Source organism: Pseudomonas sp. UBA2684 (assembly GCA_002354655.1).
Lineage (GTDB): Bacteria > Pseudomonadota > Gammaproteobacteria > Pseudomonadales > Pseudomonadaceae > Aquipseudomonas.
Map to the genome: position 1 here is coordinate 1 of DELY01000039.1, position 45,095 is coordinate 45,095.

The 45,095-nt window shown below is 62.6% G+C and carries 31 protein-coding genes; 15 read left to right on the forward strand and 16 right to left on the reverse strand.

What is annotated here, in order from left to right; genetic code table 11:
* Together B3M58_RS12935 and B3M58_RS12940 are read left to right on the forward strand one after the other, a co-directional pair.
* On the forward strand, nucleotides 1–913 hold a 913-nt coding region (locus B3M58_RS12935), incomplete at its 5' end, for a calcium-binding protein (RefSeq protein WP_296219657.1).
* Nucleotides 914–1,052: 139 nt separating this feature from the next.
* A complete protein-coding gene (locus B3M58_RS12940; protein ID WP_296219658.1) occupies nucleotides 1,053–1,721 on the forward strand; it encodes a response regulator in 669 nt (222 codons plus the stop codon).
* 30 nt (nucleotides 1,722–1,751) lie between these two features.
* On the opposite strand, the gene B3M58_RS12945 is transcribed toward B3M58_RS12940, so the two are convergent.
* Nucleotides 1,752–3,215: a sensor histidine kinase gene (locus tag B3M58_RS12945; protein ID WP_296219660.1), complete on the reverse strand. Its 1,464-nt coding sequence runs from the start codon at nucleotides 3,213–3,215 to the stop codon at nucleotides 1,752–1,754.
* A 284-nt stretch (nucleotides 3,216–3,499) separates the two neighbouring features.
* Here B3M58_RS12945 and B3M58_RS12950 point away from each other — a divergent pair, with 284 nt between their 5' ends.
* Both B3M58_RS12950 and B3M58_RS12955 read left to right on the forward strand, forming a co-directional pair.
* Complete coding sequence (locus B3M58_RS12950) at nucleotides 3,500–3,628, forward strand: hypothetical protein (RefSeq protein ID WP_296219663.1); 129 nt, start codon at nucleotides 3,500–3,502, stop codon at nucleotides 3,626–3,628.
* Nucleotides 3,629–3,738: 110 nt separating this feature from the next.
* Nucleotides 3,739–9,999 carry a peroxidase family protein gene (locus tag B3M58_RS12955; RefSeq protein ID WP_296219664.1) on the forward strand — a complete coding sequence of 2,087 codons (6,261 nt, stop codon included), beginning with the start codon at nucleotides 3,739–3,741 and terminating at the stop codon, nucleotides 9,997–9,999.
* Between the two features lie 163 nt (nucleotides 10,000–10,162).
* Here the strand turns inward: B3M58_RS12955 and B3M58_RS12960 are convergent, their stop codons facing one another.
* Together B3M58_RS12960 and B3M58_RS12965 are read right to left on the reverse strand one after the other, a co-directional pair.
* Nucleotides 10,163–11,341 (reverse strand): vWA domain-containing protein, encoded by a 1,179-nt coding sequence (locus B3M58_RS12960; RefSeq protein ID WP_296219665.1) that lies wholly within the window; start codon nucleotides 11,339–11,341, stop codon nucleotides 10,163–10,165.
* 142 nt (nucleotides 11,342–11,483) lie between these two features.
* Complete coding sequence (locus B3M58_RS12965; protein ID WP_296219666.1) at nucleotides 11,484–12,329, reverse strand: AAA family ATPase; 846 nt, start codon at nucleotides 12,327–12,329, stop codon at nucleotides 11,484–11,486.
* 252 nt (nucleotides 12,330–12,581) lie between these two features.
* Between B3M58_RS12965 and cysK the strand changes: the two genes are divergently transcribed.
* Entirely contained in the window at nucleotides 12,582–13,556 is a 975-nt protein-coding gene (gene cysK / locus B3M58_RS12970) for a cysteine synthase A (RefSeq protein ID WP_296219668.1), read from the forward strand.
* Between the two features lie 111 nt (nucleotides 13,557–13,667).
* Here the strand turns inward: cysK and B3M58_RS12975 are convergent, their stop codons facing one another.
* The gene (locus B3M58_RS12975; RefSeq protein ID WP_296219670.1) at nucleotides 13,668–14,573 is read right to left on the reverse strand and encodes a DMT family transporter; all 906 of its coding nucleotides are present in this window, start codon (nucleotides 14,571–14,573) and stop codon (nucleotides 13,668–13,670) included.
* Nucleotides 14,574–15,190: 617 nt separating this feature from the next.
* Between B3M58_RS12975 and aceK the strand changes: the two genes are divergently transcribed.
* From aceK to B3M58_RS12990, 3 genes are all read left to right on the forward strand, one after another.
* On the forward strand, nucleotides 15,191–16,915 hold the full coding sequence (gene aceK / locus B3M58_RS12980; RefSeq protein WP_296219671.1) for a bifunctional isocitrate dehydrogenase kinase/phosphatase: 1,725 nt from the start codon (nucleotides 15,191–15,193) through the stop codon (nucleotides 16,913–16,915).
* Nucleotides 16,916–17,131: 216 nt separating this feature from the next.
* Nucleotides 17,132–19,174, forward strand: a complete 2,043-nt coding sequence (locus tag B3M58_RS12985; protein WP_296219673.1) for a TonB-dependent receptor family protein — start codon at nucleotides 17,132–17,134, stop codon at nucleotides 19,172–19,174.
* 137 nt (nucleotides 19,175–19,311) lie between these two features.
* On the forward strand, nucleotides 19,312–19,446 hold the full coding sequence (locus B3M58_RS12990) for a PA1414 family protein (RefSeq protein ID WP_296219674.1): 135 nt from the start codon (nucleotides 19,312–19,314) through the stop codon (nucleotides 19,444–19,446).
* Nucleotides 19,447–19,501: 55 nt separating this feature from the next.
* Here the strand turns inward: B3M58_RS12990 and B3M58_RS12995 are convergent, their stop codons facing one another.
* The 5 genes from B3M58_RS12995 to speB all read right to left on the reverse strand — a co-directional run bounded on the left by B3M58_RS12995 (nucleotide 19,502) and on the right by speB (nucleotide 26,152).
* A complete protein-coding gene (locus B3M58_RS12995) occupies nucleotides 19,502–20,239 on the reverse strand; it encodes an MBL fold metallo-hydrolase (protein ID WP_296219676.1) in 738 nt (245 codons plus the stop codon).
* Between the two features lie 59 nt (nucleotides 20,240–20,298).
* A complete protein-coding gene (locus B3M58_RS13000; RefSeq protein WP_296219678.1) occupies nucleotides 20,299–21,639 on the reverse strand; it encodes a purine-cytosine permease family protein in 1,341 nt (446 codons plus the stop codon).
* A 318-nt stretch (nucleotides 21,640–21,957) separates the two neighbouring features.
* Nucleotides 21,958–23,559, reverse strand: a complete 1,602-nt coding sequence (locus B3M58_RS13005) for a 5-guanidino-2-oxopentanoate decarboxylase (RefSeq protein WP_296219680.1) — start codon at nucleotides 23,557–23,559, stop codon at nucleotides 21,958–21,960.
* Between the two features lie 112 nt (nucleotides 23,560–23,671).
* Entirely contained in the window at nucleotides 23,672–25,057 is a 1,386-nt protein-coding gene (locus tag B3M58_RS13010) for a sodium:solute symporter (protein ID WP_296219682.1), read from the reverse strand.
* Nucleotides 25,058–25,192: 135 nt separating this feature from the next.
* Nucleotides 25,193–26,152: an agmatinase gene (gene speB, locus B3M58_RS13015; protein WP_296219683.1), complete on the reverse strand. Its 960-nt coding sequence runs from the start codon at nucleotides 26,150–26,152 to the stop codon at nucleotides 25,193–25,195.
* Nucleotides 26,153–26,459: 307 nt separating this feature from the next.
* Between speB and B3M58_RS13020 the strand changes: the two genes are divergently transcribed.
* A complete protein-coding gene (locus B3M58_RS13020) occupies nucleotides 26,460–27,353 on the forward strand; it encodes a LysR family transcriptional regulator (RefSeq protein WP_296219684.1) in 894 nt (297 codons plus the stop codon).
* A 72-nt stretch (nucleotides 27,354–27,425) separates the two neighbouring features.
* Here the strand turns inward: B3M58_RS13020 and B3M58_RS13025 are convergent, their stop codons facing one another.
* The 4 genes from B3M58_RS13025 to B3M58_RS13040 all read right to left on the reverse strand — a co-directional run bounded on the left by B3M58_RS13025 (nucleotide 27,426) and on the right by B3M58_RS13040 (nucleotide 31,922).
* Nucleotides 27,426–27,797 carry a RidA family protein gene (locus B3M58_RS13025; protein WP_296219685.1) on the reverse strand — a complete coding sequence of 124 codons (372 nt, stop codon included), beginning with the start codon at nucleotides 27,795–27,797 and terminating at the stop codon, nucleotides 27,426–27,428.
* Nucleotides 27,798–27,868: 71 nt separating this feature from the next.
* Entirely contained in the window at nucleotides 27,869–29,431 is a 1,563-nt protein-coding gene (locus B3M58_RS13030; protein WP_296219686.1) for a BCCT family transporter, read from the reverse strand.
* Nucleotides 29,432–29,478: 47 nt separating this feature from the next.
* Nucleotides 29,479–30,468, reverse strand: coding sequence for a membrane dipeptidase (locus B3M58_RS13035; RefSeq protein WP_296219688.1), 990 nt, complete (start codon nucleotides 30,466–30,468; stop codon nucleotides 29,479–29,481).
* Nucleotides 30,469–30,479: 11 nt separating this feature from the next.
* A complete protein-coding gene (locus tag B3M58_RS13040) occupies nucleotides 30,480–31,922 on the reverse strand; it encodes an aldehyde dehydrogenase family protein (protein ID WP_296219689.1) in 1,443 nt (480 codons plus the stop codon).
* Between the two features lie 93 nt (nucleotides 31,923–32,015).
* On the opposite strand from B3M58_RS13040, the gene B3M58_RS13045 reads away from it, so the two are divergent.
* The 5 genes from B3M58_RS13045 (at nucleotide 32,016) to B3M58_RS13065 (ending at nucleotide 37,291) form a co-directional block, all read left to right on the forward strand.
* On the forward strand, nucleotides 32,016–32,933 hold the full coding sequence (locus B3M58_RS13045) for a LysR family transcriptional regulator (RefSeq protein ID WP_296219690.1): 918 nt from the start codon (nucleotides 32,016–32,018) through the stop codon (nucleotides 32,931–32,933).
* 173 nt (nucleotides 32,934–33,106) lie between these two features.
* On the forward strand, nucleotides 33,107–34,828 hold the full coding sequence (locus B3M58_RS13050; RefSeq protein ID WP_296219692.1) for a hypothetical protein: 1,722 nt from the start codon (nucleotides 33,107–33,109) through the stop codon (nucleotides 34,826–34,828).
* The gene (locus tag B3M58_RS13055; protein WP_296219694.1) at nucleotides 34,828–35,574 is read left to right on the forward strand and encodes a DUF3726 domain-containing protein; all 747 of its coding nucleotides are present in this window, start codon (nucleotides 34,828–34,830) and stop codon (nucleotides 35,572–35,574) included. The genes B3M58_RS13050 and B3M58_RS13055 overlap by 1 nt, the downstream gene beginning before the upstream one ends.
* 24 nt (nucleotides 35,575–35,598) lie before the next feature.
* On the forward strand, nucleotides 35,599–36,351 hold the full coding sequence (locus B3M58_RS13060; protein WP_296219695.1) for a sulfite exporter TauE/SafE family protein: 753 nt from the start codon (nucleotides 35,599–35,601) through the stop codon (nucleotides 36,349–36,351).
* A 337-nt stretch (nucleotides 36,352–36,688) separates the two neighbouring features.
* Entirely contained in the window at nucleotides 36,689–37,291 is a 603-nt protein-coding gene (locus B3M58_RS13065; protein WP_296219697.1) for a tRNA-uridine aminocarboxypropyltransferase, read from the forward strand.
* 148 nt (nucleotides 37,292–37,439) lie between these two features.
* Here B3M58_RS13065 and B3M58_RS13070 read toward each other — a convergent pair whose 3' ends face one another.
* The 3 genes from B3M58_RS13070 to B3M58_RS13080 all read right to left on the reverse strand — a co-directional run bounded on the left by B3M58_RS13070 (nucleotide 37,440) and on the right by B3M58_RS13080 (nucleotide 42,569).
* A complete protein-coding gene (locus tag B3M58_RS13070; RefSeq protein WP_414704085.1) occupies nucleotides 37,440–38,798 on the reverse strand; it encodes an HlyD family type I secretion periplasmic adaptor subunit in 1,359 nt (452 codons plus the stop codon).
* 229 nt (nucleotides 38,799–39,027) lie between these two features.
* The gene (locus B3M58_RS13075) at nucleotides 39,028–41,178 is read right to left on the reverse strand and encodes a type I secretion system permease/ATPase (protein ID WP_296219698.1); all 2,151 of its coding nucleotides are present in this window, start codon (nucleotides 41,176–41,178) and stop codon (nucleotides 39,028–39,030) included.
* Nucleotides 41,179–41,210: 32 nt separating this feature from the next.
* Entirely contained in the window at nucleotides 41,211–42,569 is a 1,359-nt protein-coding gene (locus B3M58_RS13080) for a TolC family outer membrane protein (protein WP_296219700.1), read from the reverse strand.
* A gap of 457 nt (nucleotides 42,570–43,026) precedes the next feature.
* Between B3M58_RS13080 and B3M58_RS13085 the strand changes: the two genes are divergently transcribed.
* Nucleotides 43,027–45,095: retention module-containing protein (locus B3M58_RS13085; protein ID WP_296219701.1), on the forward strand; the 2,069-nt coding region annotated here is incomplete at its 3' end.

Below are 45,095 nucleotides of genomic sequence, written 5' to 3' on the forward strand. Positions count from 1 at the left end.
GAATGATCGGCTCAGTGGTTTGGTGGGTAACGATACGCTGACCGGTGGTGCGGGCAACGACACGTTGATTGGTGGTTCGGGCAACGACAGCATGTCCGGTGGCGTGGGTAACGATATGTATGAAGTGACCGACGCCAGCGACCAGGTAATCGAGGGCGCTGGCCAAGGCACTGACACTGTGTGGACCTCATTGTCGAGCTACACACTGACGGCCAACGTCGAGAACCTGATGTACGGTGCCAGCGGTAACTTCACCGGCACGGGGAATGCTTTGAGCAACATCATCCAGGGCGGTGTGGGGAATGATCGGCTCAGTGGTTTGGCGGGTAACGACACCTTGGTCGGTGGTGCGGGCAACGACACGTTGATCGGTGGTTCGGGTAACGACAGCATGTCCGGTGGCGTGGGGAATGACACCTATGAAGTGACCGACGCCGACGATCAAGTCGTCGAGGGCGCAGGCCAAGGCACTGACACCGTATGGACCTCGTTGTCGAGCTACACACTGACAGCCAACGTCGAGAACCTGATGTTCGGCGGTAGTGGCAACTTCACCGGCACGGGGAATGCGCTGAACAACACCATCCAGGGCGGTACCGGCAACGACACTCTTACTGGTGGCGCTGGCAACGACACCCTCACTGGTGGGCTCGGCAACGATATCTTGGTGTTCGGTACGAGCTTCGGCAATGACATCGTTAATGGCTTCGATGCCAACCCGGCCGGCGGGCAGGACTTGCTGAATATCGCAGCCTTCAACCTGACTGCTGGAACCTTCGCTAGCCGCGTAGCGATAGCGGATGCCGGGGCCGACGCCCTGGTGACGATCAATGGTGCCGATGGAGGCAGCATCCGCCTGGTCGGCGTAGCCGATCACACCAGCGTGACTCAAGCTGACTTCCAGTTGGCGTGAGATGTTCGAAGGCAAGGGTGTGCGGGTAATACCGCACACCCGTTTTTAATCGATCAGCTGTGGTTTTTAACCGTGAGCATATAGGCCTTGTGGCCTGTGCCAGTGCTATGGGATTGCAACCTCGTGGGGAGGATTTCCAATGAATGACAAGATCAGGATTGGCATCGTCGACGATCACCCGTTGCTGCGTCAGGGGGTGGCGGCGACCTTGAAGAAAGTGGCGGATTTCGATGTGGTCGAGCAGGGTGGTTCGGCCGACGAGGCGCGCGATATAGCGGCGCGCTGCCTGCCCGATGTGCTGTTGATGGACGTCAATATGCCCGGCGATACCTTTGCCGCGGTGCGCGCGATCAGCAAGTCGCAGCCCTCGGTGAAAATCATGATGCTGACTGTTTCGGAGTCCGAGGACGATGCCTATGCTGCGCTGGAAGGCGGTGCTCAGGGCTACGTGCTCAAGGGTGTCAGTGGGCCGGACCTGGTGCAGGCGATCCGCAACGTGGCCAAGGGCGAGACCTTCATCACGCCGGCGTTCGCCAGTCGTTTGCTGAGCCATTTCAGAAAACACGAGAGCGAGAAGCGCGGCGTCGACCTGACCCACCGCGAGGAGCAGATCATCCGTGAGGTGGCCAAGGGCCTGACCAACCGCGAGGTGGCGGCCAAGCTCAGCCTCAGCGAAAAAACCGTGAAGTACTACATGACCAATGTCATGCAGAAACTGCATGCGCGTAACCGCGTCGAAGCGGTAACGGCCGTACAACGCTATTGGGAAGCGCAGAAGAACTGGCGCCTCGATATCCACGCCCCGTGATGCGAGGCACCCGGTTCACTGTTGGCACCCTCACTCTGCGGCGAGGGTGAATTGTGCTTTGATTCGTGTGCCGCGCGCCGGGGCTGACTCGATGCTGAACGCCCCGCCAAGCGACTCCACGCGGTAACGCATGCCCACCAGGCCCAGGCGTGAACGCCCGCGGGCCTGCGCCTGTAGGTCGGCTTCTGCAATACCTCCACCCGCATCTTCGACCTGTACCGTCAGGCGGCCCGCGCGGTAATCGGCGCTGACTTGCTGCTGCTTGCCGCCCGCATGGTGGTAGGCATTGTTAAGCGCCTCCTGGACCAGGCGGTAGATACAGATCTTGTAGGGCAACGGCAGCTCTTCGGGCAGTTGGCCGAGGTTCAGGCTGACCTTGCTGTCCGTGCGCTGTTCATGGCGCTGGACCACCAGCTGCAGTTCTTCCTCCAGGCTCAAATCGTTGATTTCCGGCAAGGCCAGGCCGCGCGAGATGTTGCGTATTTCCTGCAAACTTTCCTGGGCCGCGCTGCGGATGGTCTCCAGGGCATCGCTGTCGGTGCTGCCTTGTTCGCGCAGCTCGGCCAGCTCATCGAGGCGCAGCAGAATCAGGGTCAGCAATTGCGCCGGACCATCGTGCAGATCGGCGCCCAGGCGCCGGTGAGTCAGCTCATTGATGGTCGAGAACTCCTGGTTGGCCAGGCTGATTTTGCCCTGCAGGCTGGCGTTCTGCCGGTACAGCTGCTGTTGCTCCTGCATCTGTCGACGCAGCGTGACTTGCTGGCGCTCGATAATTCGGTCGCCGCGCCGGACGATAAAGAACAGCAGCACCAACATGGCCATGGTGGCGGCGGCAATGATCGCCCAGACCTGCTGATGGATACTGCCGATCTCGTGCTCCATTTCGTAGAACTCACCGATCGCCAGAATCCGCCCGCTGCCCAACTCGCGCAGGGGTACGTAGGTTTCGTAGAGCGGCATGTCGAAGCTGCGCTCGTAGTCGTGCTCGGCATGTTCCAGCGGGCTGAGGCGGGTAACGATCTTGCCTTGCATGACCTGTTCGATCGGCTCCTGCGGGTAGTTGCGGTACACCGCCAATTTACTGGTGCTGTAGACGTTGCTGCCGTCCGGTAGCCAGATCTTCACCGAGACGATGTGCTGGTTCAGCGAGGTGTCGGCCATCAGCTTGTCGATGGCCGCGCTGCTGGTTTGCGACAGGCTGCGCGAGGTGGCCAGCTCCTGCACGAACTCGTCCAGATAGGCCTCCATATAGATCGCGGCACCTTCGCCGGCACTCTGTGCGGCAGCCAGCTTGATCTGTTGGCTGACCAGGCTGCCGACGAAGGCCATGGTCATGCCCATGATCAGCAGCGCCGCAAGCAGAAACTGGGTTGAGCGGCTGAGCCGATTCAGTTTGCCGGCAAAACGGCGCCAAGGCGTCGCCGCGACCAAAGTCTCATCCGCCATCTCGACCATCGTCGCCGAATTTGATTCGACCTTCGCATCTGTGGTCATGCGTGCCACTCCTTGATGCTCTTGATAAAGCGCTGTTGGAACGCCCAAGACGTCACGGGCTTCTCAAACACGCTAGCCCAGGATGCGCGCAGTGGTTGGTTTTTCAGCCCCGATCGCCCACCCGGCAAGCGCTTGGCAGCGTGAGGTTTCGAGTGAGTAGAGCCGTAGCTTGATAAGGACCAATGAATGGGCCTTGTAGCTATCAAGTGCGACAAAGGGTGCGGTATGCGGCGCAGGAGAGGGCGCTACGACCGATGCCACTGTCGCGTGGGAAGGAGTGCACCATGGACAGTCGTACCGGCCGCAGCGACGCGCCACAGATGCCATTCAGCGCATTCTCCCTGCGCTTTCACGGGCCACCCGCGGTCTGTTTCCGCCGCCGTGTTGCCGTGCATTTTCATCTCAATTTTTAGTTTGCCCGTATCCAGCCACGCCGTTGCACACGCTGCTGCAGTGTTGCCGTATGCATGTGGTTTTTCTGACGTTCAAGTTGATTTTTCTTCAGCATTGAGGGAACAAGAAAATGGCCACCTTAACCATCATCAAGACAGATCTGGTATTCATTCTTCAGCAAATCAAAATCGCCGAAGCGCATGCCGCCGGCACGCCGCTGCTGGATCTGGTTGGCAACCCGTTATTGCCGTGGGGCCTGCGCACCGTCGACGGCACCTACAACAACCTGGTTGCGGGACAGGAACATTACGGCTCGGCGGATCAGGTGATGCCGCGGCTGCTCGACCCTGAGTTCATCGATGCCGAAAACGGTATCGACGGCCCTGGCGCGCCTCCCGGTTTCCCCGGCTCGGGCACCCAGACGTCTTATGAGCAAACCAGCGGTTATGTGGTCGACTCGCAGCCGCGCACCATCAGCAACCTGATCGTCGACCAGAGCCTGGGCAATCCCGCGGCGGTTATCGCGGCGCTGGATTACGCCGGCTCGCAAGATTCGTTCGGCGATGCAGCGCTGGTGGCCGCTGCCAATGCCGCTGCCAGTGCGGCCGCCGCGGCTGCACTGGCGAGCAATGCGCAGGTTGCCGGCAGCGCCGCAACGCTGGCCGCCTCGACTACGGCGGCGACCAGCGCAGCCAATAGCGCCGCCGCCGCGCAAGCCACCGCGGCGGCAGATGCGCAGGCGCATGCCGATGCCGTGGCATTGTCGAATGCCGCCTTCGTGGTGCAGACCGATGCCTTCAATGCCTATATCGCCGCGCTGGCAACGCCGGATGTCGCCGACGATGGCCCCGCCCTGACCGCGTTCGTCAGCGCCGCCTCCGCCGCTAGCAATGCTGCCAGTAATGCCGCGGCATTGGGCAATGTGGCCTTGGCTTCGAGTGCCGCCGCCAGTACGGCCACCGCTGCCTCGACCGCCGCAGCTACACAGTTGGCCCTCGATACGGCCGCGCATGAGGCCGTGCTGGCCGAGGTGGTGGCCGCCGATACAGCCGCCAGCAGCGCCGCTGCCGATTTGCAGCAACTGCTCGATGGTCTGGGCATCGTCGTGGAAAACGGCACGGTGGTGATTCCCAACGTCGCCCCGGATGAAGGCCTGAGCGCGCCATTCAACTCCTGGATGACCCTGTTCGGCCAGTTCTTCGACCATGGCCTGGACCTGGTCAACAAGGGTGGCAGTGGCACCGTGTACATCCCGCTGCAACCCGACGATCCGTTGTATGTCGAGGGCTCGCACAGCAACTTCATGGTGCTGACCCGCGCCACCAATCAGCCCGGCGCCGACGGCATTCTCGGCACCGCGGACGATGTACGTGAGCACGTTAACCAGACCACGCCGTTTATCGACCAGAACCAGACCTACACCTCGAATGCCTCGCATCAGGTATTCCTGCGCGAGTACATCTTGGTCGACGGCAAGCCGGTGGCCACTGGGCATATGCTCGATGGGCAGAATGGTGGCCTGGCCACCTGGGCGGACATCAAGGCTCAGGCTCGGGAGATGCTCGGCATCGACCTGAGCGACCGTGACGTGACCAACGTGCCGCTGCTGGCCACCGACGAATATGGCCAGTTCATCCGTGGCGACAACGGCTTCGCCATGCTGATCATGCCGGGCAACCCGCCGATCGAAGTCGAGGGCAACCCGGATGCGCCGCTCAGCACGGTAGGCGCCGTGCGTACCGGGCATGCGTTCCTCGATGACATCGCGCACAACGCCGCGCCGGTGGTGGTCGGCGGGCAATTGATGGCCGATGCCGACGATGTTGCCGGCAACCCCGTGGCGGTCAACCCGCAGACCGGACGCAATCTGGAGTACGACAACGAACTGCTCGATGCACACTTCATCACCGGCGACGGCCGGGGCAACGAGAACATCGGCCTGACCGCCGTGCACCACGTATTCCACTCCGAGCACAACCGCCTGGTGGAAGCGAACAAACAGACCATCCTCGACACTGGCGATCTAGCCTTTATCAACGAATGGCTGATGATGCCGGTGACCAGCGTTCCCGGCAGTGCGGAAGGCTTGATCTGGAACGGCGAGCGGCTGTTCCAGGCGGCGCGCTTCATCAATGAAATGCAGTACCAGCATCTGGTGTTCGAAGAGTTCGCCCGCACGGTGCAGCCGTTGGTCGATCTGTTCACCTTCTCCAACACCATCGACATCGACCCGGCCATCGTCGCCGAGTTCGCCCATGTGGTGTATCGCTTCGGCCACTCGATGTTGACCGAGACGGTGGATCGGCTGGACAACAACATGCAGTCCAATGACATCGGCCTGATCGAGGCCTTCCTCAACCCCATCGAGTTCAACCAGGGCGGCGCCCTGAGTGCCGAGGAAGCGGCGGGGGCGATCATCCGTGGCATGACCCGGCAAACCGGCAACGAGATCGACGAGTTCGTTACCGAAGCGCTGCGCAACAACCTGGTCGGCCTGCCGCTGGACCTGGCGGCGATCAACATCGCCCGTGGCCGCGATACCGGCATTCCGTCGCTGAACAACGCCCGCGCGCAGTTCTATGAAATGACTGGCGACAGCCAGCTCAAGCCCTACGAGAGCTGGACCGATTTCGCCCTCAACATCAAGACGCCGGCCTCGATCATCAACTTCATCGCCGCCTATGGCACCCATGCCAGCATCACCGGCGCCACCACCCTGGAAGCTAAGCGCGACGCGGCCATGGCCCTGGTCATCGGCGGCGAGGGCGCACCGGCGGACCGCGACGCTTTCCTCAACGGCACCGGCACCTATGCCGGCAACAAGGGCGGCCTGAACCTGGTGGACTTCTGGATCGGCGGCCTGGCCGAAGCGCAGATGCCGTTTGGCGGCATGCTCGGCTCGACCTTCAACTTCGTCTTCGAAGTGCAGATGGAAAACCTGCAGAACGGCGACCGCTTCTATTACCTGAGCCGCACCCAGGGCATGAACCTGCTCAATGAGCTCGAAGGCAACACCTTCTCGGCACTGGTGATGCGCAACACTGACTTGGGCGACCCGAATGCCTCGCACCTGCCGGGTAACCTGTTCCAGTCGGTGGCGCACATCCTCGAGCTGGATATGGCACGTCAGCAGTACGCCGACCCGCTGGGCAGCAACCCGATCCTCAATGCCCTCAACCCGCTGGTGATCCGCAAGGACCTCGACGGCGACGGCGACAACGACTACCTGCGCTACACCGGTGAGGACCATGTGGTGCTCGGTGGTCGTGACAATGAGAACGACACCCTGATCGGCGGTGCCGGCGACGACACCCTGTGGGGCGATGGCGGCAACGACATCATCGAAGGCGGCTATGGCATCGACCATATCCACGGCGGTGCCGGCGACGACATCATCACCGACATCGGCGACGCCGACGTGATCCATGGCGACGATGGCCATGACGTGATCCACACCGGCCCAGGGCTCGACCTGGTGTTCGGCGGCGGTGGCCAGGACTTCATCTATGGCGGGCCGGATGGCAAGGAAATCTTCGGCGGCCGCGACAACGACTTCATCTTCAGTGGCAACGGCCCGAGCTTCATCCTCGGTAACGAAGGCGACGATTGGATGGAGGGCGGTGACGGCTTCGACACCCTGGCTGGCGATAACTCCGAGCTGTTCTTCAACAGCCCGATCATCGGTCACGATGTGATGAATGGCGGCGGCAACGACAACGACTACGACGGCGAATCCGGCGACGACATCATGTTCCAGGGCGCCGGTATCCACCGTAACGAGGGCATGTGGGGCTTCGACTGGGCGATCCACAAGAACAGCCCGGTGGGCGCCTATTCCGACCTGGCCATCCCGATCTTCACCTCGGTGGAGGCGGATATCCTGCGTGATCGTTTCGACCAGGTCGAAGGCCTGTCGGGTTGGATGCACGACGACGTGCTGCTCGGCGACGACCGCGCCGAGGGCGATGCCGCGGGTGAGAACTCGTTGTTCAACCACGAGTTGACCCAGTCCGGGGTCGACCGCATCGCCGGTCTCGAAGCCATCCTCGGCAGCGCGGTCAACCCGCGGCCCAATCCGCTGGATGCCAACGACCCGGTGGTGTTCAACGGCGGCAACATCCTCCTCGGCGGCGGCGGTAGCGACACCATCACTGGCCGTGGCGGTAACGACTACATCGACGGCGACCATTGGCTCAACGCACGCATCAGCGTGCGCAGCAAGCTCGATCCAGACGTCGAGTTGTTCAGCGTCGACAGCATGGCCGAGATCCAGGCACGGATGTTCTCCGGCGAGATCAACCCGAGCCAGTTGCATATCGTTCGGGAAATCCTCGACGGCGGCCAGGCCGCCGATATCGATACCGCAGTGTTTACCGGGGCCTTCGCCAACTACGAGGTGATCGAGAATTTCGACGGCACCTACACGGTGGTCGATAACGTCGGTACCGACGGCACTGACCTGATCCGCAATATCGAGCGCCTGCAGTTCACCGATCAGGCCATGTGGCTGGTCGATCGTCCGGCCGAAGGCAGCGTGACGATCAGCAGCCTGAACCCGGCCGAAGATCAGTTACTGACTGCCACGGCCAGCATCAGCGACCCCAACGGCATGCAGTTCGCCACGCTCAACTACGTGTGGCAGGCCGAGATCGCTGGCGTGTGGACGGCTGTCGGTAGCGGCCCGACCTTCCAGCCGGGCGATGCGCAGGTTGGCCTGGCGCTGCGTGTAGTGGTCAGCTTCACGGACGACGGCGGCAATCCGGAGTCGCTGATTTCGACGGCGACCGCGGCGGTGACTAACGTCAACGATGCACCAACCGGGCTGCCGAGCATCAACAACACCGCGCCGACCGCTGGCCAGGTGTTGATTGCCTCGACCGCGGCGCTCGCCGATGCCGATGGCCTGGCCGGTGTCGCGTTCAGCTATCAATGGCAGGCTGGCACCGGGGCGAGCTTCAGCGATATCGCCGGGGCCACCGCGCAGTCGTTCACGCCGAGCGCGGCGCAGGTCAACCAACAGGTGCGGGTGGTCATCTCCTACACCGATAACCGCGGCACGGCCGAGTCGCTCACTTCTGCCGCAACAGCCCTGGTGGTCAGCGCAATCATTCTTGGCACCTCCGCTAACGACACGCAGAGCGGGACGACTGGGGATGACCACATCCAAGGGTTGGATGGCAACGACCGTCTGAGTGGTTTAGCGGGTAACGATATCCTGGATGGTGGTGCCGGCGATGATGTACTCATTGGTGGTTCGGGTAATGACACTATGTCCGGTGGCGTGGGTGACGATACGTATGAAGTGACCGAAGCCGGCGACCAAGTAATCGAACTCGCCGGCCAAGGCACCGATACCGTGTGGGCCTCGCTGGCGAGCTACACGCTGACAGCCAACGTCGAGAACCTGATGTTCGGTGGTAGCGGCAACTTCACCGGCACGGGGAATGCGCTGAACAACACCATCCAGGGCGGTGTGGGTAATGATCGACTCAGTGGCTTGGCGGGTAACGACACGCTGACCGGTGGTGCGGGCAACGACACGCTGATTGGTGGTTCGGGCAACGACACTATGTCCGGTGGCGCGGGGAACGACACCTATGAAGTGACCGAGGCCGGCGATCAAGTAGTCGAGGGCGCAGGCCAGGGCACTGACACCGTGTGGACCTCGCTGGCGAGCTACACGCTGACGGCCAACGTCGAGAACCTGATGTACGGTGCTAGCGGCAACTTCACCGGCACGGGGAATGCGCTGAACAACACCATCCAGGGCGGTGTGGGTAATGATCGACTCAGTGGTTTGGCGGGTAACGACACGCTGACCGGTGGTGCGGGTAACGACACGCTGATTGGTGGTTCGGGTAACGACAGCATGTCAGGAGGTGTGGGTGACGATGTGTATGAAGTGACCGAAGCCGGCGACCAGGTAATCGAACTCGCCGGCCAAGGCATTGATACCGTGTGGACCTCGTTGTCGAGCTACACGCTGACGGACAATGTTGAGCGACTGATGTATGGGGCTAGCGGTAATTTCACCGGCACAGGCAATGCCCTGAATAACACCATCCAGGGTGGTGTAGGCAATGATGTGCTCAACGGCGGTGCCGGCAACGATACCCTCACTGGTGGGCTCGGCAACGATATCCTCGTGTTTGGTACAAACTTCGGCAATGACATCGTTAATGGATTCGATGCCAACCCGGCCGGAGGCCAGGACTTGCTGAATATCGCAGCCTTCAACCTGACCGCTGGAACCTTCGCTAGCCGTGTGGCGATAGCGGATGCCGGGGCCGACACCTTGGTGACGGTCAACGGTGCCGATGGAGGCAGCATCCGTTTGGTCGGTGTCACCGATCACACCAGTGTGACCATCGCCGATTTCCAACTGGCATAAAGTGGCTGCGCGGCTTTGGCACGCAGCCGCGCGTAGTTGGCTAGGGCAAGTGCCGCTCGCATTACGGTGTATCGCCAGGACGGTGGTGCACCGTCTTTTTAATCGTTTGCAAACGCACAGCCCCGATCATTAGTGACTGGGGCTTTTTCGTGGCGGTGCGGGGTTACTTGGAGAGGAACTTCATGCCGTCTTCCAGGCCCTGCAAGGTCAGCGGGTACATCTGCTCTTCCAACAGCTCGCGCATGATGTTGGTCGAGGCGGTGTAGCCCCAGGTGTCCTTGGGGTAGGGGTTGATCCAGATGAGTTTCTTGTACTTCTCCATAAAACGCTTGATCCACACGTAACCCGGCTCCTCGTTCCAGTGCTCGACGCTGCCGCCGGCCTGGGTGATCTCGTAGGGCGCCATGGCCGCGTCGCCGACGAACACCACTTTGTAGTCGGCGCCATATTTGTGCAGCAGGTCCTGGGTGGAGAAGCGTTCGGAGCTGCGGCGCAGGTTGTTCTTCCACACCGACTCGTACACGCAGTTATGGAAGTAGAAGTACTCCATGTGCTTGAACTCGGTCTTGCAGGCGCTGAACAGCTCTTCGCAAACCTTGATATGCGCGTCCATCGAACCGCCGATGTCGAATAGCAGCAACAGCTTGACCGTGTTGCGCCGCTCCGGGCGCATCTGGATGTTGAGCAGGCCGCCGTCTTTGGCGGTGTGGTCGATGGTGCCGTCCAGATCCAGCTCGTCCTGGGCGCCCTGACGGGCGAACTTACGCAGGCGGCGCAGGGCGATCTTGATGTTGCGCGTGCCCAGTTCGACCTGATCGTCGAGGTTCTTGTACTCGCGCTGGTCCCACACCTTGACCGCCTTGCCCTGGCGCTGACCGGCATCGCCGACGCGAATGCCTTCCGGGTTGAAGCCGCCGGAGCCGAACGGGCTGGTGCCGCCAGTGCCGATCCACTTGTTGCCGCCGGCGTGGCGCTCTTTCTGCTCTTCCAGGCGCTTCTTGAACTCTTCGATCAGCTTGTCGAGGCCGCCGAGGGATTCGATCTTGGCGCGTTCCTCGTCGGTCAGCGAGCGCTCGAACTCCTTGCGCAGCCATTCATCGGGGATCAGCGCCTCGATGTGCTGATTGAGATTTTCCAGGCCCTTGAAGTAGGCGCCGAACGCGCGGTCGAACTTGTCGAAATGCCGCTCGTCCTTGACCAGGATGGTGCGCGAGAGAAAGTAGAACTCGTCCATATCGGCGAACACCACGTTGTGTTTCAACGCGTTGATCAGGTCGAGCAGCTCGCGCACCGACACCGGCACCTTGGCCGCGCGCATTTCGTTAAATAGGTTGAGCAGCATATGTGCGCCCTCATGGGTATCCGTAGGGTGGGTTAGCCGCGTAGCGGCGTAACCCACCATCGATGCCGCAGGCATCGCTTTGGCCAGCCTGTCGGCCGGTTGGTGGGTTACGCTTCGCTAACCCACCCTACAAGAGCGTGGCTTAACGCGAAGCGCGGCGGCTCATAAACGCCAGGCGTTCCAGCAGCTGCACATCCTGCTCGTTCTTCACCAGGGCGCCGGCCAGGGGCGGGATGGCCTTGGTTGGGTCGCGTTCGCGCAGCACGGCTTCGCCGATATTGTCGGCCATCAGCAGCTTGAGCCAGTCGACCAGTTCGCTGGTGGAGGGCTTCTTCTTCAGGCCCGGCACCTTGCGCACGTCGAAGAACACGTCCAGCGCCTCGGCGACCAGGTCCTTCTTGATGTCCGGGTAGTGCACGTCGACGATCTTCTGCAGGGTCGCGCGATCCGGGAAGGCGATGTAGTGGAAGAAGCAGCGGCGCAGGAAGGCGTCCGGCAGTTCTTTTTCGTTGTTCGAGGTGATGATGATGATCGGGCGCTGCTTGGCCTTGATCGTCTCGTTGGTCTCGTAAACGTAGAACTCCATCTTGTCGAGTTCTTGCAGCAGGTCGTTGGGGAACTCGATATCGGCCTTGTCGATCTCGTCGATCAGCAGGATCACCCGGTCTTCCGACTCGAAGGCTTCCCACAGCTTGCCCTTCTTGATGTAGTTGCGCACGTCGTGGACTTTGTCGCTGTCCAGCTGCGAGTCGCGCAGGCGGCTGACCGCGTCGTACTCGTACAGGCCTTGGTGGGCCTTGGTGGTGGACTTGATGTGCCAGGTGATCAGGCGTGCGCCGAAGGATTCGGCCAACTGCTCGGCGAGCATGGTCTTGCCGGTGCCCGGTTCACCCTTGACCAGCAGCGGACGCTCCAGGGTAATGGCGGCGTTGACCGCAAGCTTGAGGTCGTCGGTGGCGACGTAGGACTGGGTGCCTTCGAACTTCATCGGAAAATCCTCGAACGGTAACGCCCGGGGGCAATACCCGCGGGTTCAGTATTTGAAAAGCCGACTATAACGCGCGGGCCTGGCGACTGTGAACGCAGACGCGCCATTCAGTCACTGAATGGCGGGTCACGCGTCGGTTGTCACGCTCGCCGCGACGTGTCGCGGCGCAGTGCTTGCGGCACTGGACGGCTACCCAGCGGCGTCATAGGCTTGGGAGTCCCACCTCGGCACCACCTGAACAAGGACACCGCCATGAGCCGCATTTTCGCAGACAACGCACAAGCCATCGGCAATACCCCGTTGGTCAAGATCAATCGCCTGGGCCCGGCCGGCGTGACCATCCTGGCCAAGATCGAAGGGCGCAACCCGGCGTATTCGGTGAAGTGCCGGATTGGCGCCAGCATGGTCTGGGATGCCGAAGAACGTGGCGTACTCAAACCAGGCATGACCATCGTCGAGCCGACATCCGGCAACACCGGTATCGGCCTGGCTTTCGTCGCCGCGGCGCGCGGCTACAAGTTGCTGCTGACCATGCCGGCGTCGATGAGCCTGGAGCGGCGCAAGGTCTTGAAGGCCCTGGGCGCGGAGTTGGTACTCACCGAACCGGCCAAAGGCATGAAAGGCGCCATCGAGAAGGCCGCGGAAATCGCCGCATCCGACAGCGCCACCTACTTTATGCCGCAACAGTTCAACAACCCGGCCAACCCGGCGATCCACGAGAAGACCACCGGCCCGGAAATCTGGAACGACACCGATGGCGCCGTGGATGTGCTGGTCGCCGGCGTCGGCACCGGCGGCACCATTACCGGTGTATCGCGCTACATCAAACAGACCCAGGGCAAGCCGATTCTCTCGGTGGCGGTCGAGCCCATCGGCTCGCCGGTGATCAGCCAGACCATCGCCGGTGATGAGGTCAAACCCAGCCCGCATAAAATCCAGGGCATCGGCGCCGGCTTCGTGCCCAGCAACCTCGACCTGGCGATGGTCGACCGCGTCGAGTTGGTCACCGATGACGACTCCAAGGCCATGGCCCTGCGCCTGATGCGCGAAGAGGGCATCCTCTGCGGCATCTCCTGCGGCGCAGCGATGGTGGCGGCAGTGCGTATCGCCGCGGAGCCTGGCATGCAAGGCAAAACCATCGTGGTGATCCTGCCGGACTCCGGCGAGCGTTACCTGTCGAGCATGCTGTTCAGTGACATGTTCACCGAGCAGGAGCTGACGCAGTAATACCGCTCGCTTAAGCCGCTGGAGTAGGGCGCAGGATGGGTATCGCGCAGCGTACCCATCGACCAACCCCTGCGCCTCCCCCGTGACTTCTGCGCCAGCGCCTAAGCCATCCTACGCCTTGGCTGGCAGTGTGCTCGGCGCACTGGGTCGCACCACCAGCCACAGCGCGATGGCGATCAGCACGCCGCCATACAGGTAGGCCCAGGACAGCGGCTCATCCAGCAACAACGCCCCCCACAACACGCCGAAGGGTGGAATCAGGAAGGTGGTGGTCGAGGCCTTGATCGGGCCGATGTCGGCCAGCAGGCGGAAATACAGCACATAGGCAAATGCCGTGCAGATAAAGCCCAGCCCGGCCAGGGACAGCCATACATCCAGGCCACCCCAGTTGGCTGGCGGCTGCACGATCAGTGCACCGGCGAACAATGGCATGAGGAACAAGCTGGCGCCGCACAGGCTGCTGAAGGCGGTCAGGCGATTGTCCAGGCCGCCTTGTTGGCCGATCCAGCGACGGGTGAGAAAACCGGCAAAGCCATAGCAGGTGGTGGCTACTAGGCAGGCGCCGGCGCCCAGCAACAGCGACAGATCGAACGCCACCGGCCCGGTCTGGGTGAGTATTGCCACGCCGAACAGGCCGATTGCCACCCCGGCGGCCTTGCTCAGGGTCAGAGCTTCGCTAAAGAACAACGCGCCGATCAGTACGCCCATCATCGGTGTCGTCGCATTGAAAATTGCCGAGTAGCCGGCCGGCAACACCAGCGCCGCCAGGCTATACATGGCCGACGGCAAGCCGGCGTTGATCACCCCAAGCACCAGGCATTGCTTGAGCTTGCCGCGAAAGTCCCACTGCACACGCATGATCAGCAGAATCGCCAACAGCCCGAGCATGCCCAGGCTGGCGCGGAAGAAGGCGGTCGGCATGCTGCCGAGCACCGGCGCGATAATCCGCATAAACAGAAAACTCGCGCCCCAGATGGCGGCGAGGAGTAACAGACGCAGCAGGTCGGCGAGGCGCACGACGCACTCCAAATGGCTTCAGGGGGCGAGCAGTGTTGCCGGGCGCAACGGCTAAGGCAATCCGAAAGACGCTTTTAAATCGACCGCAACGCCGCGCGGCCATCGGTTGTGATCAGCCATGGGTGGGCGCCGTGATTGCACGGATGCGCCGACGCGATTGTCGTGTGGCTGACTCAGGCAATGTGCTGGCGTGCCGCCTCGGCAATAACGCGCGGTACGCGGCGTTCGAAAAAAGTGTCGGCTGTACCTCGGCGGCTTGCGCCGCTAACCCTGCCTACGAGGTTGCTGCGCTTGCCTGCCAAGCCCAGCCTTGGTTCAGGCTAATCCGCGAAGAACCTTTATGTGGTGGCATACGCGTTAGCGCAGTGCAATATTTCGCCGCAGATAAACGTGTCAGGCCGTTGAAAAATGTAGGCGAGGCAGCCGAGACAAGGCAAAAACGGCCGAAAAAGCGCAGTTTACTGGTGTAAATGAGCATTTTGAGGCCGTTTTTAACGCCGTATCGGCAACGTAGGTAGTTTTTCAACGGCCTGCTAGCGCCAATGTTGGCTTTTCCTCGGCCCAGCCACTGGCTAAGCTCGCCACACCCTACCGATTCCTCCAGCAGAGGTTTGCCCATGGCGCAGCAATGGCCGGCCGCCGATATCGCCCGTCTGATCCTCGATGGTTTCGACGACTACCGTGAGCATTTCCGCCAGATCACCGATGGCGCCCAGGCGCGTTTCGAGCAGGCGCTCTGGCAGGAGGCGCAGCAGGCCTCGGCGGCGCGGATCAACCTGTATGAAGAAAAAGTCAGCGAGGTTGGTGAGGGCCTGCGTCGCAGCTTCACTCAAGCGCTGCTCGACGTGGCCCAGTGGCCGCTGGTGAAAAGCGCCTACATCGCGCTGATCGACCTGCGCTACGACGATGAATTGGCGGAAACCTGGTTCAACTCGATCTTCTGCGGCCTGTTCAGTCATGACCAGATCAGCGATGGCTGCATGTTTATTCATACCACTCGGCCGTCGCTGCGTAGCCAGCAGCGTGCCGCGCAAACCCGCAGCTACCGACCCGCCACAGGCTTGCCCGGTATGCTCGAAGCGATTTTCCAGGATTACCGTTTCAGTGCGCCGTTCGAGGATTTGCCGCGCGACCTCAACCGCCTGGCAAGTCAGCTGCGCGGCAACCTGCCGGATTGGGTGTGTAAGGACCCGGAGCTGACCATCGAATTGTTTTCCTCGGTGCTCTATCGCAACAAGGGCGCCTACCTGGTTGGCCGGCTGTTTACCCGCGACGAGCAGTGGCCGCTGGTGATCCCGCTGTTGCACCGCGAAGGCCAGGGCATTCAGATCGATGCACTGATTACCGACGAAGCCGAGGTGTCGATCATCTTCTCTTTCACCCGCTCGTACTTCATGGTCGATGTGGCGATTCCGGCGGAGTTCGTCGGCTTCCTCAAGCGCATCCTGCCGGGCAAGCACATCGCCGAACTGTATACCTCGATCGGCTTCTACAAACACGGCAAGTCGGAGTTCTACCGCGCGCTGATCAATCACCTGGCGACCACCGACGACAAGTTCATCATGGCCCCCGGTGTGCGCGGCATGGTCATGAGCGTGTTCACCCTGCCGGGCTTCAACACCGTGTTCAAGATCATCAAGGACCGCTTCTCGCCGTCGAAAAGTGTCGACCGCAATACGGTGATCCAGAAGTACCGGCTGGTGAAAAGTGTCGATCGCGTAGGGCGCATGGCCGATACCCAGGAGTTCGCCGACTTTCGCTTCCCCTTGAGTAAATTCGAACCTGAGTGCCTGGCCGAGCTGCTGGAGGTGGCGCCGTCGACGGTGGTGGTGGAGGGCGACAGCGTGCTGGTGCGCCACTGCTGGACCGAACGGCGCATGACCCCGCTGAACATGTACGTCGAGAGTGCCAGCGACGCGCAGGTGCGCGAGGCGCTGGAGGATTACGGCCTGGCGATCAAGCAACTGGCGGCGGCGAATATCTTCCCCGGCGACATGCTGCTGAAAAACTTCGGCGTCACCCGCCATGGTCGCGTGGTGTTCTACGACTATGACGAAATCAGTTACCTCACCGAGGTCAACTTCCGGCGCATTCCGCCGCCGCGCTATCCGGAGGACGAGATGGCCTCCGAACCCTGGTATTCAATCGCCCCGAACGACGTGTTCCCCGAAGAGTTCCCGCCGTTCCTGTTCGCCGATATGCAGCAGCGCCGCTTGTTCAGCCAGTTGCATGGTGATTTGTACGACGCCGACTACTGGAAAAGCCTGCAAGAGGCGATTCGGGCCGGCAAGGTCATCGACGTGTTTCCTTATCGGCGCAAAGCCGAGCAGGCTGAGAACTAAGGCTCTGTACCTATTAAATGTCGATGCAGACCGCCGTCACGAGGGAGTGGCTTTAGCCGCGAAAGATCTTCAGTTTTCAAAGGTTTTCGCGGATAAATTCGCTCCCGCAAAAGTACGGTTTCTCCTGCAACACGTAGTGGGGATATAGCCAAAACCAAAGTCTGTACGAACAGTCGTCGCGCCCAGATCAGGCGCGGCGAATAAGGAGCGTCCACAGTGAAAACATCGCTTAGCGCTGCCGCAGGGTTCTTACTCAGCGGCGGCGTCAGCCTGGCTCAGGCGGCTGAGCCGGCCGACCAAGTCGTCGCCGAACTGGCGCCCCTGGTCATCACCTCGCCGCGTACTAGCAGCCGCTGGCTGAGCACGCCCGCGGCAGTCACGGTGGTGCAGGCCAGCGCGGCAGCGGGCGAGCAAAACCTGGCGCTGGATCGCCTGCTGGCGTCGGTGCCGGGCGTGTTCAGCCAGAATCGCTACAACCTGGCTCAGGGCCTGCGGCCATCGATCCGCGGCTTTGGTGCGCGCGGCAACTTCGGCGTACGCGGCGTGCGCGTGCTGGTCGATGGCGTGCCATTGACCATGCCCGATGGGCAGACCGAACTGGATGGGCTCGATCTCGGCCTGGTCGAGCGCATGGAAGTGCTGCGCGGCCCGGCGTCGGTGCTCTACGGCAATGCCGCCGGCGGGGTGCTGGCGATTCAGACCCGCGAGCCGCCGGCTGAGCCTTACAGCCTGCTCGATGTCAGCGGTGGCGAGTTGGGTTACCAGCGCCTGCGTGCGGAAACGGCTGGCAGCGCTGGTAATCTCGGCGGCTTGCTGGCGTTCAACAGTACCCAGCTGGACGGCTACCGCGAGCATGGCAAGGCGGAAACCAACAGCCTGACCGGCAAACTGCGCTGGTACGGCGAGGGCGGGCGGCTGGGTGTTAGCTTCAACGCCATCGACAACCGCGCCGAAGACCCGGGCGGGTTGACCGCTGCTGAAGTCAGTGCAAACCGTGATCAGGCCGCGCCGAACAACCTGCGTTTCGATGCCGACGAATTTATCCGTCAGCAACGCCTGGCGCTGGTCTGGGATGGTTATGCCAGCGGCACCGACGACTACCAGTTGCGCAGTTATCTGGGCCGGCGCGAGTTCGGCAACCGCCTGGGATTTACCAATGGCGGGCAGACCACCTTCGAGCGAGCCTTCGCCGGCCTGGGCGGGCAATACAACCATCGCCGGGCGGTGTTCGGTCTGCCCCATACGCTGACCGTCGGTGTCGATCTGGAAAGTCAGCGTGACGACCGACGTCGCTATGACAACCTGTTGGGCGAGCGTGGCGCGCTGACCCAGCAGCAGGACGAAAGCGCCGACAGCAGCGGCCTGTTTATCCAGGATGAAATCAGCCTCAGCGACGACTGGCAGGCAACTCTCGGCCTGCGCTATGACCGTGTGCGCCTGGCGGTTAACGATCACTTCGTTACGCTCACTGATGGCGACGATTCCGGTTCGCGCAATCTGCAGGATTGGAACTACAGCCTGGGCCTCAGCTACCGGCTCGACCCACACCAGTCGCTGTACGGGCGCGTGGGCACGTCGTTCGAAACCCCCACCGTCAATGAATTGGCCAACCCGCAAGGCGCTGGCTTCAACCCGGCGCTGGCGCCGGCCCAGGCGCTGAACCGGGAGATCGGCCTGAAAGGCGAATGGCCGCGCCTGCGCTATGAGCTGGCGCTGTTCAGCATGGACCTTGAAGACGAGTTGGTGGCGTTCAGCCTGGATGGACAACCGGGGCGCAACTTCTACCGCAATGCCGGCCAATCACGCCGCGACGGCTTCGAGGCCAGTCTGGAGTGGCAGCTGCATGAGCACTGGCGACTGACCACGGCCTACGCCTACAACCGTTATCGCTTCGTCCAGTACCAGGTGGCGGGTAACGATCTGGACGGCAACCGCCTGGCCGGTATTCCGCGGCAGACCCTGTTCACCGAACTGGGCTATGAGTACCAAGATGTGTACGCCCGCTTGAATCTCAGTGCCTTCGACCGCATGTATGCCAATGACGCCAACAGCGTGCGGGTGCCGGGTTATGCATTGCTCAATCTGCGTATCGGCAAACGCCTGACCTGGAACGAGCAGACGCTGGAACCGTACCTGGGGCTCGACAACCTGTTGGATCGGCGCTACTTCGATAATGTGCGGATCAACGATGGCAATGCCCGCTATTTCGAGCCAGGGCCAGGACGCACGCTGTATCTGGGGCTTCGCGCAACGTTCTGAGGCTAGCCAAGCGCTAGCGCCTGCGGCTGTTGGCCAGTGTATTCATCTCGCTATCCCTGCACTTTTGCTGGGGTTAATCTACGCTGAAACTAGGTGCACCAAGCGCCTTGTCGAAGTTCTTGGCAGGAGGAAGTTCCATGAGCGCCAAGTTGCAAAACGCCTTACACGATCTGTTGGTTGCCCTCGGTCTGCTTGAGCGGCCGAAACTGCAACCGATTCCTGTGCGCAGCAACCCGCCGCGTGAGCCGCAAGCGCCACGCCGCCGTCGCTGACACCTCCGCAGGGTGGGCTTCAGCCCACCGCTTAGGTCAAACGCCTGCCCACTGTTCAGGCGTTTAAGTGCGGGTGGTTGCTAAACCACTCGCCGATCAGTTCACGCATTCGCTCCCCGGAAAAACTCGCAAAATGACCGCCATGCACGGTGCGCACCGGCAGTTCGCGCAGGCGCGCCAGGCTGCCGGCGTAGTGCTCCAGATTGGCGTGGTAGGCGTCCTCGATCAGCGGCCCGTCGTAGAGAATGTCGCCGGAAAATAGCGTCTGCGTGGCGGCTTCCCACAAGCTGATGCCGCCCGGCGAATGACCGGGGGTATGCAGCACCTGCAATACCCGGTCGCCCAGATCCAGCAGGTCGCCTTCCTCGATCAGGCGGGTGGCTGGTGCCGCCTTGACCCGGTATTCGGCGTAGCACAACGGGCAATCCGGGTGCGCCTCGAACATCTCGTCGCCCACAAACGCGGTGGCCAGGGTGTTGGCGCCGGTCGGCGCAGCGAGGATGTCGGCTTCGGCCGGATGCACCAAGCGCTCGGCAAACTCGTGATGGCCGGCGATATGGTCGAAGTGACAATGGCTGGCCACTGCCAACAGGGGGCGATCAGTGAGCCAGGGCAACTGCTCGCGCAAGCTGACCAGGCCGGAACCCGAGTCGATCAGCGCATCGCGCGTGCGGCCCTGGATGTGCCACATGTTGCAGCGGTAGAAGGGCCGCACGAAGGGTTCGTGGATCAGGCTGATGCCGTCGTAACGGTGTTCCACCTCGAACCACTGCTCGCGGTTGACGATTTTCATGGCAGGCAACTCTCTGCGGATTAGCCCAGTGTAGGGTGGGCCTCGGCCCACCACATGCTTCAAGCCAATTGTGCCTTGGGTACCAGCACCCAGCGGCGCAGTACGCTGTAGCTGGCGGCGGTGAGCAGAAACACCGGCAACGAGGCGCCAAACGACAGCGGCGAAACCCAGCCCCAGTAATAGGCCAGTGCCGCACCCAAGGCATAGGCGGCGAACGCGGCCGGGTTGATGCCGGCCAGGTAACGGTAGCGGCCGCCGTCTTCGCTGAGCAGGTCGTCGACATCGTAGTGAGCGCGGTGGATCAGGAAGTAGTCGGCGATCAGTACGGCAAAGGCCGGGATAAACACGCTACCGATGATCAGCAGGAAGCTCTGGAAGTTGTCGAGGATGCCGGGAATCTGCGAGCCGAGGATCGACAGTACGCCAATTGCCAAGGCCGGTTTCCAGAACGCGGTTTTCGGGCTGATATTCAGGTACGACAACGAGGCGCTGTACACGCACATGACGTTGGTGGTCATCACCGAAAGGAACACCACGATGGCCGCCGGCAGGCCGAAACCAAAGCCGGAGAGCAGCACGGCCGGGTCGTAGGTCTGCTCCTGGCCGCTCAGCACGCTGAAGCCGGAGACCGTGGCGCCGAGGCCCATGGCCAGCAGGGTGGCGGCGACGTAGCCGAGCCAGGTGCCGACCGCTGCCACGCCCTGGCTGCGGCAGTTGCGGTTGTAGTCGGCCGCCAGTGGAATCCAGGAGAACGCCGTGGCGATGACGATATCGAAAGCAATTCCAGGGGTGATTTCGTTACGCGATTGCGGCGCCATGTCGATCAGCGCGCTGAACTCGAAGTGCTGGCCCATGGCGTAGAACACCGCGCCGCAGAGCAGCAGCATGCCGACCGCCGCCCAACTCTCGACGCGCTCGATGCCCAGGTGGCCGCGCAGGGCGATCAGCAGCACCAGGGTTTCGCAGAGGATGGTGAACAGCGCCAGGTTGGAGTAACCGGTCAGGTGTTCCACCGCATAGTTCAGGCTCATGCCCGCCAGCAGTGCCTGAATCCAACTCCAGGCCAGCAGCGTCAGCAGGTTGACCAACGACGGCAGCTTGGCGCCGAGCGGGCCGTAACTGCCGCGCGCCAGCACCATGGTGGTAAGGCCGGTGCGCTGGCCCATCAAGCCGACCAGCACCAGCGGCAGGATGCCCAGGCCCGAACCGATCAGCACGATCAGCATGGCGTTGATAAACGTCAGGTCCGGCACCAGCAGCATGCCAGTAAGAATGGTGGTGACCACCACGTTGGCGCCGAGCCACAACGCGGTGGTGCCGCCGAGGCCGAGGCTGCGATGGCTCGGATCGGTGGGGGCGAGGCCGTCCTGGCCGAAGTGCTGGGTTAGGTTTTTCAACATGTGACGACTCCGATGCTTGATTATTGGTTTTAGCGGCAGTCAGTGATGTGGTGCGATCTTGTTGTTCTGTTGGCTGAGACGCCTAGCGCGGCCATACGTCCGCTGGCGCCCGGCGTATTGGGCTTCGCGGCGCTCAGCCCAACCTACGGCTGCCCTAGGAGCCTGTCGGACTTGACCGTTCGTAGCGAGGGAAAGTCCGGATCGAGTCAGTTTTGTTGATCTTTCGAGGCGAATAGCTAGCTATTTAACGAGAGAGAGCGGCAAAAATGACCGCATCCGGCTTTTCCGCAGTAGAACAGCGTTAAGTCCGACAGGCTCCTAGGGGTGGAATGGCGCGGCCTCCCTGACTTCGATCAGCAAGGGACGATCTGTCGGCGCACTGCGCAGCAGCTCGGCCAGGTGCGCATGGTCGCGTGCCAGTTCGGCCGCGCAGCCGAAGCCGCGGGCGATGGCGATGAAGTCCGGGGTGTAGATGTCGACGCCGAGCGGGGTGATGTCGCGGCGCTGCATGTAGCGCTTGATCTCGCCGTAGCCCGAGTTGTTCCACAGCAGCACGATCACCGCCACCTGGGCTTCTACCGCACTGGCCAGCTCAGGCAGGCTGAATTGCAGGCCGCCGTCGCCCATCAGGCAGATCACCGGGCGGCCCGGTTCGGCCAGTTTCGCGCCGATTGCCGCCGGCAGGCCGTAGCCGAGGGTGCCGTAGCCGGTGGAGGAGTTGAACCAGCGCCGCGCGCCGTCCAGCTCGATCAGGTGGTTGCCGCTGTACACGGTTTGCGTCGAGTCGCCGACGAAGCGTGCCTCGGGCAGGCTATTCAGCACGCTGTCGAACAGTTGGCGGTAGTGCGCCCAACCCGTGAACTCTTCGGCCAGTTGCGCCTGTACGGCCGCGGTGCGTTGCGCGCCGGGGCTGTTGTCGCGCATTTCGCCAACTGGCAGGTCGGCCAGCAACTGGCGCATGGCCAGGCGCGCGTCGCTCTGGATCGCCAGGCTCGGGGTGAAGTTGCGCAGCAGTTGTTGCGCGTCGATGTCGATGCGGATCAGTTCGCCGCCGAGCTTGAAGTTGCCGTCAAACACCACGTCATAATCGGTTTCGCCCAACTCGGTGCCAATTGCCAGTACCACGTCCGCCTCCAGCGCCAGCTGCCGCACCGGCACCAGCGATTGATTGCTGCCGAGCAGCAGCGGGTGCGCGGGCGGCAACAGGCCCTTGGCGTTGATCGTCAGGGCGGTTGGCGCATCGAGGGCCACGGCCAGGGCGCGGGCTTCGTTCTGCGCCTCGACGCAGCCGCCGCCGAGCAACAGCAACGGGCGCTTGGCGGCGCGCAGCTTGGCTGCCGCTTGACGCAGTTGCGCCACCGCCGGGGCGGGCCGCGAGACCCTTGGCTTGGCCTGCACGCGCATGTGCGCGGCGGGGGCGGTGATGATGTCCAGCGGCAGTTCGATATGCACCGGCCGTGGCCGTTCGCCTTCGAACACGGCAAAGGCGCGGGCCAGCACGCCGGGCAATTCCTCGACACTCATCAGGGTGTGGCTGAATGCCGTCACCCCAGCAGTCATTGCCCGCTGGTTGGGCAGTTCGTGTAGATAACCCTTGCCTAGCCCCAGGCGGTTGCGTTCGTTGACGCTGGAAATCACCAGCATCGGGATCGAGTCGGCATAGGCCTGGGCCATGGCGGTGAGGATGTTGGTCATCCCCGGCCCGGTGATGATGAAGCATACGCCGGGCTTGCCCGAGACGCGGGCATAGCCGTCGGCCATGAAGCCGGCGCCTTGTTCGTGGCGTGGGGTGATGTGGCGGATGCCGCTGTGCGGCAGGCCACGGTAAAGCTCGACGGTGTGCACGCCGGGGATGCCGAATACCGTGTCGACGCCCCAGGCTTCGAGTTGTTTGACGAGAAATTCGCCGCAGGTGGTCATGGGGGCTTCCTTACAAGTGTCGTCTGAATAAAACGCGATTGCGCTCGGCGCCAGGTCCGAGTCGCAACCGCCAAGGCCGGCCTCAGCGCAGAGGCCGGCGGGTCGCAGATGGTTAGGCCAGGCTGGCGCTGGTCGCCGGCTGGCGCGACAGCAGACTGATCAGCACGAAGCTGACGGCGCCTACCGCCAGGCTGTAGTAGATCGGCGTGTTGGCGTCGAGGCCGTCGCTGTACATGAAGAATGCCGCAGTCAGGCTACCCAGCAGCATGCTGACGATGGCGCCGAGGGTGCTGGCACGTTTCCAGTAGATGGCGCCGAGCAGCGGAACCAGCATGCCACCCACCAGCAGGTTGTAGGCCAGGGTCAGGGCGCTGATCACGTCGCTGACCACCAGGGCGATACCCAGTACGACGATGCCGAGCAACAGGGTGAAGATGCGGTTCTCGGTGGCACTGCCTTCTTCGCCCTGGCGCCCGCTGAACAGCGGCCACAGGTCCTGCGCGGCGGTGGTCGAGGCCGCCAGCAGGCCGGCGCTGGCGGTGGACATCAGCGCGGCCAGGGCTGCGGCGATCACCAGGCCACGGATGCCGTCCGGCAGGCTGAGCTGGACGATGCTGGCGAAGGCATTGTTGACGTTGTCCAGGTCCGGCAGCAGGACTTTGGCGGCCATGCCGATCAACGCGGCAGCCAGGCCGTAGAGGATGCAGTAGATGCCGGCAGCCGAACCGGCGACCTTGGCGACTTTCTCGCTGCGTGCGGTGAACACGCGCTGCCAGATGTCCTGGCCGATGAAAATGCCGAAAAAGTAGATCAGGAAGTAGGTGATGATGGTGTCCCAGCCGATCGCCGTCATCGAGAAGTAGCTGGCGGGCAGCTTGGCCACCAGGGCATCCCAACCGCCGGCGTCGCTGATCGACATCGGCATCAGGATGAACACCAGGCCGACGGTCATGATCAGGAACTGCACGATGTCGGTGAGGGTCAGCGACCACATGCCACCGATGGTCGAGTAGGCGACCACGATGCCGCCGCCGACCAGGATCGAGACCCAGAAGGGCAGGCCGAACAGCACCTGCATCACCGTGCCGATGGCGATGGTCGAGGTGGCGCCGATCATCAGCGCATAGACCAGCATGATCGCTGCGCTGGCGTGGCGCGCGGTCGGGTTGTAGCGCCGTTCCAGCACCTGGGTGACGGTGTAGATCTTCAGCTTGAGCAGCGGTTTGGCGAGGAACAGGCTGATGCCGATGATGCCCAGACCGAGCGCGGCGCACAGCCAGAAACCGGATAGCCCATGCACATAACCGAGGCGCACGGTGCCGATGGTCGAGGCGCCGCCGAGCACGGTGGCGGCCATGGTGCCCAGGTAGAAGCCCGGGCCGAGGTTACGCCCGGCCACCAGATAGTCTTCGCGGGTCTTGGCGCGGCGCATGCCGTACCAGCCCAGTAGCAGCATCGCCGCCACGTAAATCAGCACCACGAATATGTCCAAAGCCATGATCGGTACCCTCTGTCTCTTGTAATTGTCGTCGCCCGTCGAGCGGGCATCGGGTGGCCTGACCGAAGGCAGTCGGTCAGGCGGGGTTACAGCAGTGTTAGGCGCATCAATTGCGAAGGTTGCAGCGGCTCAGGTTCAGCGACGTTGCACGCCGGGCAGTACGCAGAGCATTTCGTAGAGCAGGTTGGCGCCGAGCAACGAGGTGTTGCCGGTGGTGTCGTAGGGCGGGGAGACCTCGACCAGATCGCCGCCGACCAGGTCCAGGCCCTGGCAGCCGCGAATGATTTCGATCGCCTGGATGGTGGTCAGACCGCCGATTTCCGGAGTGCCGGTGCCCGGCGCCCAGGCCGGGTCGATGCCGTCGATGTCGAAGGACAGGTACACCGGGCCGCCGCCGACCTTGGCGCGCACTTCTTCCATCAGCGGGGTCAGCGATTGGTGCCAGCACTCTTCGGCCTGCACCACGCGAAAGCCCTGCTTGCGGCTCCAGTTGAAGTCTTCGGCGGTGTAACCCTGGGCGCGCAGGCCGATCTGCACCACGCGGTCGCAATCGAGCAGGTCTTCTTCCACCGCGCGGCGGAAGGTGGTGCCGTGGGCGATTTTCTCGCCGAACATGTGGTCGTTCACATCGGCATGGGCGTCGATGTGCACCAGGCCGACCTTGCCGTGTTTCTTCTTGATCGCGCGCAGAATCGGCAGGGTGATGGTGTGGTCGCCGCCCAGGGTCAGCGGCAGGATGCCGTGCTCGAGAATTTCGTCGTACGACGCTTCGATGATGCGCACCGCTTCGGCCATGTTGAAGGTGTTGATCGGTACATCGCCGATGTCGGCCACGTTCAGCGAGTCGAACGGCGCGGCGCCGGTGGCCATGTTGTACGGGCGGATCATCACCGATTGGGCGCGGATTTCACGCGGGCCGAAGCGGGTGCCGGAGCGCAGCGAGGTGCCGATATCCAGCGGCACGCCGACAAAGCCGACATCGAGGGCGCGTTTTTCTTCGCTAGTCTGGATATGTGGCAGGCGCATCATGGTGGCGATGCCACCGAAGCGCGGCATTTCGTTGCCGCCCAGGGGCTGGTGCAGGATCTTGTCCACGGCTAGGCCTCAGCATTGTTGTGGTTATGAGTGGGGCCGATTCTTGGTCAGGCTGCGCGTGCGACAAATCGCTGCGGGCAAAAACTTAGTTCAGATATTTCTAAACTATCAACCGCGTCTGTAGGATGGGTGGGGCCGCCTAGGTGGGGCCGCCTAGGCGAGCCGCGCAGGTGGGGCCTAGGCCGGGCCGCGCAGGTTAGCGGCGCCGGACCGCGCACGTTAGCCGCGTAGAGGCGTAATCCATCATCTCGGCCGCATGGGTATCGCTGCGCTCAACCCATCCTACAAAGAGCACCCTGGAGCAGCAATGAGCCACGCTTTGCCCGATCTGAAACTGTTGCGCATTTTCGTCAGCGTGGTGCGTCATCAGGGTTTTGCTGCGGCGCAGCAGGAGTTGAACCTGTCGACCTCGGCGATCAGTACCTACATGAGCCAGTTGGAAGGCCAGCTCGGCCTGAGCCTGTGCCACCGTGGCCGTGGCGGTTTCAGCCTGACCAGCAAAGGCGAGCTGTTCTATCAGGAAACCCTGCGCCTGCTGGGCGAACTGGAGGGCTTCGAGCGTTATTCCGCTGCGCTCAAGGGCGAGCTGCGCGGCACCCTCAACCTCGGCGTCCTCGACTCTACTGTCAGCGATCCGGCCTTGCCGTTGGCCGAGGTGATTGGCGCCTACAGCCAGGAGCATCCGGCGGTGCACCTGCACCTCTCGGTGATGAGCCCCTACGAACTGCAACTGGCGGTGCTGGATAACCGCCTGGACCTGGCCATCGGCGCGTTCTCCACGCGCATGAATGGCCTGATCTACCAGCCGCTGTACCGCGAACAGCACTGGCTGTACTGCAGCGAGCGCCACTCGCTGTTCACCGAGCGGCGCATCCCGGCCGAGGTGATTACCCAGCAGCGCATGGTCGGGCGCGGTTACTGGAGCCAGGCCGAACTGGCGCGGCATGGCTTCAAACACAGCGCCGCCACCGTGGAGTCGATGGAAGCGCAGCTGATCCTAGTGCTCTCCGGCGCCTATGTCGGCTACCTGCCGGAGCACTATGCGCAGCCATGGGTCGAGCAGGGGCGTTTGCGCGTGTTGCTGCCGGCGACCTTCGGCTACCAGGCGCCGTTCTCCCAGATCCTGCGCCGTGGGCGTTCGCGCGAGCCGCTGTTGCAGACTTTTCGTGATCTGTTGAAGGCGCAACTCAACGCGCAATAGCCTTGCTTGCCGGGCGCTAAGCCGTAGCTGCGTAACGCGCCTGCCGGGTAAACGTGCCGGTTTGCACGGGGTTCAGGCGTTCGCGTAGACCACCAGCTCAACCAGCATCTCTTCGCGGGCCAGGCCGGCAATCACCATCGCGGCCCGATTCGGGTAGGGCGCCTGGAAATACTCGGCATAGACCGCGTTGACCGTGGCCAGGTAGCTGCGCTCGGTGACGTAGATCAGCACCTGGACCACCGCATCCATGCCGAGTCCGGCGCATTCCAGGGTGTGCTTGAGGTTGTCCAGGGTCTGCCGGGTTTGCGCTTCGATGCCGCCAGGCACGACCTGACCCTGGGTATCGATGGGGATCTGCGCGGTGTACAGGGTGCCGTTGCCGATCACCGCCCACTCCAGCGGGGCTTTGGAGGGGAACAGCTGGGTTTTGACTGCCTGTTTCATGGCTCGCTCCGATAGTGGGATAAAAAACAGGGAGGCGGCGGCTGCCGCACTCCCTCAAGCGTTGCGGGGAATTAGAGTTGCTGTTCGTCGGCCATGCGCCGGGCGATCTGCGGGGCATTCCACAGCGACGGCAGAAGAATCAGCGATACCGGCACGGCGGTGATGACGATGAAGGATTGCAGCGCGCTGATGCCACCGGAGCCGATGGAGATCAGCAATGCCGCCACCACGCCCATCATCACGCCCCAGAACACCCGAATCTCGGCACGCGGGTGGTCGGTGCCGGTCATCACCATGGAAATGGTGTAGGTCATGGAGTCGCCGGTGGTGGTGACGAAGATCACCGTGAGGATCAAAAAAAGCACCGACATCAGGTAACCCAGCGGCAACTGCGCGGTGATCGCCAGCAGCGCGCCGGGCAGGTTGAAGCCGGCGAAGGCCGCGGATACCGAGCCGGGGTTCTGTAGCTCGAAGGCCAGGCCGCTGCCGCCGACAATCGTGAACCAGAAGCAGGTGATCAGCGGTGCCACCACCGAGATGGTCAACACCAGCTCGCGCAGGGTGCGGCCACGGGAGATACGTGCGACGAACATCGCCATCAGCGGACCGTAGCCGAGGAACCAGCCCCAGAAGAACACCGTCCACCAGTCCAGCCAGGCCGGGTCGGCGCGGAAGGTGGCCATGGGAATGAAGGTGTCCAGGTAGATGCCCATGGCTTGCAGGTAGGCGTCGACGATAAAGCCGGTCGGGCCGAACAGCAGAATGAACAGCATCAGCGCCACGGCCAAGACCACGTTGATCTGGCTCAACCACTGGATGCCGCGGGCCACCCCGGACACCGCCGAGAGGGTGTAGACCGTTACCAGTACGCCGATGATGGTCAGCTGGGTGCCATAGTCGTTGCCGATGCCGAAGAGTTTCTCCAGGCCGAAGCTCACTTGCAGACCGAGGAAGCCGATCGGCCCGATGGTGCCGGCGACCACCGCCAGCACGCAGCAGGCGTCGATCAGTGCGCCGAACCAGCCGTGCATGATCTTCTCGCCGAAAAGCGGATAGAGCAGGGTGCGCGGTTTGAGCGGCAGGCCTTTATCGTAATGCAGGTGCATCAACACGATGCCGGTCAGGCTGCCGAGGATCGCCCAGGCGAGGAAGCCCCAGTGCATAAAGCTCTGCGCCAGCGCGTTGTAGGCCGCTTGTGGTGTGCCGCTGACGCCACCGTGCAGCGGTGGCGGCGAGAGGAAGTGGGCCATCGGTTCGGCGGCGGCCCAGAACACGCCGCCGCCGGCCAGCAGGGTGCACATGATCACGCAGACCCAGGTGAAGGTCGACATCTCTGGCTTGGCCAGGGCGCCGAGGCGTACCCGGCCGGTGCGGCCGAGGGCCAGGTACAGGCCGATGCCGAAGGTCAACAGCAGCAGTATCTGCCAATAGGCACCGAACAGCCTGGTCGACCAGGCGAAGGCGGTATTGACCCATTGGGTCATCAGCTCGATGTCCCACAGGGCGAGGATGGCGAAGAGCAGGACGAAGCCCCCACTCATGAGAAACACCGGGATGTCCACGCCCTGTAGCAGTTTGCTTTTCTCGCCCATGATCGGTATCCCCGTTTGGGTAGCCGGTTGCGTGCTATTCATTACAGCCTCCTGACAAGAATCTTGTATTTATGGGTTGTTCAGGACCGTTATTGAGCGGCTTCGAGCCCCTGTTCCAAGGTTCTCAGCCAGTTGAGGCCCATCACCTTGGCGGTGTCCTCGGCAGTGAAACCACGCTGCAGCAGGCCCTGGGTGATGTGCGGGAAATCGCGGCTGTCGCCGAACCAGCCGAGGGGCTTGGGCCAATCGGCATTGCTCGCCGAGCCCTCGCCATAGTCGACCTGCTTCGACCAGCGCCCGCTGCGCATCCACTCCAGCACCGACTGCGGCTGGTTCTGGCACAGGTCGGTGCCGATGCCGATATGCTCGATACCCATCAGGTCGGCGGTGCGCGCGACCATGTCGCAGAACTGCGCAAGCGTGCATGCCGAGCCGTTGTGCAGGTGGAAGGGGTACAGGCTGAAACCGAGCAGGCCACCAGAGCGGCCCAGCTCGCGCAGCACGGTTTCCGACTTGTTGCGCTTGGCCGGGTGGAAGAACGCCGGGTTGGCGTGGGAGATGATGATCGGCCGGCTCGACAGTTCGATCGCCTCCAGGGTGCTGCGCTCGGCGCTGTGCGACATGTCGATAAGCATGCCGACGCGGTTCATCTCGGCAATCGCCTGCTTGCCGAAGCGGGTGATGCCGCTGTCGTTGCCCTCGTAGCAACCGCTGGCCAGCAGGCTTTGGTTGTTGTAGGTCAGCTGCATAATCAGCAGGTTGAGCTGGCGGAACACCTCGATCAGGGCGATATCGTCCTCGATCGGCGAGCAGTTCTGTGCCCCGAAGAACACCCCGACCTTGCCCAATTGCTTGGCCCGGCGGATGTCGGCCGCGCCGGCCACCGGCATGATCAGGTCGCCGTGCTGCTCGAAGCGACGGTTCCATTCGCCGAGGCGACTCAGGGTCTCGCGGGCGTTTTCGTGGTAGACCAGGGTCGCGTGTACCGCGCTGACCCCGCCTTCGCGCAGTTGGTTGAAGATGTCGCGGTCCCAGTTGGAGTACTGCAGACCATCGATCACGATCAGCTCATCATGCATGGCGCACCTCCTCAGGCACGGATGTAGGTGGTTTTGACCACGGTGTAGAACTCGCGGGCGTACTGGCCCTGTTCGCGTGGGCCGAAGCTGGAGTTTTTGCGGCCACCAAACGGCACGTGGTAATCGGTGCCGGCGGTCGGTAGGTTGACCATCACGCAGCCGGTCTTGGCGCGCCGCTTGAAGTCGCTGGCGACTTTTAGCGACTGGGTCATGATCCCGGCGGTAAGGCCGAAGTCGGTGTCGTTGAGGGTGGCCAGGGCCTGCTCGTAGTCAGCGACCTTGATCACGCAGGCGATCGGGCCGAACACCTCGTCGCGGTTGATCTGCATGTCGTTGCGGGTGTCGACGAACAGCGCCGGGCGCATATAGAAGCCCTCGTATTCTTCCTCGATGCGTTCGCCACCGCAGGCCAGGCGAGCCCCCTCGGCCTTGGCCTGCTCGATGTAGCGCAAGTTCTGCTCGAGCTGCTTGCCGTCGATCACCGCGCCGATCTGCACGCCCTCGCGCAGCGGGTAGCCGACCTTGAGTTGGCCCATACGCTCGATCAGGGCCGCAACGAAGCGGTCGTGCACCCCGGCGGTGACGATCAACCGCGAGGAGGCGGTGCACTTCTGCCCGGTGCCGAAGAACGCGCCGTTCAGCGCACAGTCCACGGCCTGCTCTAGGTCGGCATCGTCGAGCACGATCAGGGCGTTCTTGCTGCCCATCTCCAACTGGCAGCGGACGAAGTTGGCGGCGGTGGCGCTGGCGACCTTGCGCCCGGTCTGCACCGAGCCGGTAAAGCTCAGCGCGTTGATCTTGGACGAATGAATCAGCGCGTCGCCAACCGTGGCCCCGCTGCCCATGACCAGGTTGAAGGTGCCGGCCGGCAGGCCCTGGCGGGCGATGATCTCGGTCAGCGACCAGGCACTGGCCGGTACCGCGTTGGCCGGTTTGAACACCACGGCGTTACCGAAGGCCAGGGCCGGGGCGATCTTCCAGGCGGCGGTGGCCATGGGGAAGTTCCACGGGGTGATGATGGCGACCACGCCCACCGGCTCGCGGCGCGTTTCGATTTCCACGCCAGGGCGTACCGAATCGGCGGTCTCGCCCATCTGCCGCAGCACTTCGGCGGCGTAATACTGGAAGAACTGGCCGGAGCGATAAACTTCACCTGTGCCCTCGGCGAGGGTTTTGCCTTCCTCCCGCGCAAGCTGCTCGCCCAACTCGGCCTTGCGGGCGATCAATTCGTCGCCGATGGCCATCAGCACCTGATAGCGTTGTTCGAGACCGCTGCACTGCCACGCGGCCTGCCCGGCGTGGGCCGCGACGAGGGCCTGCTCGACTTGCTCGGCGTCGGCCTGGGCGTACCGGCCGAGCACGTCCTGAATGTTCGCCGGGCTGACGTTGGTCACCGTGGTGGCGCCCGTGACCCACTCACCCTGGATGTAGTTGCGGAAAATATCAGTGGACATATGCACCTCCTCTCAAGCTGTAGCCGAATGGTAGGTGCGCTCCGAAATAAACTAAAATTAATAGTAAATATTGTTTGATAAGGAAAACTTACCATGCTGCCCGAGCTGAAGATCGCCCAACTGCGGCATTTCGTCTGGGTCGCCGAGCTGCAGGGTTTCCACGCTGCGGCGGAGAAGGCGCACCGCACCCAGCCGGCGATTTCCCTGTCGATCCGCGACCTGGAAGGCAAGCTCGGTCAGGCCGTGTTCGAGAAGCGCAACGCGCGGGCGGCACGACCGGAGCTAACACCCTTCGGCTTGCAATTCATGGCTTACGCCAAGGAGCTGATTGCCCACCACGATCGGGTGGTCAACGACATGTACCTGATCGCCCAGCACAAGTCCGGGCACCTGCGCATCGCCTCGGTGCCCTCGATCGCCAGCCGTTTGCTACCGGGCATCCTCACCCGCTTTATCGGCGATGCCACCGACCTGCACGTGAGCCTGTTCGACGACAGCTCCGAAGCGGTGTTGGCGATGGTCGAAAACCAGCAGGTGGATTTCGGCATCGCCAGCCTGTGGGAGGCGGACAGCGACATCCGCTTCACCCCCATCTGGGAGGACAGCGTCGGGGTGGTTTGCCACCGCAACCACCGCCTGGCCGGCGAGGCGCAACTGAGTTGGCAGCAACTGCGCGGCGAGCGCCTGATCGCCAATGGCACCTCGCGCTTGCTGGCCGGCACCGAGGCCGAAGAACTGGTCGACGGCTCGCAGTTCTATATGTCCAACATGATTTCCCTCCTGGCCATGCTCGACGCCGGCATGGGCATCACCACCCTGCCGCGCTTCGCCTTTCCACCGGAATATAGCCAGCTGCGCTTCATCCCCCTGAGCGACCCTCTGGTGACGCGCGACATTGGCATCGTGTGCCTGGCCAACCGTTCGCTGCCGGTGGCGGCCCAGGCATTGTTCGAATTCATTCTGCGGGACAATGAATTGAATCCGAGTACGGCTGAAAGCGCCTCGTCCTGATCGAGGTGGCGATGTAGATAAGTTTCACTTATCAGCTGATAGGGCGATCTGAATTGCTCCAGGCGCGGCGCTGCACCACCATCGGCGGCAGAAAACAACAATCCGCCGCTCCCCCCTCAAGGCCCTTGGTTGGCCGAGTTGTCGGGTGCAGTGCGCCAGTCGAGGGCCAGCCCATGAGCATTCCTTCCCCTATCGATATCGCCAGTGGCGAGGCCCAGGCCTTGCGTCTGCGTCCCCCCCATGTGGTGATGGACCTGGAGCGTCTCGGCAGTCTGCACCAGAGCCGCCTGAGCTTTATGCGCAGCCTGGTGCGCAAGATCATGCGCGAGGGCTGGCGCATCGAGCCGCGGCGTTTCGAGCTGGATGCCGAGGGCTACGGCACGGTGATCTACCGGGTACAGACCGCCGGCGACCGCTTCAGCTTCGTGCTGTTCTCCCAGTACCTGGCCCCGGACAAGCGCAACGACAGGGTGATCGCCAGCGAGTGGGACCTGACCATGGCCCTGTGTGAGGGCGAGGTGGATGACGATTATGTCGAGTACCTGCGCCGCAACGTTCCGTTGCAGGAAGCCGGGCGCCTGGACGCGCGGGTCATGGTGCTGTCGCGGGCCAATCGCAGTGTGCGCAACTTCGACAGCGTGGTGGCGGCCCTGAGCGCCGGCGAGCAGCCTGCGGTCGAGCAGATCGCCCGGGTCGGCTACCTATACCGCACCACTGCGGTCTATGGCAGCGGCAAACTGGGCATGGCCGACTGGGAGAAGGTCAGCGCCAAGCACCCGGACTTCGCCCGGCCCTTCGCCGCCGAGATGTTCAATTGCTTCATGCTGCGCAACTTCAGCTTGCAGCAGGCCGAATACATCGCCCGTCAGCGCGCCCCGGATACCGCGGTACCTCTGCAACCGGCGCTCAAGCGCTATTTCGGCATCGGCAATTCCACCGGGCTGGGCATGGCGCCTTACCTGATCAACCACCCGCAATTGATCAGCCGTTGGGTCGAAATGCGCGAACTGGCTCTGGCCCGGGTGCGTAGCCTCGGCCAAGTCACCGCCGAACGCCTCGCTCGCCTACATGTGTTGGTCGCGCGCGGTATTCAGCATATCCAGCAGACCGTCACCGAAGATGCCTGGCAGACCGAGAACAACCGGGTGGTGCTGGAGGACTTCGCCGCGCTGCAGGACTGGCTCGCCACCCAGCAGTTGGCGAGCTGGACGCCGCTATTGGCCTGGGCCGAGCGCCAACTCAGCTTGCAGGGCCAGGAGCTGCTCAACAGTGTGTTATTGGAACTCTACCCAGAACTGGTCGACAGCCTGGAAGAGCGCTTCACCCTGAGCGAATCCCTCGACCTGCAACCGCAGATGCCGGTCGATGAGTTACGCACCTTGATTGAACAGCACTATGCCTGGGCCCTGGCCATCGACTTCGACGCCGAGGGGGCTACCGAGACGTTCTGGTACCGCTCCGAGGAGAAACAGGAACCGCGCCTGGGCAACTGCAACCTGGAGGGCGGTCGCGACAAGCAGATGCCGCTGGGCATCGGCTACCTGGCGCAGCAGTGCCATCGACAACTGTGTGCCTACCTGGATGAGCACCCGCAGCACTGCACGGCCAGCTTCCTCCTGCGCCACCCTGAACTACGCGGCATTGTGCGGCGCATGCAGAGCATGGCCAAGACCCACTACGGCGAGATCCAGGCCAACCTGCTGGATCGCGACGTGCTGCCGATGCACCTGCTGCGCTGCAAACTGGCGTTCTTCGGCGTCAGCAAGTTCGACCCGCGCTCGCGCCTGTGGGTGCGCAATACCATGTTCCAGGGCGCGCCGCTGTTCGAGGATATCGGCCAGCCGTTCGAGGACGATTGGTTCCTGCCACTGGCCCCGACCGTGGAGAGCCGCTGATGTTGGTCTCGTCGAATGAACTGACCGCTCTGCTCAAGCGGGTATTCGAGGGCATGGGTTATCCCGTCGGCTCCTACGAGGATGCCGCCAGCCTGGTGAAGTGGCTGCAGGTGCACGGCGAGCAGGGCTTTGGCGAACTGCAACGGGCTTTGCCCTATGTGGCCGACCGCCAGCGTCCGGCAGTGCAACTGCTCGCCGAGGAAAGCCAGACGTTGCTGTTCGATTGCTTTGGGCGCAGCGCCCTGAACTGCCTGCCGAGCATTGTCGAACTGGCCGCAAGCAAAGTGCTCGAACAAGGCTGCGTCACGCTCAAGGTGCGCAACTGCCACAACCGCAAGTTCATCCTCAAACTGCTGGTCGACTGCGCGCGCCAGGGTATTAGCGGGCTGGCCTACTGGCAGAATGGCAAGCAGCCGGTCAGCGAACATGTCGCCAGCATCGCTGCCGGTGCCGCCTACCCAGCATACAGCGAGGCTCTGCTGGAGCATGCCAGCGCGGCCGCTACGCAGACCCTGACCCTGCTGTTGAGTACCCACCTCGATCTGCTCGGCCAGTTGCGCGCTGGCGCGGGGCGGCGCAGTGGCTATCGCCAGGTCAGCCCAGAGCAGTTCGCCCAGGCCGGGCAGGGCGCCCTGGAAGGCGGCATGGATATCGCCATTGAGCTGTGGCAGCAGCTCAATCAGTTGGCTGCGGCGGTGCTGGTGGAAAACTCCGAGCAGTCGCGCAGCGGCGCCGGCGGCCGCTGAGGCGGTCAGTGCTGGGCGTCCGTCATGGGTTACAGCGGCGTCGAGGGGCTGGCCCTGTTGATCGTGTTGTTCGCCAGTCTGGTGCAGGCCCTGCTCGGCATCGGTTTCGCCCTGCTCGCGGCGCCGTTGCTGTACTTGCTCGACCCCGGTTATGTGCCAGGCCCGGTATTGCTGCTGGGGTTCTTCCTGGCCGCCTGCATGCTGCTCGGCAACCGCCGGCCACTGGCCTGGCGCCGACCCTTGCCAGCCATGCTCGGGCGGCTGCCTGGCGCCTGGTGTGGCGCGCTAATTCTTGGCCTGCTGCCATCCGCCTGGCTTGGTCTGTTGCTGGGCGCTTGCGTGCTGCTGGCGACCCTCTTCAGCTACCACCGGCGGGCGTTACCCTGTAGTGCGCGCAACCTGGCTGTTGCCGGTTTTTGCTCGGGGTTGATGGGCACCGCCACTTCGGTGGGTGGCCCACCTATGGCGCTGGTTTACCAGAGCCGCAGCCGCCACGAGATCCGCGATGAGCTGGCGGCCTTCTTCTTTCTGGCCACGCCGCTGTCGTTGTTGCTGCTGCTGTACCGAGGGTGTCTGCCCCTGGAGTATTTGCTCAGCACACTCAAGTTGGCGCCCGCGGTGGTGGCCGGTTATGGCATGGCGCATGCTCTGCAAGGCCGCTTCGAGCAAGGCCGGCCACGGCGGCTGTTGCTGCTGCTCTCGCTGCTGGCCGCCGCCTGGCTGGTTGGGGTCAGCCTGTGGCGCCTGGTGGGTTTTAACGCAGTCTCGGCAACCTAGGTAGTTTTCCAGTGGTCTCTCCTGCCTAGGAGCCTGTCGGACTTGACCGTCCGTAGCGAGGGAAAGTCCGATAGGCTCCTGGCTGTAGCACTGGTTGCGCAAGGTTTGCCGTAGGCGGCCAGCGGGCTATGGTGGCGGGGCTTATGGCACACTGCGCGGCCTAGGAGCCTGTCGGACTTAACGCTGTTCTACTGCGGAAAAGCCGGATGCGGTCATTTTTGCCGCTCTTTCTCGTTAAATAGCTAGCTATTTAACGAGAAAGATCGACAAAACTGACTCGATCCGGACTTTCCCTCGCTACGAACGGTCAAGTCCGACAGGCTCCTAGGAGATACCGATGTCACGCCCTCATTGTCCCCGCTGCACCCGTCCGCTTGAGCATTGTCTGTGCGCGCTTATTCCGCAGTTGCCGAGCCGTACCCGGGTGCTGATTTTGCAGCACCCGAGTGAGGTCAAACATGCCTTGAATACGGCACGCTTGGCGGCGTTAGGCCTCTGCAATGCCGAGTTGCGGGTGGGCGAGGTGTTCGAGGATTTGCCGGCGGTATTGGCCAAGCCGGGCTATCAGGCGCATTTGCTGTTTCCGGGGGAGGGGGCTCTGCCGTTGCCGTCACTGGCGGGGCAGGATGCTGGGCTGCCGGTGTTGCTGGTGGTGCCCGATGGCACCTGGCGCAAGGCGCGCAAGTTGCTGCACTGCAACCCGCTGTTGGCGACGTTGCCGCGCGTGACCTTGGCGCCTGGGTTGCAGTCGCGTTACCGCTTGCGCAAGGCACCCGAGCCCGGCGCGTTGTCGACCATCGAAGCGGTGGTGGCGGCGTTGCAGGTACTCGAAGCGCCCACCTCGTTCGAGGCGTTGCTCAAACCGTTCGAGGCGTTGATCGAGGGGCAGATTGCGGCAATGGGCGAGGACACCTTTCGCCGCAACCACCAGCGCGATTGAGCCGAGTCGACCCCCGGGCGGGCTGAAATGCTGCCGGCTTGTCTGCCGTTTTGCGGGCCGGTGGTGGACAAGGCTTCGCCATGTCCACCCTACCTATGCTCAAGGCGTGCTTGCGGGGGCAACGCGTAGGCTTGTCCGCCGGGGTTGTTCAGCGCTCACGTAACGCTTCGGCGCGGGCTTTGAGTACCGGTTTGAGCAGGTAGTCCAGCACGCTTTTTTCGCCGGTGATGATGTCTACGGTGGCGATCATGCCGGGGATGATCAGCAGCGGGTGTTCGTTGCTGCCCAGATGGCTTTTGTCGGTGCGTACCTGGATCAGGTAGAAGCTGTTGCCTTCTTCATCGGTGATGGTGTCGGCGCTGATCAGTTCCAGGTTGGCGCGCAAGCCGCCGTAAATGGTGTAGTCGTAGGCGCTGAACTTGACCATGGCTTTCTGCCCGGGATGCAGGAACGCCACATCCTGGGGGCGCACTTTGGCTTCGATCAGCAGGTTGTCTTCCAACGGTACGATTTCCAGCATGTCGCTGCCGGGCTGGACCACGCCACCGATGGTGTTGATCTTCAGTTGCTTGATGATGCCTTTGACCGGCGACAGCACGGTGGTGCGGCTGACCCGGTCTTGAATGGCGGAGCTGGTGGCGGTGATTTTCTTCAGCTCGGTGCGCACTTCGTTGAGTTCTTTGAAGGCGTCCGAGCGGAACGCCAACTCGGACTCCTCGATCTTGCTCTTGATCTCGCTGACCGCCGACTCCGCGCGTGGAATGGCCAGGGTGGTGGCATCCAGCGAGCCGCGCACTTCTACCGCGCTGCGGCGCAGGCGGAGTATTTCCACTTGGGAAATCGCCCCGGTGGCGACCAGCGGCTGCGACATATTCAGTTCCTGTTGCAGCAGGCCGAGGCTGGAGCGGTATTGCTGGGCTTTGGAGCGAAATTCCGCCAGTTCCTGGCTTTTCTGCCGCAGTTGCTCGCCGAGTGTGCGTTGTTCGCTTTGTAGGCGTTGTTGCCGTGAGTGGTACAAGGCCAGCTCGTCTTCGGCCAGTTGTGGGGCGTCGCGGCTGATTTCTTCCGGCATGGCGATGGGCCGGCCTTCGGCTTCGGCAGTCAGCCGTTCCACACGGGCGATCAGCGCCAGGCGATCGGCCTCGGTTTCACCTTTGTTGGAGAGAAAACGGGTGTCGTCGAGGCGCAGTAACACATCGTCCTTGTCCACCACTTGGCCTTCACGCACGAAAATCTCGCTGACGATGCCGCCTTCGAGGTTCTGGATCACCTGAATCTTGCTGGACGGAATGGCTTTGCCTTCGCCGGTGGTGACTTCTTCGAGCACGGCGAAATTGGCCCAGAGCAACGCGACGATCAGGCAGGCACTGACCACCCAGATGGTGATACGCGAGAACCAGGGCGAGTCTTCCAGAATGGCGCCGTCGACCTCCGGCATGAACTCGGTGTCCTGTTTTTGCCGGTTTAGGCTGGCGAAGTAATCGTGCATGGATTGGGGCAGTTGCATAAGGCTCGTCCTATACAGGCCGTTGAAAAACTACCTACGTTGCCGATACTGCGTTAAAAACGGCCTCGAATGCGAGCCCAGTCAAAATGCTCATTTACACCACGTAAACTGCGCTTTTGACTCACTACGTTCGCCCTGCGGGCCAGCCTGCGGCTGTTACTCCGCTGCGCTGCGTTTCGGCCGTTTTTGCCTTGTCTCGGCTGCCTCGCCTACATTTTTCAACGGCCTGCTATACGGCGGCCGGGCCGACACGGCCCTTGCGCAAGGCTTCGATCACCGATTCTTTCGGGCCATCGGCGACGATATGACCGTTATCCATGACCACCAGGCGATCGACCAGGCTGAGCATCGAGGTGCGGTGGGTAATCAGCAGCATGGTTTTGCCTTGGGCCCAGGTTTGCAGGCGGTTGCGCAGGATCTCCTCGCTGGTGTTGTCCATGGCGCTGGTTGGCTCGTCGAGCAGCAGAATTGGCGGGTCGAGCAGCATGGCGCGTGCCAGCAGTACCGCCTGGCGTTGGCCGCCGGAGAGCAACTGGCCGCGTTCGCCAACCGGGCGGTCGAAGCCTTGCGGGTGTTGCCGGGCCAATTCGCTGACGCCGGCCAGTTCCGCCACTTCGAGCATGCGCGCATCGCTGATGTAGCGCGCGCCCAGGGTCAGGTTGTCGCGCAGGCTGCCGGCCAGCAGCGGCAGGTCGTGCGCCACGTAGCCGATCTGGTGGCGTAGGTCGGCGACGTCCAGCTGACGCAGGTCAAGGTTGTCGAGCAGGATCTGCCCTTCATCCGGGTTGTAGAAGGCCATCAGCAAGCGGCCGAGGGTGCTTTTACCCGAACCACTGCGGCCAATGATGCCGATACGTTCCCCGGCGGTCAGGCGCAGGCTGATTTTCGACAGTGCCGGGCTGCTTTGTCCGGGGTAGCTGAAGGTGACTTGGCGGACATCCAGCATGCCTTTGAGCTGAGTGCGTTCCAGCGGCCGTTGCTTGGCTTGGCGCTCTTGCGGCAAGGCCATCAAGGCGTCGGTGCTGGTCATGGTCAGGCGCGCTTGCTGGTAGCGGGTGATCAGTCCGGCGATCTGGCCGAGTGGCGCCAATACCCGGCTGCCGAGCATGTAACAGGCGACCAGCGCGCCGACGCTGAGGTTGCCAGCAATGATGATGTACACCCCGGCGACGATGGTCGCCATGCCAGCGAACTGTTGAAAGAACAATGTGCCATTGGTCGCCAGCGACGAGAGGAAGCGGGCGTGGCTGTCTAGCCGGGTCAGGGCGCCGTGGGTTTTTTCCCACTCGTGCTGGCGCTCGCTTTCTGCGCCGCAGGCCTTGAGGGTTTCCAGCCCGCCCAGGGTCTCGATCAGCAGGGCTTGGCGTTGCGCGGCCAGCGTCAGGCTTTTCTGCACCGTGTCGCGCAGGCGGGCCTGAATAATCAGGGCAAACACCGCCGTCAGTGGGAAGGCCAGCAGCGGTATCACCACCAGCCAGCCGCCGATCAAGCCGATCACGGCAATCATCAGCAGGGCGAAGGGCAGGTCGATCAGGCTGGTCAGGGTTACCGCGGTGAGGAATTCGCGCAGGCCCTGGAAGTCGTGGATGCTTTGCGCGAAGCCGCCAATGGTTGCCGGGCGCGCTTTCATCGACATGCCGGTGATGCGCTCGAATAGGGTGGCAGACAGCACTACATCGGTTTTCTTGCCGGCGGTGTCCAGCAGATGCGCACGCAGCACGCGCAAGAGCAGCTCGAAACCGGTGCCGATAAACAAGCCGATCACCAGTACCCAGAGGGTCGATGTGGCCTGGTTGGGCACGACGCGGTCGTAAGTCTGCATGACGAACAGCGGCACCATCAGGCCCAGCAGGTTGATCAGCAGGCTGGCGAGGATGGCGTCGGTGTACAGCCAGCGCGACAGTTTCAGGGTGTCGCGGAACCAAGCGTCGATACGCGGCAGCAGCGGTGTGCGCGCTTCTTCCAGTTCGTGCCGCGGGCGGGCGAAAAATGCCTGGCCGCTGTATTCGCTGGCTAATTGCTCGCGCTCGACCCACTGTTCGCCGCCTTCGGCCTCGCACGGCAGGATCAGGGCCTGGTTCTTGGCGCCCCACTTGCGCAACACCGCACTGCGACCATCCTTGAGCAACAGCAAAACCGGTAGGTTCAAGGCGGAAATGGCGTTCAGTTCGCGCCGCAGCAAACGTCCTTGCAAGCCTGCCCGTGCTGCCGCGCGGGGTAGCAGATCGGCGCTCAGGCATTGCTCCGGCATCGGCAGCCCGGCGCTCAGGCTGCCACGGCTGGCAGAGCAGCCGTGCAGCTTGCAGAGGATCAACAGACCATCCAGCAACGGATCGTCGTGGCTCAAGCGCGGGTCACTGGATGGCCCATTCCGTTCCATGGTCGTCACGTTCTACTGCTCCTCAGCCGGGACTACTTCATTTCCGGCAGACGTGCCTCGCTCTTTACATCGGAAAGGGCTACAGCCTCGGCCGGTACGACTACCTGTTGCTGACGCAGCAGGTCACCCATGGCAGCAATCACGCGGTACATGGCGAACTCTTCGGTGTAGCGCACTTCGCTGTAGCGGCGGTTGGCGGTGAAGAGTTCGTTCTCACTGTCGAGCAAGTCGAGCAGGGTGCGTTGGCCCAGGCCGAACTGCTGTTGGTAGGCCTCGCGCACTCGCGAGGTGTAGTCGGCGTAATCACGGGCCTTGGGCGTTTGCAGGCGGGCGTTTTCCATCGCGTTCCAGGCCAGCGAGAGGTTTTCGTTGAGCAGGCGCAAGGCGTTGTTGCGGATGTCCATCGATTCGTTGACCTGGTATGCGGAGGACTGCAGGCGTGCTTTATCGCGCAGGCCATTGAACAAGTTGTAGTTCATTACCACGGCCGCGCGCCAGGTGTTGTAGTGGCCTTCGTCGCCCTGGATGTTGTCGTCCGCGCTGGTGGCCAGCTCGACATCGAAGCGCGGGTAGAACGGCGCTTTGGCGACTTCGTATTGTTTCTCGGCGGCCTGTACATCGGCTTGTGCCGACTTCAGGAAGGGGTTGTTGTCGACCACCATCTGCCGCGCGGTCAGCAAGTCTGCCGGCATTGCGCCTTTGACCGTCAGCGGCGCCACCAACTCGTCCGGCATGCGGCCTACGGCGCTGTAAAAATTCGCCTCGGCGTCGGCCAGGTTGACCTGCTCGGTGTAGAGGTTGTTTTCCGCCAGGGCCAAACGGGCGCCGGACTGGTCGAGGTCGGCCGTGCTGCCGACCCCTTGCTCGCTGCGCAGGTCGATCTGGTCATTGATGCGTTGGTGGGCGAGCAAGTTGTTTTTCGCCAGGTTGACCATTTCACGGCGCTTCAACACGTCCAGATAAACCTCGACGGTGCGTAATGCCAGGCTTTCCGAGGTGCCCAGTACGCGGTAAGCCCGTGAGTTGACCACGGCTTCGGTGCGCTCGACTTCGTTGGGGGTGTTGAAGCCATCGAACAGCATCTGCCGCAAGCGCAACTCGGCGTTGCGGTAGTTGAGGGTTTCGGTGTTGTGATCATTGTCTAGGGCGCGCGTGCTTGGGCTGTCGGTGTTTTCCCGGCCATAGCCCACCAGCAAATCGACCGTCGGCAGGTAACCACCCTTGGCAATCTTCACCTCTTCGTCCGATGACAGGCGGCTGTTAACTCCCGCGCGAATTTCCGGGTGATTGTCCAGGGTGCTCTGAATCGCTTCAGACAACGATATGGCCTGCGCGTGAGAGCAAGCCAACGCCAGCAAAATACTGCTCCACAGCGGATTGAAAACTCGCATGTGATGAATCTCCATGTTGGATGTTCTGTTCCTGTCGCCAATAAATTGGCTTTTTTGCCTGTGAAACCGTTTCAGGCTTGTAACATCACAGCTAAGAACATCTTTTGGAGAAGCTAAGAAAAAATTCTCACAAGCCTTATGAGGAAAAAATCTTATGCACTCTTGAAAAAGCGGCACATTGTTTTTAACCAAGAGTCACGCAAATCGCGGCTTTCAGCCTTTTGTGCGACGAAAACAGGTGGTCAAGCACGATTTGTAGTGCACAGGGCGGGGATGGTTCTGATGAAGTAGTACGGCGCTGGGCTGCGTGACATTTTTTTGTCGTGTGTGTTTTTTAGGCCTTTTGCGCCGTTTCATTTCACTCAGTTGCTTCTTGGATCACGCCCCGTGTTCGGAAGGTGTCTGGCCTTTTTGATACGTGTCGGCGGTGGTCGGCAGCTGTAGTGAGGAAGGAATCATGGCTACTTTGATCGGTGTCGTCAGTCAGGTTGTCGGCGAGGTTTTCGCGGTAGCTGGCGATGGAACGCGTCGAGCGCTTGTCGAAGGTGATCGGGTTTTCGCTGGCGAGCAGCTTGTTACGGGTGCCGCAGGCGCGGTTGCGGTGGCAATGAGTAACGGTCAGCAACTGACCCTGGGACGCGACAGTAGCCTCAACCTCAACGAACAAATGCTCACCCAGGCTACCGAGGGTTCTCTGCCCGTTCAGGAGACGCCTCCCGCCGCGCCCAGTGCTAGCGACCTGACCGATGTCGAGCAGTTGCAGGCAGCCATCGAGGCCGGTGTCGACCCCACGCTGGAGGGCGAGGCGACTGCTGCCGGCCCTGGCGCCGGTGGTGGTGCCGGTGGCGCAGGTGGTGGTCACAGCTTCGTGTTGTTGGATGCCGTGGGTGGTGCGCTTGAACCGGTAATCGGTTTCCCCACCGAAGGTCTCAGCACTGGGGTCGAGTTTCCCGATCCTGATCCGATTGTCGATCCTGAGCCCGTCGTGGCATTGGTCGACGGCTTGCCTATCGCGGGTGATGCCAGCAACAACGTCGATGAAGAGGGCCTGCCCGGCGGTATCGCCGGTGGGGTCAACGATGTGGCCGGTGAGGACGTGGTGGTCACTGGCGTACTCGCCTACGACTTCGGCAGCGACGGAGCAGGCAGCTTTGCCTGGAGCACCGCCGGTCTGTCTGCGTTGAGCGTCTCCTCCGGCGGCGTGCCGCTGACTTACAGCGTCAGCGAAGACGGCCTGACCCTGACCGCCAGTGCCGGCGAACTCACGGTGTTCACCTTGGTGCTGACCGATCTGGCCGCCGGCACTTATGAATTCAGCCTGTTCGCTCCGATCGACCATGCACTGCCATTGCCAGGCGGCAGCGAGGAAAACGAGCAGGTCTTTGCGTTCAGCTACACCATCACCGACAGCAATGGCAGCCCGGCTTCGGGCTCCCTGACCATCAGCGTCAATGACGACTCGCCTGAATTGCAGGGGTTGACCGGAGAGCGGCCGAGCCTCAGCGCGTTGGTGCATGAGGATGCGCTGGGTAACGGCAATGCCGAAGAGGCACAGACTCTCACGGTCGAGGGCGGTGCGGGCGCACTGGATGCGTTGGTGAATTTTGGCGCGGACGGCCGTGGTGGCTTTGCCCTCAATGGCAGTGCCGAGGCCTTGCAGAACCTCAGTGACCTGGGCCTGCAATCGGCGGGTGTCGATCTGTTCTACAGCGTTTCCGCCGATGGCAGTCTGCTCACCGCCACTGCCGGCGAAGGCGGCGCAGCAGTGTTTACTCTTCAGGTAAACGCTGATGGCAGTTACCTGTTCACCCTGCAAGGGCCCCTGGATCATCCGCAGCAGGATGGCGTGGACAGTGAGACCCTGGGCGGCAGCAGTATCGCCCTGGACTTCTCGGGCATCTTGGTCGCCACTGATTTTGACGGCGACAGCGTGGCGGGCGGCTTCGACACCGGCAGCTTCGTGATCGATATCGAAGATGACGTGCCGGTGCAGGCTGGCGTGCCGGGCGAGCGCCCAGTTGTCTCCGGCCTGGTGCACGAAGATGCCCTGGGCACCGGCAATGCGGAAGGTGAGGCCGAGCCGGCGCAGACCCTGATGGTCAGCGGCGATGTCGGTGCGTTGGATGGTTTGGTGGCATTTGGCGCAGACGGCCGTGGTGGTTTCCAGCTGAGTACCGAACCGGGTGCCCTGCTAAGCCTGGAAGGCCTTGGTTTGCAGTCTGGCGGTACAGCTCTGTTTTATAGCGTGTCCGCCGATGGCTCCTTACTCACGGCAACTGCCGGCGAAGGCGGCGCAGCGGTGTTTACCCTTCAGGTGAACGCCGATGGCAGTTACCTGTTTACCCTGCAAGGGCCCTTGGATCATCCGCAGCAGGATGGTGTGGACAGCGAGACCTTAGGCGGTAGCAGTATCGCCCTGGACTTCTCCGGCCTGCTGATCGCCACCGACGGCGATGGCGATCCGTTGGCCGATGGTTTTGATACCGGCAGCTTCGTGATCGATATCGAAGACGACGTGCCGGTGCA

Coding starts and splice junctions, on each gene's coding strand:
- B3M58_RS13025 (WP_296219685.1), bottom strand. CDS start 27,797: ATGAAACAGGCAGTCAAAACCCAGCTGTTCCCCTCCAAAGCCCCGCTG.
- B3M58_RS12990 (WP_296219674.1), top strand. CDS start 19,312: ATGAGCGCCAAGTTGCAAAACGCCTTACACGATCTGTTGGTTGCCCTC.
- B3M58_RS12940 (WP_296219658.1), top strand. CDS start 1,053: ATGAATGACAAGATCAGGATTGGCATCGTCGACGATCACCCGTTGCTG.
- aceK (WP_296219671.1), top strand. CDS start 15,191: ATGGCGCAGCAATGGCCGGCCGCCGATATCGCCCGTCTGATCCTCGAT.
- B3M58_RS13010 (WP_296219682.1), bottom strand. CDS start 25,057: ATGGCTTTGGACATATTCGTGGTGCTGATTTACGTGGCGGCGATGCTG.
- B3M58_RS13035 (WP_296219688.1), bottom strand. CDS start 30,468: ATGCATGATGAGCTGATCGTGATCGATGGTCTGCAGTACTCCAACTGG.
- B3M58_RS13050 (WP_296219692.1), top strand. CDS start 33,107: ATGAGCATTCCTTCCCCTATCGATATCGCCAGTGGCGAGGCCCAGGCC.
- B3M58_RS13030 (WP_296219686.1), bottom strand. CDS start 29,431: ATGAATAGCACGCAACCGGCTACCCAAACGGGGATACCGATCATGGGC.
- cysK (WP_296219668.1), top strand. CDS start 12,582: ATGAGCCGCATTTTCGCAGACAACGCACAAGCCATCGGCAATACCCCG.
- B3M58_RS13055 (WP_296219694.1), top strand. CDS start 34,828: ATGTTGGTCTCGTCGAATGAACTGACCGCTCTGCTCAAGCGGGTATTC.
- B3M58_RS13000 (WP_296219678.1), bottom strand. CDS start 21,639: ATGTTGAAAAACCTAACCCAGCACTTCGGCCAGGACGGCCTCGCCCCC.
- B3M58_RS13005 (WP_296219680.1), bottom strand. CDS start 23,559: ATGACCACCTGCGGCGAATTTCTCGTCAAACAACTCGAAGCCTGGGGC.
- B3M58_RS12965 (WP_296219666.1), bottom strand. CDS start 12,329: ATGAAGTTCGAAGGCACCCAGTCCTACGTCGCCACCGACGACCTCAAG.
- B3M58_RS12960 (WP_296219665.1), bottom strand. CDS start 11,341: ATGCTGCTCAACCTATTTAACGAAATGCGCGCGGCCAAGGTGCCGGTG.
- B3M58_RS13075 (WP_296219698.1), bottom strand. CDS start 41,178: ATGGAACGGAATGGGCCATCCAGTGACCCGCGCTTGAGCCACGACGAT.
- B3M58_RS13040 (WP_296219689.1), bottom strand. CDS start 31,922: ATGTCCACTGATATTTTCCGCAACTACATCCAGGGTGAGTGGGTCACG.
- B3M58_RS12955 (WP_296219664.1), top strand. CDS start 3,739: ATGGCCACCTTAACCATCATCAAGACAGATCTGGTATTCATTCTTCAG.
- B3M58_RS13065 (WP_296219697.1), top strand. CDS start 36,689: ATGTCACGCCCTCATTGTCCCCGCTGCACCCGTCCGCTTGAGCATTGT.
- B3M58_RS13080 (WP_296219700.1), bottom strand. CDS start 42,569: ATGCGAGTTTTCAATCCGCTGTGGAGCAGTATTTTGCTGGCGTTGGCT.
- B3M58_RS13045 (WP_296219690.1), top strand. CDS start 32,016: ATGCTGCCCGAGCTGAAGATCGCCCAACTGCGGCATTTCGTCTGGGTC.
- B3M58_RS12945 (WP_296219660.1), bottom strand. CDS start 3,215: ATGACCACAGATGCGAAGGTCGAATCAAATTCGGCGACGATGGTCGAG.
- B3M58_RS13060 (WP_296219695.1), top strand. CDS start 35,599: ATGGGTTACAGCGGCGTCGAGGGGCTGGCCCTGTTGATCGTGTTGTTC.
- B3M58_RS12950 (WP_296219663.1), top strand. CDS start 3,500: ATGGACAGTCGTACCGGCCGCAGCGACGCGCCACAGATGCCATTCAGC.
- B3M58_RS12995 (WP_296219676.1), bottom strand. CDS start 20,239: ATGAAAATCGTCAACCGCGAGCAGTGGTTCGAGGTGGAACACCGTTAC.
- B3M58_RS13020 (WP_296219684.1), top strand. CDS start 26,460: ATGAGCCACGCTTTGCCCGATCTGAAACTGTTGCGCATTTTCGTCAGC.
- B3M58_RS13070 (WP_414704085.1), bottom strand. CDS start 38,798: ATGCAACTGCCCCAATCCATGCACGATTACTTCGCCAGCCTAAACCGG.